Raw genomic sequence first — 57369 nt, 5'->3', positions numbered from 1 at the left:
TACCTGGGAAACCCAGGACAAAGAGAGTGACACCGCCGCCTGTCAGGCCGTTTGGCAACATGGCAAGCGTATGCTGGCTGACAGCAACCTGGATCTGGTGCTGCTGGATGAGTTGACCTATATGGTGAGCTACGGCTATCTGGAGCTGGAGGAGTTGCTGGAGGCACTGCATCAGCGCCCTGCACATCAGACGGTAATCATCACCGGGCGCGGTTGCCACCGTGATTTGCTGGAGCTGGCGGATACCGTCACAGAAATGCGGCCGGTGAAGCACGCGTTTGACGCAGGGATCAAGGCACAACAAGGGATCGATTGGTAACAGAATGCGCATAGCCCTACCGTTCAGCAGGGCTATGCGGGCAAGATCTTAACTACGTTTGGAAGGCTTTGCCGGTTTACCCGGCTTGCTGCCTGGTGCACCACGGCGGCTGCCGGTTGCAACCTGGCTGTGGCGCTTCACCGCACGGCGGATCTGATTGGCTTTCACCCGGCGGCGTTCACGCTCAACCGGCAGCTTGCTGACGGTTTCTGGCTTCAGTTCCACCAGTTCACGCAGATAGTTGATCGCCTTCAAATCCAGCTCGGTCCAGCCGCCACGCGGTATCCCTTTAGGCAGATCGATATCACCGTAGCGAACGCGAATCAAACGGCTGACCTGAACGCCAACCGCTTCCCACAGACGGCGAACTTCACGGTTACGCCCTTCGGTCAGGGTAACGTTATACCACTGGTTGATCCCTTCGCCACCCTGGAAGGTGATGGTGCGGAATGCCGCCGGGCCATCTTCCAGCTGTACACCTTTGCTCAGTTGCTTGAGCTTTTCGTCGTCGATCTGGCCGAACACGCGCACCGCATATTCGCGCTCAACTTCGCGGCTTGGGTGCATCAGGCGGTTGGCCAGTTCACCATCGGTGGTGAACAACAGCAGGCCAGAGGTATTGACGTCCAAGCGCCCTACCGCCACCCAGCGTGAACCACGCAGCTTTGGCAGACGATCGAACACCGTTGGACGGCCTTCGGGATCGCTACGCGTACAAAGCTCACCTTCTGGCTTGTAATACGCCAAAACGCGGCACACCGCTTCTTCGGATTCTTTGATAGAGACCACATGACCATCCATACGAATTTTCATCGCAGGAGTCACTTCGACACGATCGCCCAGCTTGGCAATTTTACCGTCGACGCTGACACGGCCAGCTTCAATTATGGTTTCGATTTCACGACGCGAGCCATGACCGGCACGCGCTAAAACTTTCTGTAACTTTTCGCTCATTGAGCAACCTCTAGTGTCGCCTTCACAGGCGTCGGGGGGATTTTGCGGCCGCATCCCAGTAGGAATGTGGCCGCAAAAGTAATCTTTTTGGTTAAAACCAACCGTTCATTATACAGGCTTTATCCTAGGTTGGAATCGCCTTCGTCGGGGTGTTTATCGAAAGGGCGTAGGATCGCCCGCCCCTTCACGCACCACTTCCGGTGCAGATTCAGTCAGATCGATCACCGTAGTCGGTTGCTGGCCAAGGAAACCACCGTGGATCACCAGATCCACCTGCTTGCCCAAGTGCTCACTGATCTCTTCCGGATCGGACTCGGCAAAGTCATTGCCCGGCAGCATCAACGTGGTCGACATCATCGGCTCGTTCAACACTTCCAGCAATGCCAATGCGATAGGGTTGGAAGGCACACGCAGGCCGATGGTTTTACGCTTGTCGTTCATCAGGCGACGCGGCACTTCTTTAGTCGCTTTCAGAATAAAGGTGTAATTACCCGGCGTATTGTTCTTAATCAGACGAAACGCCGCATTATCCACATAGGCATAAGTCGACAGTTCAGACAGATCGCGGCACATCAAGGTGAAGTTGTGGTTGCCATCCAACTGGCGGATACGGCAGATACGCTCCATTGCCGTCTTTTCTTCCAATTTGCAGCCCAGCGCGTAGCCAGAATCCGTTGGATAAACAATCACCCCGCCCTTGCGTAGCACTTCAACCGCCTGGTTAATCAGGCGCTGCTGCGGATTATCTGGGTGAATATAAAATAACTGGCTCATCTGTTACTCCTGAAAATAATACATGCTGGCAACGCGAACGCTTATTGGGCTGCGGTTTTCGCCTGCTGCGGCCAGTCACGCCACACCGGCTCAACGCCGCCGGGAAGCCACAGCTTCCGCCCCAGTTCGATCCACGAACAGGGCTGATGAAAATCAGAGCCCTGTGATGCCAATAATTGGTAATCCTGAGCATATTTAGCCAGCAACGTGCGCTCATGCGGCGCCTGCTGACACTGTGCCACTTCCATCGCATCCCCGCCGTTTTCGGCGAAGTGTGCCAGCAAACGCTTGAGCCACTTGGCCGTCAGTTCGTAGCGGCCAGGGTGCGCCATCACGGCTTGCCCACCAGATTGATGAATCACATCAATAGCTTGTTCTATTGTACACCACTGTGGCGGAACATAGCCGGTTTTCCCTTTGGCGAGATATTTCTTGAATACCTGCGCCATATTGTCGGCCACGCCGATTTGCACCAGATAGCGGGCGAAGTGACCACGCGTAACCGCGCCTTTCCCCGCCAGTTGCTGTGCTCCGCTGTAAGCATCGGGAATGCGCGCTTTGGCCAGCCGCACGCCAATCTCCTGCGCACGCAGATTGCGGCGCTGCGTCTGTTCAGACAACAATTGAGTCAGTACCGGATGGGTAATGTCCATGCCTAAACCAACGATATGAATCTCATGGTTTTCCCACAGGGTGGAAATCTCCACACCGTTGACCAGTTGCAGCGGTAAAGCCTGTTGCGCGATCGCCGCCGCGGCCTCTGCCAAACCGTCGATAGTGTCATGATCGGTAATGGCCAGTACGCCAACGCGCATCTCGGCGGCACGCTGTACCAGTTGCGTCGGCGTCAGATAGCCGTCGGAGGCAGTGGTATGGCTATGGAGATCGTACAAGGTAAAAGCGGAAGACTGTGGGCTGCTGTCTGTCAAAAGAAATATCCTGCAATGGCTTGGCTTTCTATCATAACCGTTATGCGAGGTTGGACGGAAATCTATTATCCTTGCACCTTCCACACTCAACTTCCCGTCAGCGATAAATGTTAATGAAAATATTTCACACCTGAGGCTAAGCTGTTGTGTGAAAAGAGGGTTGACTTTACACTCTCGAACTAGTTTACTAGTACACAAGTTCACGGTAATGACCGTGCTGGATGATAATCAAGAGAGCATAAGATGATTAAGCAAACTTCTCTTCTTCGTTGGTGGCGTACCTCCCTTTCACGGGCGGAGTAATCACGCATACCTGTCATCTGACACTGCAGATTCCCTAAGCCCGCTGGTAACGCGGGCTTTTTTACGGACAAAATTTAACTGGAAACACCGATGATGAACATCAAACCACAACTCAAACTGCTGACGGCGCAGGCCGGTTACCGGGGCGATCCAACAGCGATTTTCCACCAGCTGTGTGGCGCACGCCCGGCCACCCTGCTGTTGGAGTCGGCAGATATCACCAGCAAGCAAAACCTGAAAAGCCTGCTAGTGATCGACAGCGCCCTGCGCATCACCGCGCTGGGCCGTAAAGTCACCATTCAGGCGCTGACTATCAATGGCGCTGCACTGTTGCCGTTGCTGGACCACGCGCTCCCGGTTGAGGTGCAGAACCTGGTGCGCCCTAATGTTCGTGAATTGACCTTCCCTGCCATCGACGCCGTACAGGATGAAGATGCGCGCCTGCGTTCGCTGTCGGTTTTCGACGCGCTGCGCACGCTGCTGGCACTGGTCGATGCCCCGGCTGATGAACGCGAAGCCATGCTGCTTGGTGGCCTGTTTGCCTATGATCTGGTCGCCGGGTTCGAAGATTTACCGGAGCTGCGCCACGATCAGCGTTGCCCCGATTTCTGCTTCTATCTGGCAGAAACTCTGCTGGTTCTCGATCATCAAGGCAGCATTGCCCGCTTGCAGGCCAGCGTATTCACGGGTGAAAGCAGCGAGACGCAGCGTTTGCAACAGCGCCTTGAGCAGATTCAGGCGCAATTGAAGCAGGTTCCCCAAGCGATCCCCCAGCAAAAACTGGAAGATATGCAATTAAGCTGTAACCAGAGCGATGAAGAATACGGCGCGGTGGTCAGCGAACTGCAACAGGCGATCCGCCATGGCGAGATCTTCCAGGTGGTACCTTCACGCCGTTTCTCACTGCCGTGCCCGGCACCGCTTGCGGCTTACCAAACGCTGAAAGACAGTAACCCAAGCCCTTATATGTTTTTCATGCAGGATGACGAGTTCACCCTGTTTGGTGCCTCCCCAGAAAGCGCGCTGAAATATGATGCCTGCAACCGCCAGATCGAAATCTACCCGATCGCCGGTACCCGTCCGCGCGGCCGCCGTGCCGATGGTTCTCTGGATCTGGATCTCGACAGCCGTATCGAACTGGAAATGCGTACCGATCACAAAGAGCTGGCCGAGCACCTGATGCTGGTCGATCTGGCGCGCAACGATCTGGCGCGTATCTGCGAAGCGGGCAGCCGCTATGTGGCAGATTTGACCAAAGTTGACCGTTACTCCTTCGTGATGCACCTGGTTTCCCGCGTGGTCGGCACCCTGCGTGCCGATCTCGACGTGCTGCACGCCTATCAGGCCTGCATGAACATGGGCACCCTGAGCGGCGCACCAAAAGTGCGCGCCATGCAGTTAATCGCTGCTTCTGAAGGTTCGCGCCGTGGTAGCTACGGCGGTGCGGTTGGGTATTTCACCGCTCACGGCGATCTCGATACCTGTATTGTCATCCGCTCAGCCTATGTTGAGGACGGCATTGCCACCGTGCAAGCCGGTGCCGGTGTGGTGCTGGATTCCGTTCCTCAGGCAGAAGCCGATGAAACCCGTAATAAAGCACGCGCCGTGCTGCGTGCCATCGCCAGCGCGCATCAGGCCAAGGAGGTGTTCTAATGGCCGATATCTTGTTGCTCGATAACGTCGATTCCTTTACCTACAACTTGGTTGATCAACTGCGCGCCAGTGGTCATCAGGTAGTGATTTACCGCAACCAGATTGCCGCCGATCTCATCGTTGAACGGCTTCAGCAGATGGAACAACCGGTGCTGATGCTGTCGCCCGGCCCTGGCACCCCGGCAGACGCTGGCTGTATGCCGGAACTGCTGCAACGGTTGCGCGGCCAGATGCCAATTATCGGTATCTGTCTTGGCCATCAGGCGATTGTTGAAGCCTACGGCGGCCACGTTGGCCAGGCCGGCGAGATCCTGCACGGTAAAGCTTCCGCCATTACGCATGATGGTGAAGGCATGTTTGCCGGAATGCCCAATCCACTGCCGGTCGCCCGCTACCACTCGCTGGTCGGCAGTAATATCCCAACGGAGCTGGCGGTGAACGCCCGCTTCGGTGACATGGTGATGGCGGTGCGTCACGATCGCCATCGCGTATGTGGTTTCCAGTTCCATCCCGAATCGATTCTGACTACCCAGGGTGCGCGTCTGCTTGAGCAGACTCTCGCCTGGGCTCTGGCGAAATAATTAAGAGAAAATGACTATGCAACCTATTCTTGAAAAGCTGTATCGATCAGAGTCGATGGACCAGCAGGAAAGCCAACAGCTGTTCAGCGCCATCATGCGCGGTGAACTGGAGCACAGCCAATTGGCCGCTGCGCTGATCAGCATGAAGATCCGCGGCGAGCGCCCCGAAGAGATCGCAGGCGCAGCCAGAGCGTTACTGGATGACGCGCTGCCATTCCCACGGCCGGATTATGATTTTGCAGACATCGTCGGCACCGGCGGCGACGGCACCAACAGCATTAACATTTCAACGGCCAGCGCCTTTGTCGCTGCGGCCTGCGGAGCCAAAATCGCCAAACACGGCAACCGCAGCGTATCCAGCCGTTCTGGATCTTCCGATCTGCTGGCGGCGTTTGGCATCCGCCTGGATCTGCCAGCCGAAGAATCCCGCAAGGCGTTAGACGAGCTTGGCGTGTGCTTCCTGTTTGCGCCGCAGTATCACACCGGCTTCCGCCATGCGATGCCGGTACGTCAACAGCTAAAAACCCGCACGGTGTTCAACGTGCTCGGCCCGTTGATTAACCCGGCCCGCCCACCGCTGGCGCTGATTGGGGTATACAGCCCGGAACTGGTGTTACCCATCGCCGAAACCCTGCGTGTACTGGGCTATCGCCGTGCTGCCGTGGTGCACGGCGGCGGGATGGACGAAGTCGCCATTCACACCACGACTCACGTGGCTGAACTGAATAGTGGTGAGATCGAAAGCTATCAACTGACGCCAAAATCCTTTGGATTGGCAAGCCATTCGCTGGACTCCTTGCTGGGCGGTTCACCGGAAGAAAATCGTGACATTCTGGCAAGGTTGTTACAAGGTAACGGTGACCCGGCTCACGCCGCAGCGGTCGCCGCTAACGTCGCGCTGCTGATGAAGTTATTTGGGCAGGAAGATCTGCGCCACAACGCGCAACAGGCATTGGACATGATTCACAGCGGGCAGGCCTATGGCCGCGTCACCGCTTTGGCAGCAAGAGGATAAGTAATGCAGCAGGAAACCGTGCTCAACAGGATTGTTCGTGATAAAGCGCAATGGGTCGCGGCACGAAGCCAACAACAGCCACTGGCCAGCTTTCAGAATGATATCGTCCCAAGCAACCGTGGTTTTTATCAGGCGCTGCAAGGTCCCCAAACGGCATTTATTCTTGAATGCAAAAAGGCATCGCCTTCTAAAGGATTGATCCGCGAGAATTTTGATCCGGTGGAAATTGCTGCGGTCTACAAGGATTTTGCCTCGGCGATCTCCGTGCTCACCGATGAAAAATACTTCCAGGGCAGCTACGACTTTCTGCCGCTGGTGAGCAAAACCGTCACTCAGCCAGTATTGTGCAAAGATTTCATTATCGACCCGTACCAGATCTATCTGGCGCGTTATTATCAGGCCGATGCCATTTTACTGATGCTGTCGGTCTTGAATGATGAACAGTATCGTCAGTTGGCCACTGTGGCCCATAGCCTGAATATGGGCGTGCTGACCGAAGTGATCAGCGAAGAAGAATTGCAACGCGCGGTGCAGCTTGAAGCCCAGGTGATCGGCATCAACAACCGCGATCTACGCGATCTCTCTATCGATCTCAATCGCACCCGCGTCTTGGCCCCACTGGTGCCGCAGGGCGTTACGGTGATCAGCGAATCAGGGATCAACAACTACGGCCAGATCCGCGAGCTCAGCCACTTTGCCAATGGTTTCCTGATCGGCAGTGCGCTGATGTCGGAAAGCGATCTGCGCAGCGCGGTACGCCGGGTGATCCTCGGTGATAATAAAGTCTGTGGCCTGACCCGGCCACAGGATGCCGCTGCCGCCTATCAGGCCGGTGCCAATTACGGTGGGCTGATCTTCGTTGGCCGCTCACCGCGCTGCATCGATATTGCCCGTGGCCGCGAAGTGATTGCCGGTGCACCACTGAAATACGTCGGCGTGTTCTGCGATGCGCCGTTCGATACCCTGGTGCAAACCGCCGAGCAGCTCGGCCTGCATGCCGTACAACTGCACGGTGCAGAAGACCAGGCTTACATCAGCGCCCTGCGTGGCAAGCTTCCCGCATCCTGCCAGATCTGGAAAGCGTTAAGCGTGAAAGACCGCCTGCCAGCCCGCGATCTGCAGCATGTCGATCGTTACCTGCTGGATAACGGTGCCGGTGGTACCGGGGTACGCTTCGATTGGGCGCTACTGCAAGGGGAAACGCTGAGCAATGTGATGCTGGCCGGTGGTTTGAGCGCAGACAACTGTGCTGCCGCAGCCCAGCTCGGCTGCGCGGGCCTCGACTTTAACTCCGGCGTAGAGAGCCAGCCCGGCATCAAAGATGCCACGCGTTTGGCGGCAGTATTCCAGGCTCTGCGCGCTTACTGATTGCGAATATAAATTTAACGGATAACAACGGGAAACATCATGACGCTGCTTAACCCCTACTTCGGCGAATTTGGTGGTCAGTATGTGCCACAAATTCTGATGCCGGCCCTGAAACAACTTGAAGAAGCCTTTGTCAGCGCACAGCGCGATCCTGAGTTTCAGGCAGAGTTTATCGATCTGCTGAAAAACTACGCAGGCCGCCCGACAGCACTGACACTGTGCAAAAACCTCACCGCAGGCACCAAAACCAAACTCTATCTGAAACGTGAAGATCTGCTGCACGGCGGTGCGCACAAAACCAACCAGGTGCTGGGCCAGGCGCTGCTAGCCAAGCGTATGGGTAAAACCGAGATCATTGCGGAAACCGGCGCTGGCCAACACGGCGTAGCTTCCGCGCTGGCCTGTGCACTGCTCGGGCTGAAGTGCCGCATCTATATGGGTGCCAAAGACATTGAACGCCAGTCGCCAAACGTGTTCCGTATGCGCCTGATGGGGGCAGAAGTGATCCCGGTGCACAGCGGTTCTTCCACGCTGAAAGATGCCTGTAACGAAGCGCTGCGCGACTGGTCTGGCAGTTACGATAAAGCCCACTACATGCTCGGTACCGCCGCAGGCCCACACCCTTATCCGACCATCGTGCGTGAGTTCCAGCGCATGATCGGCGAAGAAACCAAAGCTCAGATGCTGGAGCGCGAAGGCCGCCTGCCAGATGCGGTACTGGCCTGTATTGGCGGCGGTTCCAACGCCATCGGCATGTTTGCCGACTTTATCGACGACGCCAGCGTTGGCCTGATCGGCGTTGAGCCGGCTGGTTTGGGGATCGAAACCGGTCAACACGGCGCGCCGCTGAAACACGGCCATGTTGGCATCTACTTCGGTATGAAATCCCCGATGATGCAAACCTCTGAAGGGCAGATCGAAGAGTCTTACTCGATTTCTGCCGGGCTGGACTTCCCTTCCGTCGGGCCACAGCACGCGTATCTGAACAGCATCGGCCGCGCAGAATATGTGTCGATTACCGATGATGAGGCGCTGGAAGCCTTCAAAGAGCTGTCGCGCCACGAAGGCATTATCCCGGCGTTGGAGTCTTCCCACGCCTTGGCCTATGCGCTGAAAATGATTCGTGAAACGCCAGAGAAAGAACAAATTCTGGTGGTTAACCTGTCCGGCCGCGGCGACAAAGACATATTTACCGTTCACGATATTCTGAAAGCTCGGGGAGAAATCTGATGGAACGTTACCAGCAGCTGTTTAAACGCCTGGAAGGCAACAGAGAAGGCGCGTTCGTGCCATTTGTCACCCTGGGCGATCCTAACCCAACGTTGTCGCTGCAAATCATCGATACTCTGGTGGAAAACGGTGCCGATGCGTTGGAACTGGGGATCCCGTTCTCCGATCCATTGGCGGATGGCCCTACCATCCAAGGTGCTGCCCTGCGCGCTTTCGCCTCTGGCGTAACGCCAACCCACTGTTTCGAAATGTTGGCGGCAATCCGCCAGAAACACCCGACCATTCCCATCGGCCTGCTGATGTATGCCAATCTGGTGTTTCACAAAGGCATCGACGTCTTTTATCAGCGTTGCGCAGAGGTTGGCGTGGACTCAGTGCTGATCGCCGACGTACCGTTCGAAGAGTCGGCACCGTTCCGCGCGGCGGCAACGCGCCACGGCATCGCGCCGATCTTTATCTGCCCGCCGAATGCCGACGACGATCTGCTGCGTGAGATCTCTTCTCATGGCCGCGGTTATACCTATCTGCTGTCACGCGCTGGGGTCACCGGCACGGAAAGCCGGGCGCAATTACCGCTGCATCATCTGGTGAACAAACTACGGGAATACCATGCGGCACCGCCGTTGCAGGGCTTTGGTATTTCTGAACCTTCGCAGGTAAAAGATGCGCTGCAATCTGGCGCTGCCGGGGCGATCTCCGGTTCGGCGATTGTCAAAATCATCGAACAAAACCAGACACAACCCGCAGAGATGCTGGCCAAGTTGGGTAAATTTGTTCGTGAAATGAAAGCGGCTACCCTCGCCTGATCCCCTCATTCACCGGGTGCAACAGTTGTGCCCGGTAACAGGTGCGTTCAGAGTAGGTTTGTAAAAACGATAGGCGAATCAAATACTACAAGGGGAGGCACCAGGCGGTGCCTCCTCTGCAAAACTACATCAGAAACGGTAACCCGCCCCGAACATAAATACGATCGGATCCAGACGCGTATCAATATTTTGATGTTGATCACCAGCGTCAAAGCGGACTTGAGTTTCGATATTCATCCACCACACCGACATGTTCAACATCCAGTTCTTATCCAGGTTGTAATCCAGACCAGCCTGGCCCGCTACGCCCCAAGAGTTTTTCAGATCCAGATTGCTCAACCCAGCACTCTTACCATAGTCATTGAATTTTTCATCAAAGAACATGGTGTAGTTAAGGCCAAGACCCAGATAAGGGCGCAGTTTGTCCTGCTTGTCACCAAAATAGTACTGTGCCATCAGCGTCGGTGGCAGATGTTTAATGGTAGCGATATCGCCGTTTACAGCGCTGCCTTTCAGGGACACTTTGTGGCTGAACGGCGTTGCTGCCAACAGTTCAACACCAATATTGTCCGTGACCATATAACCGAAGGTCAGGCCCAACTGAGTATTATTGTTGGCACCAAACGATCCCTGACCAAGAACATTATCCGAGCCCGCGTTTGGACGCACGGTTGCGGTGCCCGCACGGAACAAGAAATCACCTGCCTGATGCGCACTTGCCAACATGGGCGCCATCATAGCCGCCAATACCACCAGAGTTGTCTTTTTCATTATCCATTCCATTTGTGTGGTTTACAGTCTCGACGAATATACCTATTAACGGGTATTTATGATCCAATCGAGATCACATCTTATGTGTAAAAATTTAAATTCATACCAAAAACAAGGATATCTAAGCCACTAATAAATCAAGAATTGATCTAAATCAAAAAAGGCCGCTTGTTGCAAAAATGATACGCACTTAAATTTCAGTTGCTAAAGAAATGGTTGCTGAGTAGTTTCGTCATTCATGTTGGTTTTGGTTCGTGCCCGCAAGGAATCAGTGAGCAATCAAGATGAGCGAAATTCAAAATCCCTGTGTCAGCTGCGGCGCATGCTGCGGCTATTTTCGAGTGTCATTCTATTGGGCCGAAGCGGAAGACGGCGGCGGCACCGTTCCTCTATTGGTTACCGAGCCATTACCCCCTTTCCTGCGCTGTATGCAGGGCACCAATAGCCGATCCCCACGCTGTAAAGCGCTGCAAGGTGAAATCGGTCAGGCTGTCTTCTGTTCGATCTACCTTAACCGACCAAGCCCGTGCAGGGAGTTCGAGCAGTCTGGGAACAATGGCTTGCATAATGAGGCCTGCGATCGCGCCCGTGCAGGTTATAACCTGCCGCCGCTGCTATTACTGGTACCGAATAGGCTAATCGCCGAAGAAATAGGCGCTGTGCAACTCACGGGGTGCCACAGCGGCACGGAACAAGGTACAATTACCCACTGATTTATCTCTGTTCTCGACGCCAAGGAGTCTGCATGCCTATCACGGCCAACACGTTGTACCGTGACAGTTTTAACTTTTTCCGTAATCAATTGGCCAGCATCCTCTTGCTGGCTCTGTTGACCGGGCTCATTTCGGTGCTGCTCAATCAGGCTTTCAGCCCTGATGTTGAGCAGTTGAAACTTTTGAGTGCGACGGAAAGTGATTTTACCTCGACCGCCGGTATGGGAATTCAGGAAATCATTCAGCAAATGACACCAGAGCAACAAATGGTGTTGTTAAAAGTCTCTGCTGCCGCGACGTTTTCTGCCTTGGTAGGTAACGTATTGCTGGTGGGTGGGATGTTGACACTGATCCGCTTGATTTCTCAAGGTGCGCGCACCAGTGCACTGCGCGCTATCGGCATCTCTGCGCCGCAACTGCCGCGTTTGCTGTTGCTGCTGTTTGTCTGCACCCTGCTGATCCAGCTCGGTTTAACGCTGTTCATCGTGCCCGGCGTAATCTTGGCGATATCATTCTCGCTGGCACCGGTGATTTCGCTTGCTGACAACAAAGGCGTACTTGCCTCAATGAAGTTGAGCTGCAAGCTGGCCTTCGCCAACGCTCGCGTGATTGTTCCGGCAATGATGCTGTGGTTGGCTGCCAAACTGCTGGTGCTGTTCATGGTCAGCCATTTGTCTGTTCTGACGCCAAACGTCGCCAGCGTGGTTTTGACCGCACTGAGTAATCTGGTTTCAGCACTGCTGCTGGTTTATCTGTCCCGCCTGTATATGTTGCTGCGCGACTGATTATTCGTTGGATATGTCAAAGGGCACGCTTCGGCGTGCCCTTTTTGCTTATGGTGCCACAGTGGGCTCCGCCTGCTCCTTACTTTGAATCAGCTTTAAAGCCAAATAGAGATCAGGCACCAGAATCAGATCCTGATCGCGCCCCACTCGGTTGATACGGAACCAGCGCGTCAATTCAGTACGCCGCCCTGCCAGCACCAATTTTACGTTACGCTGTAACAGATCGCGTTTCAATTCATCGATTGCCGCCAACACGCTGATATCTGCGTGGGTAAAGCTGGCGACCGCATCAATTACTACCCAACGCGGCTGGAACGGCGTGCCGTCCACCAAGTTGAGGATCCGGCGCTTGAAGTAAGCCACGTTAAAATAGGTCAGCGGTGAATTGAAGCGATACATCATCACGCCTGAAACGGCCTTCACGCCGTTGTTATTCCCCATCGAGTGGATCATGCCTTCGTCGTTAACGCCCAACAGTTGCTCGGTCGGGCGGAAGACGGTGCGCAAGAATTGCATCAATCCAAGTAAAACCGCCAGACCGATACCGCTGATCACCCCCACCAGCAACACGCAAAGGAAGGTAAAGGCCGCCAGACGAAACGCCTGCGCGTTGCGGCGGCGCAAAATCCAGATCCCCCGGATGTCGATCAACGACCAGGCGGCATACATCAGCACCACGCCCAAACCAGCAACGGGGATAAACTGCAGCGGCTCGGTCAGGAACAGCAGCACAATGGCGATCACCACGGCAGCAATGATCGAAACCAACTGACTCTTGCCACCGTTAGCATCATTTACCGCCGTACGCGAATCGGCACCGCTGATAGCAAACCCTTGCGACAGCGCAGAAACAATGTTTACCAGGCCCAGCGCGCGGAACTCCGCATCAGCATTCACCTCGTAACCATTTTTTGCCGCAAAGCTACGGGCGGTCAGCATCATACTGACAAAGCTCACCACCGCCAGGTTCAATGCCGGGATCACCATGTCACGCAGCAATCCTGGCTGAAAATCTGGCCACTGGACGATGGGCAACATACCGCTGAAGCCGCCGACGGTGATAATACCGTGCTGTTGCAGATTACCAGCCCAAGTGACGAAGGTCGCTAATACGATGGCAAACAGCGGCGCAGGCCAGTTCGGCCGCAGCTTTTTAACACCAAATAGCATTAATAGCGTCAGCAAAGAGACGCCGATGGTCAGCCAGTCACTGTGCAATAAGTTACCGGGTAACGCATAAATACGTTCGATCAGTTGCGCAGGAGGCGTGCCAAATCCCGTCACCTTACCGATTTGATCGACAATTATGGTCACCGCCACGCCATTCAGCAGCCCATTGAGAATCGGCCGGGATAACAAATCGGCCAACGCCCCCAGCCGGAAACGGCTGGCAAGCAGGCACCATGCCCCCATCATGGCGGTCATCATGATAGTCAGCTGCCAGTGCAACTCCAGATTCCCGGCGGCAAGCGGCGTCACCACGGCGGCAATTACCGCACAGGTGGCCGCATCTGGGCCGACAATCAATTGGCGCGACGAACCGAAAATCGCATAGGCAATCATCGGCAAAATACAGGAGTAAAGCCCCACCACCGGGCTGACACCCGCCAGTTCGGCATAAGCGATGGCCACCGGCAGCGCCACTGCCGCTACCGATAATCCGGCACGAATATCCGATTTCAACCAACTGCGTTCATACCCTAACAAATGTGTCAAACCAGGCGTCAACGCCTGGAGAGATTTCCACTGCATAGCTATTTTCCATAGTAAATTATCGGTCTATTATTGCGTTTACTGGGCGATTGTACGAGCCGCATACGCCATTAATCCACGATGAGAATCGTAAGGTTATGCAAATTCCTGCCTAACCAGCGGAAATCCGGTGGCCAAACGCCGATAATCAGCACTTTCCCGCAGTACACAGATCCCGCCGAATCCGGTATAGTCGGCCGATGAACCTTTGATGGATTGATTTATGAAGCAGTTTCTTGATTTCCTGCCACTTATTGTCTTTTTTGCTTTTTATAAGCTCTACGATATTTACGTTGCTTCCGGCGCGTTGATCGCTGCAACCGCCCTGGCCTTAGTCTTTACCTGGATCAAATATCGCAAGGTTGAGAAGATGACGCTGATCACCTTCGTGATGGTGGCGGTATTTGGTACCTTGACGCTGGTATTCCACAACGATCTATTTATCAAGTGGAAAGTCACCGTGATCTACACCCTGTTCGCACTGGCGCTATTAGTTAGCCAACTGATCCTGAAAAAACCGCTGATCCAGCGCATGCTGGGTAAAGAACTGACGCTGCCGGATAAGGTATGGGGCAATCTCAACCTTGCTTGGGCGCTGTTCTTCCTGGCGTGTGGGCTGGCCAATATCTACGTGGCATTCTGGTTGCCGCAAGACGTTTGGGTTAACTTCAAAGTCTTTGGCCTGACCGCGCTGACGCTAGTCTTTACCCTGTTGAGTGGTGTCTATATTTATCGGCATATGCCAGCAGAACAAAAAAAATAGCCGGTGTTAATGCCCGTGGTATTTACCATGGGCAGTATTAATTTGATTCCTTTTTGATAAGCAGACAGTGATGACACAACAACCTTTACCCAGCGGAGAGCTGGTGCTGCGTACGCTGGCGATGCCAGCGGATACCAACGCCAACGGCGATATTTTTGGTGGCTGGCTGATGTCGCAAATGGATATTGGCGGTGCAATCCAGGCAAAAGAGATTGCTGAAGGGCGCGTGGTGACCGTGCGCGTCGACGGGATAACCTTCCTGAAACCGGTGGCAGTTGGCGATGTGGTCTGCTGCTATGCCCGTTGCATCCGTACCGGCCGCAGTTCGATTACCGTTAACATTGAGGTGTGGGTGAAGAAGGTCTCCTCTGCCCCAATTGGCCAGCGCTATCGTGCCACTGAAGCGGTATTCACCTATGTCGCAGTTGATGCGGTTGGTAGCCCTCGCGCCCTGCCGGATGGTAAAATGAACTTCCGCGTTGACGCCGAAGAAGAATAAGCGCGCCAGAAACGCTTAAAAGGGCTGCCAGATAAATAAGGCAGCCCTTTTTTATTATCGGCGGCAATCAATTCAAATCGGTTGACCCGTCCACTCTAAAGATAATGGTTTTTGTCAGACTTTGTGCCGTTTTAGGTTCATAACGCCATTTACGCATCGCCTGCTTCACTTCCCGTTCAAACATGTTGCGCGGCTCTGCCGACAGGATACGGAGATTCGTCACGCGCCCGTCGCTGTCGACATCAAACTGCACTTTCACCTTACCCTCAATTTGCAACGCCAAGGCCCGTGGCGGATACATCGGCTTAGACAGGCTCAGCGCTTTTGGCCCCAACTCGCGCGAGTTACCCGGCGCTGGCGCGGCAGGTGCCTGTTTGATCGGTGCGTTATCGATCGGTTTAGCCTGTGAATCACTCTCAAAAGGAGAAGGCTCACGCGGTTCAGCTTTCTTCACTTCACGCTTCACCGGTTTTTCAACCTTCGGTTTGGGTTTGGGCTTGGGTTTTTCAGGCTCAGGTTTCGGGATCGCTACCGGCACCGGCACCGGCAGTGGTTCAGGGATCGGTTCTGGTTCAGGTTCTACCTGTGGCTCAGGTTCCACAGCAGCAGGCGGCGGTGGCTCCGTCAACGCTGCCATATTGACCATCATGACGCTGATTGGAGCATCTTCCTGCTTTGGCAACTGCATTACTTCTTTTACCGAAGCATAAAGCAAGGCGGCCACCAAGGCACTGTGCAAGCCAACGGAGAGCACAATTGGCACGGAAAAACGGCGAATAAGGAACATCTTTTTTAGCGGCATAATGATTCTTTTTCCTCTGGTCCGCCAAGTTTAAATGCAAATGGTTATCATATTCAATAACGAAAGACCAACTATCGCTTTAATCACCACTAAAACCAGCAAACTCATAGGGATATTAACCTCTGCCTCGCCTTTATCCTGCGTTTTTCACACTCATTCTTAACCTTTCCTTCCCATCTGCGCAAAATTGTGCGGATTGGCGTTCCCTTGTCACCGGTTTTACGCTAATTTTACCTCACCGTTCTATAACAATGATTTTAAAGGTGAAATATGCTTTATCTGATCTACGCACAAGACGTACCCGGCTCACTGGAAAAACGCCTGGAAGCTCGTCCGGCACATCTGGCACGTCTGCAGGCGCTGCGTGATGAAGGCCGACTCGTGGTTGCGGGCCCTAACCCGGCGATCGATAGCAACGATCCCGGCAGCGCTGGTTTTACCGGCTCCACCGTGATCGCAGAATTCGCGTCTCTGGAAGCGGCAAAATCCTGGGCAGAACAAGACCCCTACGTCGCCGCTGGCGTGTATGCGGATGTCACGGTAAAGCCTTTTAAGCAGGTATTTTAAGCAAAAAAAAGCCAGCACGGAGGTGGCTGGCTAAGTGGGTTCTTCGAGGGAATTCTTGTTTAGTAAATAGTTATTCGCTAAACATACTCCCCGAATGATGTGGCCGCCACCTATCGCTGCGATAGGTTAATCTTGTTGAACCATTTCATTGAGAACCCATTTTTGCATATCGGCAAACATATCGTCCCACTCTGCCTGGTCGATATCCATAAAGCCAAAGAACCGCAGCATAAAAGCCCCCTCGGTGGCTAAAAATGCCAGCCGGGCTTTTTTGCCCTGCTCAGTGTTCAGATCCAACCCTGCGATACGGCCACGATACCATTCACGCGTGCTGTCCAGATGTTCCGGCGTTTGTATTAACGTAGCCATTAGCCCTGCCGCCTTGGCGCTCGATGCCTGATCGGAACTGCGAGTGGCCTGCATATGCGCCTGAACGATGGTAACCGGTGCCGGATCGCTGCCCGCAATGCTGTCAAAAACCTGGTCATAGGCTTTGCCCCAGCGTTCGAACATGGCATCAATCAAGGCATCTTTATTCCCGAAGCAATACTGCACTCCACCTTTGGAAATCCCCATGGCTTTAGCCACTGAATCAATGGTTAACCCAGCGGCACCTTGGGTAGCCACGATCTCTTCTGCCGCGTCCAGCACTTTGTCACGATCGATGCTTCGTTGACGCCCCATTAAGAAAACCCCTTTTCAATACGAACGTATGGATTTATATTATACTCAGTATACCACCGCAGAAACCGGGTGGTTACCGCAAGATGGCGCAGCCGCGCTATCGGTTTTTTAGGATACGATTATGCACGCCCAAAACCGCTGGTTGATCCTGGCTATGATCTCCAGCGCATTATTTTTAATCATTACCGATATGACGGTACTTTACACCGCCTTGCCACGCCTGACACAGGCGCTGGATGCCACCGCCTCACAAAAACTGTGGATTGTGAATGCCTACCCACTGGTGGTCGCCGGGTTGTTGCCGGGTGCAGGCATGCTCAGCGATCGCATCGGCCACAAGAAAATGTTTATCGCCGGGTTACCGGTCTTTGCTCTGGCTTCGCTATGTGCCGCCTTCTCCCCCAGCGCCCAGTGGCTGATTGCTGCGCGCGCGTTTCTGGCGGTCGGGGCTGCCATGATGATGCCCGCTACCTTATCCATCGTGCGCCACGTGTTTACCGATGAACGCGAGCGTTCGCTGGCCATCGGTATCTGGGCGGCAGTTGCCTCCGGTGCCGCAGCGCTTGGGCCCGTCGTCGGTGGAGCTTTGCTGGCCTATTTCTGGTGGGGAGCGGTATTTCTGATCAACGTTCCGGTAGTCATGCTGGTATTGCCCCTGGCATGGTATTGGATACCGCAATGCGGTGGCGACAATAAGCGCCCCTGTGACGTAATAGGTTCAATACAGATCATGCTCGGCCTGATTGCGGCTATCTATGCGTTGAAAGAGCTGAGCAAACCCAGCCTTTCATTACGCGACTTTGCGATTGCAGCCACGCTCGGCACCCTGTTTCTTACGCTATTCGTCCGTCGCCAGCGGCAAGCGCTGCATCCGATGATCGATTTCTCGCTGTTTCGCAACCGCATGTTTGCCAGCGGTGTCGGTGTGGCGATCATGTCGATGATCGCACTGGTGGGGGTTGAACTGGTCTTAAGCCAGCGTTTGCAGTTGGTACTGGGGATGTCCCCCTTACTGGCGGCGCTGTTTATTCTCCCTATTCCGGTGGCATCTGCGCTGGCTGGCCCATTAGCCGGGATGTTGATGCCGCGCTATGGCGAGCGCAGTATGCTGATCGGTGGCTTCGTTCTCACCGCGCTGGGGATTATTGGCGTCGTTCTGGGGTATCAAGGCAACATTGTGATGCAGCTTATATGCCTGTTTGTGATCGGATTTGGTCTTGGCGGTGCCATTACCGCCGCCTCTACCGCCATCATGCTCAACGCCCCCGAAGAGAAAGCCGGTATGGTGGCTTCTATTGAAGACGTTTCCTGGGAGCTAGGTGGCGTATTGGGTATCACTCTGCTGGGCGGCTTGATGACCGCGGTCTATAGTCACAGCCTGGCATTGCCAGATAGCCTGCCAGTTGGCGATCTGGCCTATGACAGCATTGATGAAGCATTGCGGTTAGCGGGTAATATGGGCGCTGACAGGGCGGCAGAACTGATCAAACTGGCGCGCGCCGCCTTCGATCAGGCATTTATTGCCGTGCTGATTGCTGCGTCCATACTGGTGAGCCTGAGCGCCGGGGTATTAAAATTCGCCCTGCGTCGGTAAACGCTCTACTCTTTTATCACTATCGGTTTAAACGATTATATTGATACTTGTTATCGTCTTTAACCTTGAGATAAATCCAGTTACTGTATCGGTATAGATTATTGGAACAAACCATCAGGAGAAGATTATTATGGCAACGGCAAAGAAAGCAGCGAAAACTCATATTGGCCTGGATACCAAACAATCAGCAAAACTCTCTGACGCTCTGAATGCATTACTGGCGAACTATCAGGTGTTATATATGAACGTGCGCGGTTACCACTGGAATATTTCCGGCCCGCACTTCTTTGAACTGCACGTTAAATTTGAAGAAACTTACAACGATCTGCTGCTCAAGGTCGATGAGTTGGCAGAGCGTATTCTGACTCTGGGCTCACAACCACGTCACGCTTTCAGTGACTACCTGAAAACCGCAGATATCAAAGAAGATACCAACGTGACCGATGATAAAGGCACGCTGCGCGGTTTACTGAATGGTTACGCCGTTCTGCTGCAACAACAGCGTGAGCTACTAACGCTGGCCGCTGACGCTGGCGATGAAGGCACCTCTTCACTGATGAGCGATTACATCAAACAGCAGGAAAAACAGGTGTGGATGCTGAACGCCTATCTGGGTAAATAATCCCTGTAGAGAGCAAAACAGTCCCAAAACGGGACTGTTTTGTTTTACCACTCGTAAGCCACGACGAACAACAATGCGCGACGATGCTGATCGTCCAACCGGCGGCGTACGCGAATAATATGCCGGTTACTGCATGACTGACGCTCCAGCCAATGGTGCCTGCGGCGCTGGCGCAGCCGGAGCATTCGCCAGCGACCCACTTCGTTTCTACTGCGTTTCATCGTTATGCCACCCATCCAATGCCAACCGCGCGCATTATAGCCTTTTCAGCCAGCGATCCAAGTCACGTATTACCCGCTTTTTCGCCAGTTGGGCTGCCGTTTTTTATTTTCGGCAAGTACCTTTAGTCAATCATTTTTATGTAACTTAAGTGCAGGGAAAAGGTTTCGCCTTTACCGTTCTGTGCGTACACTCACTATTGGTGGTTTGCGAACAGGATTTTTCGTCTTTATGACAACATTTTATAATGTAATCAGTTGGCTTTTGGTGTTCGGCTACTGGCTGCTTATTGCCGGGGTCACATTGCGTATTCTTATGAAACGACGCACGGTTCCTTCCGCCATGGCCTGGCTGCTGGTGATCTATATTCTGCCGTTGGTGGGGATCGTCGCTTATCTGTCTTTCGGCGAATTGCATCTGGGCAAACGCCGGGCCGAGCGCGCCAAAGCCATGTGGCCCTCAACCGCCCGTTGGCTGAATGAACTGAAAGAAAGCCGCCGGATTTTTGCTACTGAATACAGCGAAGTTGCTCGCCCGCTGTTCCAGCTTTGCCATCACCGGCAAGGTATCGACGGTGTCAAAGGCAACCAGTTGCAGTTGCTCACCACCACCGATAGCACGCTGACGGCGCTGATTCGTGATATCGAACTGGCACGGCACAATATTGAGATGGTTTTTTACATCTGGCAACCGGGTGGCCTGGTGGATCAAGTTGCGGAATCCTTGATGGCCGCCGCACGCCGTGGGGTGCATTGCCGCCTGATGCTGGACTCCGCTGGCAGCGTGCAGTTCTTCCGCAGCCCCTACCCCGGCATGATGCGCAACGCCGGGATTGAAGTGGTTGAAGCGCTCAAGGTTAATCTGTTCCGCGTGTTCCTGCGCCGTATGGATTTGCGTCAGCACCGTAAGATCGTGCTGATCGATAATTACATCGCTTATACCGGCAGCATGAACATGGTTGATCCGCGCTTTTTCAAGCAAGACGCGGGGGTTGGCCAGTGGATCGATCTGATGGCCCGCACGGAAGGCCCGGTGGCCACCACTATGGGTATTGTTTATGCCTGTGACTGGGAGATTGAAACCGGTAAACGCATTCTGCCGCCACCGCCCGACGTCAATATCATGCCGTTCGAACAGGAAAGCGGCCATACCATTCAGGTTATCGCTTCCGGCCCGGGCTTCCCTGAAGACATGATCCACCAGGCGCTGCTCACAGCGGTCTATTCCGCACGTGAACAGTTGATCATGACCACTCCCTATTTCGTACCCAGTGACGATCTGCTGCATGCCATCTGTACCGCAGCACTACGCGGCGTTGAGGTCAGCATCATCGTCCCACACGACAATGACTCAATGATGGTGCGCTGGGCCAGCCGTGCTTTCTTCTCTGAATTGCTGGAAGCCGGGGTGAAAATTTACCAGTTTAAAGGCGGATTGCTGCATACCAAGAGCGTGCTGGTTGACGGCCAGCTCAGCCTGGTGGGCACGGTCAATCTGGATATGCGCAGCCTGTGGCTGAATTTTGAAATCACGCTGGTGATCGACGACGCCGGTTTCGGCAGCGATCTGGCCTGCGTGCAAGATGATTATATCGCCCGTTCGCAGTTGCTGGATGGCCAACAGTGGCTGAAACGCCCGTTCTGGCATCGTATCGTCGAGCGCTTGTTCTACTTTTTCAGTCCGTTGCTGTAAAAGCCGCTACGGGCATGGTTTAATACTGCCAACTCATGAGTTATCGGGATTTTTTTATGGATTTGAATAATCGCCTTACCGAAGACGAAACGCTGGAGCAGGCTTACGATATCTTCCTGGAACTGGCTGGCGACAATCTGGATCCGGCAGATATTCTGCTGTTCAATCTGCAGTTTGAAGAGCGCGGCGGCGCGGAATTGTACGATCCGGCAGAAGATTGGCAGGAGCACGTCGAATACGATTTAAACCCGGATTTCTTTGCCGAAGTGGTGATTGGCTTGGCAGACAGCGACGGCGAACCGATCAACGACGTTTTTGCCCGCGTGCTGATTTGCCGCGAGAAAGACAATAAGCTGTGCCATATTTTGTGGAAAGAATAAGAGCGTTGTAGAGATAAAAAACCTGCCAACTGGCAGGTTTTTTATTGGTGGCTAGTCAATCACAGTGGATCAACCTTCAGGCAGGATACCGCATGGCGGAAACTCCCTTCCAGCAGCGGGCGCGTCTTGGCGCACTCTGGCCCGGCGATTGGGCAGCGCGTGCGGAACACACAGCCAGACGGCGGGTTGATCGGTGACGGCAGTTCCCCTTCCAGCAGTTGGATTTTCTTATCCCGCTCTTTATCCGGATCCGGGATCGGCACCGCCGACATCAGCGCCTTGGTATACGGGTGCTGCGGGTTGTGATACACCTCATCATAGGTTCCCAATTCCACCGCATGACCCAGATACATCACCAACACGCGATCGGAAATGTGCTTCACCACCGCCAGGTCGTGAGCGATAAAGATCAGCGACAGCCCCATCTCGCGCTGCAATTGCTGTAACAGATTCACCACCTGCGCCTGAATCGAGACATCCAGTGCCGAAACCGGCTCATCACAAATCACCAGTTTAGGTTCCAGGATCAGCGCGCGGGCAATACCGATGCGCTGGCACTGACCCCCGGAGAACTCATGCGGATAGCGGTTGATCAGGTTCGGCAACAAGCCAACCTTCATCATCATCACTTTCACTTTGTCCTTCACTTCCTGACGCGACATTTTCGGATGATAGGTACGCAGCGGTTCAGCAATGATTTCGCCAATGGTCATGCGCGGGTTAAGCGAAGCCAGCGGATCCTGGAAAATCATTTGAATATCGCTGCGCGTATTGCGCCAATCCGCATCACTCATTCCCAGCAGATCTTTGCCCAGCCAGGCAACCCGACCGCTGGTGGCTTTCACCAGGCCGATAATTGCGCGAGCAAAGGTGGATTTACCACAGCCGGACTCGCCAACCACCCCCAAGGTTTCGCCTTCGAACAGCCTTAAGGTGACACCGTCTACCGCTTTCAGGGTTTTAGGGGCCTGCCAGAACCACTGTTTGTCATCGTGAATGTCGAAATGCACTTTTAAATCGGCCACTTCGAGCAGCACTTTTTTATCGGTTGCTGTCATACCAATGCCTCCACCGGCTTGAAGCAGGCGCGCAGGCGCCCTTCACCAAACTGCTCCAACGGCGGAGCACTCGTGCACTGATCCATGGCATACGGGCAACGCGGCTGGAACGGGCAACCTTGTGGTAAGCGCAGCAGGTTTGGCGGATTCCCTGGAATGGTCATCAGCGCTCCACCTTCTGCATCCAAACGTGGTACCGCATTCAACAGCCCAATGGAATAAGGATGGCTCGGGCGGTAAAACACATCACGCGCGCTACCGTATTCCATGGTGCGACCGGCATACATCACCAGCACCTTGTTGCAGATCCCCGCCACCACGCCGAGATCGTGGGTGATCATGATGATGGCCGTATTGAATTCGCGCTTCAGTTCGTTCAGCAGCGTCATGATCTGCGCCTGCACGGTCACGTCCAGCGCCGTAGTCGGCTCATCGGCGATCAACAGTTTTGGTCGGCACAACAGCGCCATAGCGATCATCACGCGCTGACGCATACCGCCGGAAAACTCATGCGGATACATGCGCATACGCTTACGCGCCTCTGGCATTTTTACCGCATCCAGCATCTGTACCGACTCTTCAAACGCTTCGCTTTTGCTCATGCTTTTATGCAGCATCAGCACTTCCATCAGCTGCTCGCCGACGCGCATATAAGGGTTAAGCGACGTCATCGGGTCTTGGAAGATCATCGAAATCTCTTCTGCCCGCAGCTTGTTAAGCTGGCTTTCCGGCAGATTGAGGATTTCACGGCCGTTAAACTTCGCCGAACCACCGATGCGGCCATTGCTCGCCAGCAGGCCCATCAGCGCAAAAGCCGTTTGTGATTTGCCGGAACCAGATTCACCCACGATACCCAGCGTTTCGCCTGCACGCAGATCGAAGTTAAGATCGTTCACCGCCGTGACGTCACCGTCCGGCGTACTAAAGGTCACGCGCAGATCTTTGACGTCCAGCAGCAACGAGTTTTCATTCATGTTCATGGTGGCACTCCTTAACGATCTTTCGGGTCGAGGGCATCACGCAGGCCATCGCCGATAAAGTTGAAACAAAACAGAGTGACAACCAGGAAACTGGCCGGGAACAGCAGCAACCACGGTGAAACTTCCATCGAGTTGGCCCCATCGCTGAGCAATGCGCCCCAACTGCTTAGCGGTTCCTGCGTCCCTAACCCCAGGAAGCTGAGGAAGGATTCGAACAGGATCATGCTTGGCACCAGCAGCGAGGCATAAACCACCACTACCCCCAAAACGTTTGGCACAATATGGCGCAACACGATATTGCGCGTCGAAACGCCACAGACCAGCGCCGCTTCGATAAACTCTTTACGCTTCAGGCTCAGGGTCTGGCCGCGCACGATACGCGCCATGTCCAGCCAAGACACCATGCCGATCGCCACAAAAATCAGCAGGATGTTTTGCCCAAAGAAAGTCACCAGCAGGATCACAAAGAACATAAACGGGAAGGAGTTGAGGATTTCCAACAAACGCATCATCACCGAGTCGATTTTACCGCCCAAATAGCCAGAGGTCGCGCCATACAGCGTGCCGACGATCACCGCCACCAGCGCGGCAGCGACACCGACCATCAGCGAAATCCGCCCGCCAATCGCCACGCGTACCAGCAGATCGCGCCCAGAGGAATCCGTACCAAAGTAGTGTGCAGACTCCATGCTGGGGGCCGCCGACATCATTGCCCAGTCGGTATCGTCATAGGTAAATTGCGACAGCCAGGGTGCAAAAATCACAAACAGGGTAACTAGCACCAGCACAAACAGGCTGGTCACCGCCGCACGGTTATGTATAAAGCGCCGACGCGCGTCCTGCCACAGGCTGCGCCCTTCAACTTCCAGCTTTTCGCTGAAGTTTTCCAGAGCTTCGCTGTTCTTTTTCGTCAACATAGTGCGTGCTCCAGATTAATAACGGATTTTCGGATCGATCACGGCGTACAGAACGTCAACGATCGCGTTAAACAGAATGGTCAAAGCTCCCACCAGAATGGTCAGGCTCAGTACCAGCGAATAGTCACGGTTCAGCGCACCATTAACGAACAGTTGGCCAATCCCCGGCAGGCCATAGATGGTTTCAATCACCATCGAACCGGTAATGATGCCGACAAACGCAGGCCCCATATAAGACAGCACCGGCAGCAGCGCGGGCTTCAACGCATGGCGGAAGATAATCCGGCGCATCGGCAGGCCTTTGGCGCGTGCGGTGCGGATAAAGTTGGAGTGCAGCACTTCAATCATCGAGCCACGCATAATACGCGCGATGCTGGCGATATAGGCCAGCGATAACGCCACCATCGGCAGGATCATGAACTTCGGCGCCCCGCCGTTCCAGCCGCCGCCGGGCAACCATTTCAAGGTGATGGCAAAAATCAGCACCAGCAACGGCGCGACCACAAAACTGGGGATCACTACGCCGGTCATGGCAAACCCCATTACCATGTAGTCCCACTTGGTGTTCTGCCTCAATGCCGCAATCACCCCGGCGCTGACGCCCAGCACCACCGCCAGCACAAAGGCGGCAAAGCCGAGCTTGGCTGAAACCGGGAAGGAGGCCGCTACTAAATCGTTAACCGAATAGTCTTTGTATTTAAACGAGGGGCCGAAATCGCCTTTCGATAACTGCACCAAATAATGCCCGTACTGTTTCCAGATCGGGTCGTTCAAATGGTATTTGGCTTCGATATTGGCCAGGACTTCTGGCGGTAATGCACGCTCGCCGGTAAATGGGCTACCGGGCGCCAAGCGCATCATAAAGAAAGAGATGGTGATAAGGATAAATAGCGTCGGGATCGCCTCTAATAGGCGACGAAAAATAAATTTAAGCATAGCCCTGCTCCAGCCTGATAACGGCTTATCGCCTGAAAATGGACCGGCGACGTGCGCCACCGGCCCTTACCGTATCAATGCTTGATGATGTACAGGTTTTTGTCGTACACGTTATCAAGCGGGTCGGTCTCGGTATAACCGCCGACATAAGGCTTCACCAGCCGGGCATTCACGTAGTAGAAAACGGGCGCAATAACGGAATCTTTATCCAACTGAGCTTCGGCTTTCTGATACAACGCAGCGCGCTCTTCTTTGGTTTTGGCTTGCAGTGTCTCAGCCACTAACTTATCGAACACCGGGCTTTTATAATGTGAGGTGTTGTTGCTGCTGTCCGACAGCATAGTATTCACGAAAGCGCTAGGCTCGTTGTAGTCCGCACACCAGCCAGCGCGTGCAACGTCAAAATTCCCCTGATGGCGGCTATCCAGGAAGGTTTTCCACTCTTGGTTCACCAGCTTCACATCCACACCCAGGTTTTTCTTCCAGATCGAGGCGGCGGCGATCGCCAGTTTTTTATGCAGATCGGAAGTGTTGTACAACAATGAGAAAGTCAGCGGCTTGCCTGGGCCGTAGCCCGCCTCGGCCAGCAATTTTTTTGCTTCTTCGTTGCGCTTGTCCTGCGTCCAGCCGAACCACTCTGGAGTAGTCAGTTTTGCGCCATCAACGTAAGGCGGAGTGTAGCTGTAAGCCGGGAGATCGCCCTGGTTTTTAACTTTATTGACGATAATGTCGCGATCCAACCCCAGCTTGAGCGCCTCGCGCACGCGAGCATCGGTAAACGGCGCCTTCTGGTTGTTCATTTCGTAATAATAGGTACAGACGTAAGGTGCAACGCGCACTTCGTTCGGGATCTCTTTTTTCAGTTTCTGGAACAGTTCGATCGGCAGATAGTTATAGGTCATGTCAATCTCGCCGGAACGGTAGCGGTTTACATCGGTCACTTCAGAGGCAATCGGCAGGAAGGTCACTTTATTGATCACGGTTTTGGCGTTATCCCAATATTCCGGGTTACGCTCCAGCACGATACGTTCGTTCACCACCCAGTCTTTCAGCTTATAGGCACCGTTGCTGACGTAGTTTTGCGGCAACGTCCATTTCTCACCAAACTTCTCTACCGCTTCTTTATTGACCGGCTTCATGGCGTAATGCTGGGTCATTTCAACTAAATAAGGCACCGGCTCGGTCAAGGTGACCTGGAAGGTATGATCGTCAATGGCTTTTACGCCCAAGGTGGATTTGTCTTTTTTACCGGCAATAATGTCATCGACGTTCTCTACGTGGGCATATTGCAGGTAGCTGGCATAAGGGGAGGCAGTTTTCGGATCGACGATACGCTGCCAGCTATAGACGAAATCCTGCGCCGTCACCGGTTGGCCGTTCGACCATTTAGCGTCTTTGCGCAGGTGGAAGGTCCACACTTTAAAGCCTTGGTTATCCCAACTTTCTGCCGCACCCGGCACAATGGAACCCTCTGGCGTGGTATTGGCTAGCCCCTCGAGCAGATCGCGGGTAACGTTGTTTTCCGGCACGCCTTCAATTTTATGCGGATCGAGAGACTGCACTTCTGCACCGTTGTTTTTAACCAGTTCCTGCTTGTCTGCCAGTTGCACGCCCGCAGGCACCTTAGCCGCAAAAGCATTTCCGGTTGCTGCAATGCCCAGTGCGGCAATAATACCGGCAGCCAGGAGTGATTTTTTTGTGATGTTGGTCATATCTAGAACTCCAGTTTTTATTATCACAGAACCATCGTGGGTTCTGCGTTGCCCGTTGACCGGGTGGGTTGTGGCCAGACAGCGCGGAACGACGCAGTGCAGCCTTTCTTCTGTATTACCTGCCGTTACCAGTAATACCCGTGATTACTGCTTGGTCCTTTTACCTAACAAATATGAAATGGTCATACTTGGAAATATTTAGTAAAAAAACCAAATAAAATAATATCAGCAAAATTCATTCCTGCTTTACGCGAAAAACTAAGAATTATCAGCAGTAAAGTTGCTCGGAAACTAGCAGAAGCAAAAAACCTTAGCCAATAATTTTTGCAAAAATGTTAAGCGTTTCTCTTTTATCAGCCCACATACCGACCAAACGCTCTCGTTATAAAATCGCCATGTTATTTTAATTACATGATTTTATTGAGCAAAAAAGAAAACCTTCGGGTAGCACATGGCTTGCACAGCAAAAACCCACAAAAAGAAACATTTAGTTAACAAAGCAGCAGTTAAAAGAATAAACACCTGCTTATGCCTAGTTAATCACTAATAACACCTGGATGAAACGGAGACAAGCCCTACAGAATGATGTGACTAAATTAACAGCAGATTTGATCTGCGAAGGGGAAAATCAGGAAAAATAGACTTATGAAATGTACTGGAAATAATACTAGGTGTTTTATTGGGCAATAAAGGAAGACTTATGCTACGGAGTGGTGAAATAGAATAAAAACCAAACAGATACCGCCGTTTATTAAAGCAGAAAAGTATTTATGTTGAATGATTAAAAAATTTTAAGCCAATAATTAACCTCTGGCAGCCCCTAAGCAACGAGCCTCAGGAATGAGGCCCGCTGTTAGCGTATTAAAGGATATTCGTGGTTATAGCAACCCAGGGAATATTGCCTTGATCCCAGTGACAATAAATTCGATACCCAATGCCATCAGCAACAGACCCATGATACGGGTAACGACGTTGATACCGGTTTGCCCCAGCAAACGCACCAGCAGTGGCGCGGCGCGGAACAACAGCCAGCAGCAGAAAGCAAACACCGCAACGGCCAGACTAAAACCTAACAGGTTCTGCCAACTGTGGTAACGCGAACTCCAGACAATGGTTGAACTGATCGCCCCCGGCCCCGCCATCAACGGCAGTGCCAGTGGAACCACACCAATGCTTTCGCGGATTGCGCTCTCTGATTTTTCTTGTTTGTTCTGTTTATCTTCACCCAACTTGCCGCTGATCATCGACATCGCAATGCTCACCACCAGGATCCCACCCGCGATACGGAACGAGTCGATGGAAATGCCGAACACGCGCAGTATCGCCTCCCCCAAAAACAGCGAAGTCCACAAAATAATCGCCACCGACAGGTTAGCCGTCAGGTTGGTTTTATTACGCCCCGCCTCCGCCTGATAGCTGGTCATACTAATAAAGACCGGTAAGATGCCCACCGGGTTTACCAATGCAAACAAGCCAACAAAGAACTTGATGTAGACGGAAAAATCCAACAGAGATTGGCCCACGAAAAACTCCGCATAAATAGCTATAGAAAGAGACACTGCCGATGCGCGCTAATGTAATAGAATTGTGTCCGGTAATCCATCCGCTAAGAACAGCATTTTCCCCTACCAGACCATAATGTTACAAAGTAATTCCCCATTGTTAACTTAGTGTATAGCTGTTGATGTTTTAAGTGTAAAAATGCCAGCAACGCCCACCAAGGTGAGAGTGATTATCATTAACTCACTGCTGAAAGGTGTCAGCTTGCGATTTTTATGATTTAAATCACAAAACAACTACTCAGGAATAGTTAAGCTCTTTGTCATAGTCAGAAGGTAGAACAGGTTTAGTTTAACACTGCCTGCACTAGAAGCTCTTTAAGACAATCAGCCGTAAGAATCGCAAAAGACCAGAAAGCCGTCGTGCCTTAACAGACGCCGCCCTTTCTCAAGTCTATACTAGTTGCTCGAACGGCTTATTCACTGAAAGAGTTTAACATTATCAGGAGAGCATTATGGCTGTAACGAATGTCGCTGAACTGAACGAGCTTGTAGCACGTGTCAAAAAAGCCCAGCGCGAGTATGCCAACTTCTCACAAGAGCAAGTTGATAAGATTTTCCGCGCTGCTGCCCTCGCCGCTGCTGATGCCCGTATCCCCTTGGCTAAAATGGCCGTTGAAGAATCAGGTATGGGTATCGTTGAAGACAAAGTGATCAAAAACCACTTCGCTTCCGAGTATATCTACAACGCTTATAAAGATGAAAAGACCTGCGGTATCCTCTCCGAAGACGATACTTTCGGTACCATCACTATCGCTGAGCCGATTGGCCTGATCTGCGGTATCGTACCGACCACCAACCCAACCTCTACCGCCATCTTCAAAGCGCTGATCAGCCTGAAGACCCGTAACGGTATTATTTTCTCCCCGCATCCACGTGCGAAAAATGCTACCAACAAAGCAGCAGATATCGTGTTGCAGGCGGCTATCGCGGCAGGTGCGCCAAAAGATATCGTTGGCTGGATCGATCAGCCTACCGTTGATCTGTCTAACCAACTGATGCATCACCCAGACATCAACCTGATTCTGGCTACCGGCGGCCCAGGCATGGTGAAAGCAGCGTACAGCTCAGGTAAACCGGCTATCGGCGTGGGTGCTGGTAACACTCCGGTGGTGGTTGATGAAACTGCCGATATCAAGCGTGTTGTCGCCTCTATCCTGATGTCGAAAACCTTCGACAGCGGCGTAATCTGTGCTTCTGAACAATCGGTTATCGTGGTTGATTCTGTCTATGATGCCGTGCGTGCGCGTTTCGCTTCCCATGGCGGCTATATGCTGCAGGGTAAAGAGCTGAAAGCCGTTCAGGATATCATCCTGAAAAATGGTGGTCTGAACGCCGCCATCGTGGGCCAGTCTGCACCAAAAATCGCTGAAATGGCCGGCATCAGCGTGCCAGCTAACACCAAAATTCTGATCGGTGAAGTGAAACTGGTTGATGAATCCGAACCCTTTGCCCACGAAAAACTGTCGCCTACCCTGGCGATGTACCGTGCCAAAGACTTCGAAGATGCCGTCAGCAAAGCCGAAAAACTGGTCGCCATGGGCGGTATCGGCCACACCTCTTGCCTGTACACCGATCAAGACAACCAGACTGCGCGCGTTGAGTATTTCGGCGACAAGATGAAAACCGCACGTATCCTGATCAACACCCCAGCCTCTCAGGGTGGTATCGGTGACCTGTACAACTTTAAACTCGCGCCATCGCTGACGCTGGGCTGTGGTTCTTGGGGGGGTAACTCCATCTCTGAAAACGTCGGTCCAAAACATCTGATCAACAAGAAAACTGTAGCGAAGCGGGCAGAAAACATGTTGTGGCACAAACTTCCTAAATCAATCTACTTCCGCCGTGGCTCACTGCCTATCGCGCTGGATGAAGTGGCTAGCGATGGGGCAAAGCGCGCCTTTATCGTTACCGACCGCTACCTGTTCAATAACGGTTATGCCGATCAGATCACCAAAGTTCTGAAATCGCACGGTATTGAAACGGAAGTGTTCTTTGAAGTAGAAGCTGACCCAACGTTGAGCATCGTGCGTAAAGGTGCTGAGCAGATGAACTCCTTCAAACCAGACGTGATCATCGCGCTGGGTGGTGGTTCACCGATGGACGCAGCGAAAATCATGTGGGTGCTGTACGAACATCCTGAAACCCACTTCGAAGACCTGGCGCTGCGCTTTATGGATATCCGTAAGCGTATCTACAAGTTCCCGAAAATGGGTGTGAAAGCGAAGATGATCGCCGTCACCACCACTTCAGGTACCGGTTCAGAAGTCACGCCGTTCGCGGTGGTGACCGACGATGCCACTGGCCAGAAATACCCACTGGCAGATTATGCGCTGACCCCGGATATGGCGATTGTCGATGCCAACCTGGTGATGAACATGCCTAAATCCCTGTGCGCCTTCGGCGGCCTGGATGCGGTCACTCACGCCCTGGAAGCTTATGTTTCTGTACTGGCCAACGAATATTCAGACGGCCAGGCGCTGCAAGCCCTGAAGCTGCTGAAAGAATATCTGCCAGCCAGCTATAAAGAAGGCGCGAAGAACCCGGTAGCACGTGAACGTGTGCACAACGCCGCGACCATCGCCGGTATTGCGTTTGCTAACGCCTTCCTGGGTGTGTGTCACTCAATGGCCCACAAACTGGGTTCTGAGTTCCACATTCCGCACGGTTTGGCCAACGCCATGCTGATTTCGAACGTTATCCGTTATAACGCTAACGATAACCCGACTAAGCAGACCGCATTCAGCCAGTATGACCGCCCACAGGCGCGTCGTCGCTACGCTGAGATTGCCGATCACCTTGGCCTGAGCGCCGCGGGTGACCGTACTGCGCAGAAGATCGAAAAACTGCTGAAATGGCTGGACGAGATCAAAGCGGAACTGGGCATCCCTGCTTCTATCCGTGAAGCTGGCGTGCTGGAAGCGGACTTCCTGGCGAAAGTCGACAAACTGTCTGAAGATGCGTTTGATGACCAATGTACCGGTGCCAACCCGCGTTATCCGTTGATTGCTGAACTCAAGCAAATCCTGATGGATACCTTCTACGGCCGCGAATTTAGCGAAGATACCGAAGAAGTTGCGGCAGCGGCTCCGGTGGCAGCCAAAGCTGAAAAAAAGTCCAAGAAGTAACCCGCTCCTTGAGCTGACAAAAAACCCGCCTTTTCGGCGGGTTTTTTTATATTCACTCAGGCCGCGCTTAGCAAACTCTGCACGATCTAACGGAAAACTGATACGTTCCTACCAATATCATCTTCCAACCTCACAGCAAGCCGCTGTCGGCCTCTGTGATAAGGTTATTCCTGCGTCTTGATCGCTTCTTTATAATGCTTGCGGCATACGGACACGTAACTTTCATTACCGCCGATAACCACCTGCTCGCCAGCATGCAGCGCTTTACCGTTTTCGCCCAAACGAAGCACCATATTGGCTTTGCGACCACAGTGGCAGATGGTTTTCAGTTCGACCAGTTTGTCAGCCCAAGCCAGCAAATAGTGACTGCCGATAAACAACTCACCGAGAAAGTCCGTACGCAGGCCGTAACACAACACCGGAATATCTAATTGATCCACCACCTCACAGAGTTCTTCAACCTGCCCTTTAGTCAGGAACTGGCTTTCATCAACCAAAACGCAGTGTACGGGCTGCTGCTGATGTTCCTGGTTAATCATGGCATACAGTTGAGTTCCGTTATTAAAGAGCTGCGCTTGCGACGACAGCCCTATTCGGGAACTGACTTTACCCACGCCAAAGCGGTGATCGATTTCAGCCGTAAACACCAAGGTCCGCATACCACGTTCTTGATAATTATATGAAGATTGTAATAACGCGGTAGATTTTCCTGCATTCATAGCAGAGTAATAAAAATAAAGCTGAGCCATGGCCCGCGACTCCAGTGGTATAAGAAATATTCAGTTAAAGATGCGGCGGCCAGTGTAACATATCCCTTTGTCAGACTCAGCCGGGCAACGAGTCATTATCGGGACATGTAATAGGCAAATTCTCAAATGAAGCTTTTTGCTGCAAACATTGCCCGTTTTTACATCTATTTACAGAATGCACCTCTTGGCCGATCACAATTTAATTATTACCAATGATTAACCAAATTCATTAATGATGTGTCAATGATCATACATAGGCCCGCAAAGTGCAGGCTTACAGGCATAAGGCGGTGCTATTAAAAATCTTATCACCAATTACCCAGGGGTTAATTGCAATCTCACATGATATGACATTTCTAACGTTATCCTTACCTAACCCCCCTTTTGTTTACACTACCTGCCGCTTACGGCAGTGATTAAGCCCTACAGAATTCATCCTCACCCTGTTATAGAACGCAATTATATCTGCTTGGTGAAATGCCTTTTAGCTCGATGAACATACAGCGCCGGTTGAAAATTTAGCTTAGCAACATGTAGAGTAATAGTTAGATTATCAGGGGTTATTAGCAAGACAGTTCTCAATATCGGTTTTTTTTAAAGGTAAATTTAGGATCTCTTTCAATTTGGCTATTGCAGAAAAGAAAAGAGCACTCTATTATTATGCAAACGCCCCCCCACCAATATAATTTGAGACTAGAACAATGAGCGAAGCATTAAAGATTTTGAACAACATCCGTACTCTACGTGCACAAGCTAGAGAATGTAGTCTGGAAACGCTGGAAGAGATGCTTGAGAAATTGGAAGTTGTTGTTAACGAGCGTCGCGATGAAGACAGCCAAGCTCAAGCTGAAATTGAAGAGCGCACTCGCAAACTGCAACAATATCGCGAAATGCTGATTGCTGATGGCATTGATCCAAACGAATTGCTGCAAACTATGGCTGCAACTAAAGCCGCAGGCAAAGCAAAACGCGCAGCACGTCCAGCTAAATACCACTATAAAGATGAAAACGGCGAAATGAAAACCTGGACCGGCCAGGGCCGTACTCCGGCAGTGATTAAAAAAGCTATCGAAGAGCAAGGGAAATCCTTAGACGATTTCTTGCTGTAATAACGGCTTTAGCTAACTCAAAAAGCTCCCGATGGGAGCTTTTTGCTTTTCAATAACCCTCCCCCTCTAATTTTTACTGCAAAACGTAATCAACATTCTGAAGACATACGAAAAAAGAGGCCGAAGCCTCTTTATTTATCCTGACGGATGTTCATTTACTGAACTTTATAAAACGCCTTGTACCATTCAACAAAGCGCTTAACGCCTTCTTCAACGCTGATTTCAGGCTTAAATCCGATAGTCTGGTAAAGCTCGTCAGTATCCGCGCTGGTATCCATAACGTCACCAGGTTGCATCGGCAGCATATTTTTCCGTGCAGTGATACCTAATGCATCTTCCAAGGCATGAATATATTCCATGAGCTTCACAGGGCTGCTGTTGCCGATATTATAAACATGATACGGCGCAGAACTGGTCGCAGGCGAGCCTTGTTCAACCGTCCAATTGGCATTAGGTTGTGGAACGATGGCCTGTAAACGCACAACCGCCTCGGTAATATCATCAATGTAAGTAAAATCACGATGCATTTCACCGTGGTTATATACATCAATACTTTCGCCCGCCAATATCGCCTTAGTGAATTTAAACAGGGCCATATCCGGACGTCCCCAAGGGCCATATACGGTGAAGAAACGTAAGCCCGTAGTAGGAAGCCCATATAAATGCGAATAACTATGAGACATCAGTTCATTGGCTTTCTTGGTCGCCGCATACAAGGATATGGGGTGATCCACCGAATCTTCAGTCGAAAATGGCAACTTGCGATTAAGACCATATACCGAACTGGATGAGGCATACACTAAATGCCCCACCTTATTATGCCGGCATCCTTCAAGGATGTTCAGATGACCAATCAGGTTTGAATCAGCATAAGCCAGGGGGTTATCCAACGAATAACGCACCCCAGCCTGAGCACCAAGATGAATGACACGTTCGAACTGGTGCGCAACGAAAAGCCCGGCAATACCGCTGCGATCGGCCAGATCAAGCTTGATAAATTGAAACGCGGGTTTATCAGCCAGTAAATCAAGCCGAGCCTGTTTCAGGCCGACATCATAATAATCATTCAGGTTGTCGATACCGACAACCTGATGCCCAGCGGCTAACAAACGCTCTATTACGTGATACCCAATAAAACCTGCAGCGCCTGTAACCAGGAATTTCATGCTCACCTCTTAAATAACCGGCTTAATCGACGCACCGCGCCCAATACCATAATAAGTAAAACCGCGCGCCTGCAAACGTTCTGGGTCGAATAAGTTACGCCCATCGAAAATCACTGGCTGTTTCAACGCCTTTTTCATCACGTCAAAATCTGGTGCACGGAAATTCTGCCATTCAGTACAGATCACCAAGGCATCGGCATCCTGTAATGCGGCTTCTTTAGTGCCCATCAGCTTCAAGTCGGCACGTTGGCCGTAGATACGCTGTGCTTCGGCCATCGCTTCTGGATCATAGGCCTGTACAGAAGCACCTAATTCCCACAAGGTTTCCATCAGCACCCGGCTGGATGCCTCGCGCATATCATCAGTATTAGGTTTAAAAGCCAAGCCCCATAGCGCAAAAGTTTTCCCTTTTACGTCGTCACCAAAGTGACGCTTGATAAATTCAGTCAGCTTATATTTCTGCTGGGAGTTTACCTGTTCTACCGCCTGCAATATCTTCGGCTGATAACCAATGTGCTCTGCCGTGCGAATCAGCGCCTGAACATCTTTCGGGAAACAGGAACCCCCGTAGCCACAACCTGGATAAATAAAGTGATAACCGATGCGTGAATCCGAGCCGATACCCTGGCGCACTTTCTCGATGTCGGCACCCAACATTTCTGCCAGATTAGAAATTTCGTTCATAAAGCTGATTTTGGTTGCCAGCATGCAGTTTGCAGCATACTTGGTCAGTTCCGCACTGCGGATATCCATCAGAATCATGCGATCGTGATTGCGGTTGAACGGTTCGTACAGCTCACGCAGAGATTCGATAACCTCTTTATTATCCGTACCCAGAACAATACGCTCAGGACGCATGCAGTCAGCCACCGCCGCCCCTTCTTTAAGAAACTCCGGATTGGAGACCACATCGAACGTAATAGAACTGCCGCGTTTACGCAGCGTCTCGGTCATCACTTCACGCACTTTATCTGCGGTACCTACCGGCACGGTAGATTTATCAATCACGATTTTTGGCTCGGTCATGTATTCAGCAATAGTGCGTGCCACTGCGGTCACGTATTTGAGATCGGCTGAACCGTCTTCATCTGGCGGCGTTCCGACCGCAATAAACTGAATAGTACCGTGGGCAACGCCAGCTTGCGCATCGGTGGTAAAGTGCAAACGCCCGGCTTCGTAATTCTGTTGCACCAGTGGCGTCAGGCCCGGCTCAAAAATAGGGATATTCCCATTTTTGAGGTTCTCGACCTTTTTTGCATCCACATCAATACACATCACATCATGGCCCACTTCGGCCAACACAGCGGCTTGTACCAAGCCAACATAACCAATACCAAAAACTGTTACTTTCATTGGAAAATCCTAGTTTTTAAAAATTAAGACAATAAGCTATGAAATTATTTCTGTGCGCCGTTCACCAAATGTTTCAGCCACAGCGAGAATTCTTGCCCCAGGCTGGCATGGCGCAGACCATACTCAACAAAAGCCTGCATATAACCCAATTTATTGCCGCAGTCGTGACTCACACCTTTCAGATGATAAGCTTCAACACATTCTGTCTGCATCAGCATATCAATCGCGTCGGTGAGCTGAATTTCATCACCTGCCCCCGGCGGAGTCTTGGCCAACAGTGCCCAAATATCGGCAGAAAGCACATAGCGCCCCACAATCGCCAGATCAGACGGCGCTTCATCTGGAGAAGGTTTCTCAACCACGCTCACCATGGGCACGCTTTCGCCCGGTTGCAGTACTGCCCCCTGGCAATCGACTATGCCATAGTTTCCGACATCTTTATGCTGCACCGGTTCAACCATAATTTGGCTGATACCGGTCTGTTCAAAGCGCTGCAACATTTCATGCAGGTTGTCCTGCTGCAGATCTGCCCTGTATTCATCGAGGATCACATCCGGCAGCACGACGGCAACCGGTTCATCCCCCACCAACGGATAAGCACACATGATCGCATGACCAAGCCCTTTGGCAATCCCCTGACGCACCTGCATCACCGTGACGCCTTTTGGGCAGATGGATTGAATCTCATCCAGCAGTTGGCGTTTTACCCGTTTTTCCAACATCGCTTCCAGTTCGAAACTGGTATCAAAGTGGTTTTCAATAGAATTCTTAGAGGAATGAGTCACCAAAACGATTTCGTTGATTCCTGCGGCAATGCATTCATTCACCACATACTGAATCAACGGTTTATCAACCAGTGGCAGCATCTCTTTCGGAATAGCTTTAGTTGCTGGCAACATCCGAGTTCCTAAACCTGCTACGGGGATAACCGCTTTGCGAACTTTACGATCTAAAGCAGGCATTATTTCCTCTCCATAATACGAGCTCAAATTATGAACTTATGTTGCTATACAAAAAAACCCTCGAAGTATACCAGCTTAAACCGGCCGAGTATTACCCCAAAAACAAATAGTAAAGATTTAAGACTATTACCTAGCAGTGAAATTCTGAGGTTAAATAGACGTTTTGAATAGCAGAATGTAACAGGATAAGTGACTTATTGATGTTTTATTCAGCACTGAGCATTAAACGTAAGCGGCCACCGCTGCCCCACACCTGGCACTGCCAGGCCTCACAGCGCTGGCTGATCTGATTCAGATAGGTCGCACCCAGCGTGCCTAAAGGTATACCGGTACTTAACTGGATTTGATTATCCCCGGTATTCACCGTGGCATGCAAACCGGCCGAAACAAGAATCAGGTTTTTATATTCGGCGTGATAATAACCAACCAGCAGCGGGAATTGCCCTTCAAGCTTTCCTTGACGCAATAATTGATTAACTTGCTTTAACAGTGCTGACATTTGCGGCAAACGATGCTGTTGATTCGCTAAATGATCTTGCAACAATCCATTGAATAGTGCGCGCAATAACAAAGCGGCCAATACACCATTATCACCAGCACGCGTCACATCCAGACAATAAAAAGCCAGGTCATTATCTGACAATGCGGCAATATCCAGCACCAAACCCGGGCTTTCTGCCGCAGTCAACTGACGATAATTAATGCGGCACCCCGCAATGGTCTGCTGGACTGGCGGTTGTAACTGCTTAAGCAACCTCACCGCCTCTGAAGGATTCTTGCTCAGCGCATCCCAATCCTTGAATAATTCCACCTCTTCAATGGCCGGTGAAGTAAACATATTAGGATACAAACAAGCCAGTATCGCTTCACGCAAACGGTTCAGGTCGGTCAGCGGTTTTAACAACACATCCTGCACGCCCAGCCGCAATACTTTGGCAATGTCCGTCATTTTATCGGTAGCCGAAATCACCAGTACCGGGATTTGTATCCCTTGCAGACGCAGGTGCTCAACGAACTCAATACCGTTCATCTCCGGCATCGCCAGGTCGCACAGGATTAAATCAGGCTTCACTTCTTCAACCGCGCTCAGCGCCAACAAACCATTGGCCGCTTCACTGGTTTGCGCGCCCAACGATTTCAAATAGCCAACAAGCACCGAACGAAACACCTGTTCGTCCTCAACGATTAAGATGCGCTTGTTTGTCAGTGGTAATACCATCGGCAGAGCCTCTTCCCTTTTCATGATGTAATAGTGGCTCATAATGGTCACTTGTGCCTGCCGAAAGTCTCCCTGACAGCATAATTCCACCTTAAGAACCGGTAATTATTTATTTTTTATCAATGGAGCCAAAACATCTATCTGCTTCTCGACCGCCAACCGGCCGGCTTCAATCGCCTCGCTGGCGCGATGGAAATCCAGTGTGGATATCTGCGGGCAATAGGGTTGTATCAGAACATCCGGGGGATCGCTGGCCATACGAGTGCGTTTCACCCGATTTTCCAGCATCTGAATGGACGTGCTCATGATCTCCATGGCGGTCGGCGTAAAATTGGGCTTCTTCAGCATCACTTTATTGATACGATCTCGCAAGCGCCCACGCCAATTGCCTATCACCACATTATTCACATCTTCACTACTCGTGTCTTCACTCGTATTGTGCACCGAGAACAAATCCTGTTGCATCAGATGCGCATCATGTTGTAAATCCACCGCAATAACAATATCTGCACCCATCGCACGGGTCAGCGAAATCGGCACCGGATTCACTAATGCGCCGTCCACCAGCCAATAGCCTTCAAACCATACAGGAGCCAGCAAGCCTGGCATACTGCAGGAAGCACGAATTGCCTGCTGGATGTCCCCTTTGGTCATCCACAGTTCGCGACCGGTGCTGAGATTGGTGGTGACAGCACCAAATTTGAGCGCACAGTCGGCAAAATCATCAATCTTCAACAGTTGGCCAACCGCATTGAAGACGCGTTCGCCGCGCAATAAACCACCCCGCTGCCAGGTAAGATCCATCAACCGGATCACATCCCAGTAACTGAACGAACGCACCCAGTGCTCCATTGCTGGCAACCGATGGCTGGCAAACGCCGCACCCACTAACGCCCCTACCGAACAGCCGGCAACGATATCAATTTCGATCCCCCGTTTCCGTAACGCATTAATCACCCCTATGTGCGCCCAGCCCTTCGCGGCCCCAGCACCCAATGCCAGCCCGATTTTAATTTTCCGCATGACTTGCCGTCCTGTGCTCGCTGAATGAATTCAACCCTTAAACCTAGGGTACATTGTCACTGACGAATAATGTTAGGTAACATACGCACTGATTTTATTCTAGCTGTGGCTTTCGCCCACGCGAGCCAATCACTTTGAGGCGTTATGGTGACTGAATTATGCCCCTGCGGCAGCGGGCTCGAGTATAGCCTTTGTTGTGAACCTTTTATTTATGGTGACCAAGTTGCCCCTACACCGGGCAAGCTGATGCGCTCACGCTATACCGCCTATGTAAAACACTGCGCAGATTATCTGGTTGCAACCTGGCACCCGGACTGCCAGGCAGAAGCGTCGCGTAGTGCAATTATCAATAGCTTCAACAATACCGCATGGCTTGGACTGACGGTGGTTGAAGAACTCGCGGGTCACCACGCCGACGAAGGTTATGTCGAGTTTGTTGCCCGTTTCAGCGATGGCGCGGCCAAGCACAGTGCAATACATGAACGTTCGCGCTTTCTTCGCCTTGGGCAACGCTGGTACTATATCGACGGAATCAAACCCCAACCGGGTAGAAATGCCACTTGCCCCTGCGGTTCAGGCAAAAAATATAAAAAGTGCTGCGGGCAATGAGCCTGCGAGTTAAGTATCAGACAGGATCCACATACTTATGCCACACCAAAATGTACAAAGAAAAATTCTACGCACTATCTGCCCTGACGCCAAAGGGCTGATCGCCAAGATCACCAACATCTGTTACAAACATGAGCTGAATATCGTTCAGAACAATGAATTTGTGGATCACCTGACCGGTCGCTTCTTTATGCGTACCGAACTGGAGGGGATTTTCAATGATGCCACGCTGCTGGCAGATCTGGACGGTGCATTGCCTCAGGGTTCGGTGCGCGAACTGCACAGCGCAGGCCGCCGCCGCATCGTGGTGCTGGTCACCAAAGAGGCACACTGCCTGGGCGATCTGCTGATGAAAAGCGCTTACGGTGGTTTAGACGTTGAAATTGCTGCCGTTATTGGCAACCACACTACGTTGCAGACGCTGGTAGAGCGCTTTGATATTCCTTTCCATCTGGTGAGCCATGAAGGCCTGACGCGTGAGCAGCACGATCAGAAAATGGCTGAGCAGATCGATCAGTACCTGCCCGATTACGTGGTGCTGGCCAAATATATGCGCGTTCTGACGCCGGAATTCGTTCAGCGCTACCCAAACCAGGTGATTAATATTCACCATTCGTTCCTACCCGCCTTTATCGGCGCACGCCCTTACCATCAGGCGTATGAGCGCGGCGTGAAGATTATCGGTGCCACTGCGCACTATGTGAACGACAGTCTGGATGAAGGCCCAATCATCATGCAGGATGTGATTCATGTCGATCACACCTATTCAGCAGAAGATATGATGCGTGCCGGGCGCGATGTGGAGAAAAACGTTCTCAGCCGTGCGTTGTATCGTGTGCTGGCACAAAGGGTGTTCGTGTATGGCAACCGCACGGTGATCCTGTAGTTGTGCAAGAAAGCGGTGTCTTTCGTTCACGGAAACACCGCCAAGAATAAAAAAACGGCAAACGATTCATTTTCTTCATTTCAATGCTTTACACGAGCGCTTCATTTGATATGATGCGCCCCGCTTACCGAGACAGACGTTTCGCAAGCAAGGCCAGTGGTGGGGTTCCCGAGCGGCCAAAGGGAGCAGACTGTAAATCTGCCGTCACAGACTTCGAAGGTTCGAATCCTTCCCCCACCACCATCTTTCCTCTATCGACGTGAGTACCGTGAAAAACGGAGTCTCATCGAACACTGAGGGGAAGGATGAGAAGCTTCGACAAGGTTCGAGCCGAGCGCAGAGAGACAACGCGCTTCAGCGCGGTAATCCTTCCTTAGAAGCACTCAAGAAATTAAGCCAATTTCTTGCGAACACAGTTAGAAAATCCATGAAATACCCCTGGTGGGGTTCCCGAGCGGCCAAAGGGAGCAGACTGTAAATCTGCCGTCACAGACTTCGAAGGTTCGAATCCTTCCCCCACCACCATCCTTATATAATCCCCCAAAGACACCGTTAATAACGCAAATCCATATTTCTCTGTGCAAGGGAAGGATGAGAAGCTTCGACAAGGTTCGAGTCGAGCGCAGCGAGACAACGCGCTTTAGCGCGGTAATCCTTCCCACTCAGCGCTTAAGTCGATCCAACCAATGAATCCCCCACTTGAACTCCCGCCCACAATTCGCTATACCACTGGCTTCTTTAATGCAGTAAGGAACTGTGCATGCGTAACAATATCTGCGTTTTTTGTGGTGCCAGCGAAGGCATTAACCCGGCCTATGCTGAAAATGCGCGCAATCTGGGCCACGCGATTGCCACTCAGGGGCGGCGTTTGGTCTATGGCGGTGGTAAAAAAGGGCTGATGGGCATTGTCGCCGATGCGGTACTCGAAGCAGGCGGAGAGGTCATTGGGGTAATACCTGAGCGTTTGGTGGAGGCAGAAACTGCACATCGCGGCTTGACCAAGCTGGAAGTGGTGCCCGATATGCATACCCGCAAAGCGCGTATGGCCGAGTTGGCTGACGGGTTCATTGCCCTGCCTGGCGGTATCGGTACCCTGGAAGAACTGTTCGAAATCTGGACCTGGGGGCAGATCGGCTATCACAACAAGCCGGTCGGGTTACTGAACGTGAACGATTTTTACCGCCCATTGAGTGGTTTCTTACAGCAGGTCGCCGATCAAGGCTTCATGCGTCAAGACTACCTCAATACCCTGCATATCAGTGATTCAGCGCAGACACTGTTACAGCAACTCGATGATTATCAGGCTAAAAACTACGACCGTTGGGCCAAATAGTCCCTCTCTACCAGCGGCTACCCGCCGCTGGTCTGCGTTACCTTTCTGGCCAAATTCTGCTACTATCTGAACACATTTTTCTGATCAAAACGGCACTGCTCATGAAGTTTGTCTCTTTTAATATCAATGGACTGCGTGCACGTCCGCATCAACTGGCCGCCATCATTGAACAGCATCAGCCTGATGTGATTGGCCTGCAGGAAACAAAAGTTCACGACGACATGTTTCCGCTGGAAGAAGTGAGCCAGCATGGTTATCACGTATTCTATCATGGGCAAAAAGGCCACTATGGTGTCGCCCTGCTGACCAAAGATAAACCGCTTGCCGTGCGCCGTGGTTTCCCTACCGACGAAGAAGATGCCCAACGCCGCATCATTATGGCCGATCTGGCAACCCCACAGGGAACGCTGACGGTGATTAACGGCTATTTCCCGCAAGGTGAAAGCCGCGACCACCCGGTCAAATTTCCGGCCAAAACCCGTTTCTATCAGGATCTGCAAAGCTACCTGGAACAACAGCTTTCTGCTGAATCCCCGGTATTGATCATGGGCGATATGAACATCAGCCCAAGCGACTTTGATATCGGTATCGGTGAGGATAGCCGTAAGCGCTGGCTGCGCACCGGTAAATGTTCTTTCCTACCGGAAGAGCGTGAATGGATGCAGCGCCTGTTGGATTGGGGCCTAGTGGATACCTATCGTCACGCCAACCCCGAGCGCAGCGACGAATTCTCATGGTTTGATTACCGTTCACGCGGCTTTGATGAAAACCGTGGGCTGCGTATCGATCTGTTGCTGGCCAGCACACCGTTGGCGGCGCGCTGCAAGGCGACGGGGATTGACTATCAGATCCGTGGCATGGAAAAACCTTCCGACCATGCGCCGGTCTGGGCTGAATTTTCACTGTAATTTAATTCCCCGCCCCGTGTTTACAACGGGGCCTTACTGATAATCTGCATGAAAATCATCGATGTGGTCGCCGCCATTATTGAAAAAGACGGCAAAATCTTGCTCGCTCAACGCGATAAAAGTAGCGATCAGGCAGGCCTGTGGGAGTTCCCCGGCGGCAAGGTTGAACCCAATGAAGATCAGCCACAGGCCCTGGCCCGCGAGCTGCAAGAAGAGTTGGGCATTGTGGCCAGAGTGGGTCATTACGTTGCCAGCACGCAGTGGCAGCAAAGTGAAAGAATCATCCGCTTGCATGCCTGGCAGATTGAGACATTCAGCGGTGAGTTGCAAAAACACTGCCATTCGGCGTTTGCCTGGGTAACGCCATGGCAGGCGCGTGATTATCCTCTGGCCCCGGCGGATATCCCACTGCTGGAGAGCTATATCGCCACACTACCTCATAATGCATAAGGGGCACTAACGCCCCTATTTACAGAAAACCGCGCATCACCGGTGATTCACTCGCTTTTTTCTCGCGCCTTAGGAGCACTCTTTTTACGCTTTTTCGCCCCGGCAGCGGCAGGCGATGGCGGCAAACCACGAAACGCCATGCTGGCTCGGCTTTGTTTAGCCTGATAAATCAGCTCCTGCAGCGTGACTTCCAATGGTTGCATAAAGTCCTGATAGCGGCAGGATTTCTCGCTGATCTGCGTCAACGTGGACTCCCATTGCGCCGTCATGTCAGGCCGTGCCGCCAGATCCGGCAGAGAATGGATCAACGCCCGACCAGTTTCACTGGAATGGATATAGCGCCCTTTCTTGTAGAGAAATGCCCGTTTGAACAGTAATTCAATAATGCCCGCACGCGTTGCTTCCGTGCCCAAACCATCGGTTGCACGCAGGATTTTCTTTAAGGCTTTATCCTGAACAAAACGTGCAATCCCGGTCATGGCAGAAAGCAGACTGGCATCGGTGAACGGCCGCGGTGGCTGAGTCTGGCGTTCAACCACTTCGCCACGCTCGCACAACAGCTCATCATCTTTGGCGACCACCGGCAATGGCGCACCTTCGTTTTCCTCATCGCGCTCCTTGCTGCCTAACAGCGTGCGCCAGCCTGCCTCCGCCAGGAAACGCGCCTTGGCGATAAACTTGCCACCGGCGATATCCAGTTCGATCACACATTTACGGAACATCGCATCCGGGCAAAACTGCATCAGATACTGACGGGCCACCAAACCATAAACTTTCAGTTCGTCTTGGCTCAGGCTAGCTTTGCTGGCGCGGGCGGTTGGGATGATCGCATGGTGCGCATCCACCTTTTTATCATCCCAGCAGCGGTTGCGGCGTTCACTGTCGATCACTGGCTGCGGATAGAGATCCGGCTGATGCACGCTGATGGCATTCAACACTGCATGACGCCCGGCAAAATGCTCCTCTGGCAGATAACGGCTGTCGGAACGCGGGTAGGTAATCAGCTTATGGGTTTCATACAGGCGCTGGCAAATATCCAGCACCTGCTGGGCGCTGAGGTTAAAACGCTTGGCTGCTTCAATTTGCAGCGTGGAAAGGGAAAACGGCAACGGGGCAGTATCTGATTCCCGTTTATCATTATAGGAGGTCACCAGAGCGGGCTGGCCCTCAATACGTTTGACCACGTGCTCAGCCAGCGGCCGATGCAACAAGCGCCCTTCTTCGTCCTGATAAGGCTCACAGGAGTCACTCGGTTGCCACAGGGCGACAAAGCGCTCCTCTTTCGGCGTAACGATATGCGCTTTTACTTCGAAAAAGTCTTTCGGCACGAAGTTTTCAATCTCTTCGTCACGCCGCACCACCAGCCCCAACACCGGTGTTTGTACCCGCCCCACCGATAGCACCCCGTCATAGCCCGCATTGCGCCCCAACAGCGTGTATGCACGGGTCATATTGATGCCATACAGCCAGTCGGCACGCGCACGCGCCAGTGCAGATACGCACAGCGGGATAAAATCGCGGTTATCACGCAGCCGCTCGATAGCCCGCTCCACCGCCTGCGGGTTAAGATCGTTGATCAAACAGCGGCGCACGCTGTGGCGCTTTTCCGGCGACAGCGCCAGGTAATCCAGCACCTCATCAACCAGCAGTTGCCCTTCGCGGTCCGGGTCACCGGCATGAACCACTTCGTCCGCCTCCGTCAGCAGCCTTTTTATCGCATTTAGCTGCTTGCTGACCGAAGGACGCGGCTGCAACAGCCACTTTTGGGGGATAATCGGCAAGTCCGCCAGCGACCAACGCGCATAACGGCTGTCGTAAGCATCCGGCTGCGCCTGCTCCAATAAGTGGCCGACACACCAGGTCACCACATCGTTGCTGCCACAGGCAATATACCCATCACCCCGGCGATGGGGTTTAGGTAACACATCAGCAATGGCGCGAGCCAAACTCGGTTTTTCGGCAATAAACAGTCGCATTATTCACCGTTATTCTGGCTGTACGTCATCAAAAACTCTCTCACTTCAGCATAGTTACCACGGAAGATCATCCGCTGGGTTTTCTTCTCTAACTGATAGCGATACATCGGATCGTAATAGTGTTGCAACAGCGGCACCAACCATTGCTGGTGAGCATCGCTGTTACCCTGGGTTTGCTGCAACTGCAACGCCCACTCCAGCCATTGTGTCAGTTGCTGGAAACGCTCCAGCCCCAGGCGGCGGCGAATGGAAAACAGGCCGTGATGCAAATACTCAACGTATTTCTGCCAGCCTTCCTGTTCACCATAAGCGTGCTCGAAGGCAATGCGCATCTGATCGATGTATTCAGCCTGCAGGCGGGCCAAACGTACCTCAAACGGATCGTCGATCACCACCAAAGGCGCTTGCTGCATACCGTTGAACAACGTCAACGGTAGATTGTTTGAGCCAATAATCCGGCTTTCATCTTCCAGCACCCAATGGCGGCAACCATTATGCTGTTTTTTCAACATCAGTACGGCCAAACAATTCTCAAAATCAATCTGCGTTTGCTGTTCCACCAAGGTTCGGCCAAAAGACGAGCCGCGATGATGCGCCACACCTTCCAGATCAATACCTGCTTTCAGTTCATTGATCAGCAGTGTTTTACCACAACCGGTATTGCCCCCCACCACCACCATCGGCAGTACCGCGCAGGATTCTAGAGTCTCCAGCAGGAAGGTACGCAACGCCTTATAGCCACCGAGAACACGCGGATAATCCACCCCGGCTTCCCGTAGCCATTGCTGCACCAGTTGTGAACGCAAGCCACCGCGGAAACAATAAATATACCCCTGCGGCTGCCGGGCACATTGTGCGATCCAGGCTTGAGTGCGCTGTTCACGCAGTTGGCCATGAACCAGACGATGCCCGAGATCGATCGCCGCTTGCTGACCTTGCTGCTTGTAACAGGTACCCACCGCCTGGCGTTCGCTGTCGTTCATCAACGGCAGATTGATAGCGGAGGGGAATGCCCCTTGCTGAAATTCTATTGGCGCACGAACATCAATCAGTGGCACATCTTGCAGAAAAATACGCCGATAATCGTTGGTGTCCTGCCTAGTCTGCATAGTTGACACTAGGCAACCTCAATCAGCGGTTTACCCGGCTGAGCGGCGTGCAGTTCACCAATGGCCTTCAGCGTGATGCCATGGCGCGCAGCAATCGCCTGCACCTCGGCTTCGGCTTCCGGCAATACCGCCAGCAATAAACCACCAGAAGTCTGCGGATCGCATAATAACTGGCGCTGCAAGTCACTCATAGCACCGACCAGATGACCATAGCTGTCGAAATTACGGCCGGTTCCGCCGGGCACGCAGCCCTCACTGATATAACGCTCGATGTCAGGGAGTTTTGGCACCTGATCGAACCACACCGTCGCCTGCAATGCAGAACCCTGGCACATTTCACTGAGGTGCCCCAATAAGCCAAAACCGGTCACATCGGTCATCGCGGTGACACCCGCCACATCGGCAAAGTCCGCACCGGGCTTATTCAATTGACACATCACCTGCGTTGCCAGCCCTTGGTGCTCTGGCCGCAGTTTGCTTTTTTTCTCAGCCGTGGTCAGCACGCCAATACCCAGTGGTTTGGTCAGGAACAACTTCGTCCCAGCCTGGGCCGCACTGTTTTTCTTCACCCGCTCGGTGCTGACAATGCCAGTGACGGCCAAGCCGAAGATCGGTTCAGGTGCGTCGATCGAATGGCCACCAGCCAAAGCGATGCCCGCCTGCTGGCAGGCATAGCGCCCGCCGTCAATCACCTGCTGCGCCACTTCCGCTGGCAGTGTAGCAATCGGCCAGCCCAGGATCGCAATCGCCATGATCGGCTTACCACCCATCGCATACACATCGCTGATGGCATTGGTGGCCGCAATGCGGCCAAAATCAAACGGATTATCGACGATCGGCATAAAAAAATCCGTGGTGCTGATAATGCCAACACCATTGCCAATGTCGTACACCGCCGCATCATCACGAGTTTCATTACCCACCAGCAAACGCGGATCAACAAACTTTTCCTGTTCGCTATGCAGTATCGTTTCGAGAACTTTCGGTGAGATTTTGCAGCCGCAGCCAGCGCCATGGCTGTACTGGGTTAAACGGATGACCGACGATGCCATAAGTCCACTCCCTTTGGGTAACGAGCTTCAGAATATCACAATGGGGTATAGGGTAACGCTTGCCGAGGGGATTGATAAGAGCAGGCTGGCATTATGCCGTTAGCCTGCTCAGAAACAGTACAAAACTGCGGGATATCGCGCATTTTCTGCTAAAACCCTGCGGACAGGATCAGAAATAACGGACGAAAGAAGTGCTGTCTGGGGGCACCACTTTGGTGGCTGCTTTTAACTGTGGAGTGCCGAGATAAAGAAAACCCACGATCTCATCCAGCTCACGGCAGGCAAAAGCCTCACGCACCAGCGGATGCTCAGTCCAGGCACCGGTACGCCAGATGCCGTTGAACCCCTGTGCCAATGCCGCCATTTGCATCGCCTGTACGGCACAACCAGCGGAGATCACCTGTTCCCAACGGGGGACTTTCGGGTTTTCGCTACAGTGCGCCACCACGGTAATAATCAGCGGGGCGCGGAACGGCGCCTGTTTTGCTTTTTCGACGGCGGCCTCATCAAGGCCATCGTGCTTTGCTGCCGCCTGTAACAATTCACTAAAACGCTCCAAGCCCTGATTTTCGATCAGCACAAAACGCCACGGCTGCAATGCACCATGATCGGGAGCGCGTAACCCGGCATTGATGATATTCTGACGCACTTCGCCCGCTGGCGCAGGGGCCGCCAACCGTGACGCGGAACGGCGATTCAGTAAAAGATCCAGCGCATCCATTGTAAACTCCTGATAACAATTTTCATTTGGATCACGTTAACATAGCTCCACAGGGAGTTACAGCCTCTGCAATACTGTATATGACTCACGATTTAAAGCTGACATTTCTTCGGCCGCTCATTAGGATAGCGGAACATTCTCGACTCTTGTTGGAGAGCACATGCGCACATTGTGGCGATTCATTGCCGGTATTTTCAGGTGGACCTGGCGTCTGCTGAATTTTATCAGGGAATTTATCCTGAACTTATTCTTGATTCTGCTGATCCTGGTTGGGGTTGGCATCTATCTTTCTTTCCAAAGCAGCACCACTCCGGTAGAGACGCCCCGTGGCGCGCTGCTGGTGAACCTCAGCGGCGTCGTAGTCGATCAGCCATCGATGAACAGCCGCGTTCGCCAATGGGGCCGTGAACTGCTGGGGGCCTCTAGCAATCGTCTGCAGGAAAACTCGCTGTTTGACCTGGTGGACATGATTCGCAAGGCCAAAGACGACCAAAACATTACTGGCATGGTGTTGCAGTTGAATGACTTCGCCGGTGCCGATCAGCCCTCTCTGCAATATATTGGCAAAGCGCTGCGCGAATTCCGTGACAGCGGCAAACCGATCTTTGCGATTGGCGACAGCTACAATCAGACGCAATATTATCTGGCCAGCTATGCCAATAAGGTCTATCTGTCACCACAAGGCGTGGTAGATCTTCACGGTTTTGCGACCAACGGTTTGTATTACAAAGCCTTGCTGGAAAAACTGAAGATCACCACCAATATTTTCCGGGTCGGCACCTATAAATCCGCTGTTGAGCCACTGATCCGTAACGATATGTCTCCAGAAGCCCGCGAGGCCGACAGCCTTTGGGTCGGCGGTCTGTGGCAGAACTACCTGAATACCGTGGCGGCCAACCGCCAACTGACGCCGGAACAACTGTTCCCAGGGGCTGCGGCGATCCTCAGTGGCCTGCAAGCGGCGGGAGGCGATACAGCCAAGTTTGCGCTAGACAGCAAGCAGGTTGATGAGTTGGCATCCCGTACCGTGATTGAAGAGCAATTGGTTAAGGTCTTCGGCTGGGATAAGCAAAGCAATAATTTCAACGCGATCAGCATCTACGATTACCAACCAAAATCAGCGCCGGAGCAAGGGGGTGAAATCGCCGTCATCTTCGCTAACGGTGCCATTATGGATGGCCAGCAAACCCCTGGAACCGTGGGCGGTGATAGCACCGCAACGCAACTGCGCCAGGCACGTCTGGATCCCAAAATCAAAGCGGTGGTGTTCCGAGTGAACAGCCCCGGCGGCAGCGTGACTGCCTCTGAGGTGATCCATTCCGAGCTGGCTGCGGTGCGGGCGGCCGGAAAACCGGTGGTCGTCTCCATGGGCGGCATGGCTGCTTCCGGTGGTTACTGGGTTTCGACGCCTGCGGATTACATCATCGCCAGCCCGAGCACCCTCACCGGCTCTATCGGCATCTTTGGTATCATCAACACCTTTGAGAACACGCTGGACAGCATTGGCGTGTATACCGATGGGGTAGCCACCTCACCGTTGGCCGATCTGGCCGTTACCAAGGCTTTGCCCGCCGAGTTCTCGCAAATGATGCAGTTGAACATCGAGAACGGTTATAAGAACTTTATCAACCTGGTGGCTAAAGCACGGAAAATGACGCCAGAACAGGTTGATCAAATCGCTCAGGGTCACGTCTGGATTGGTAATGATGCCAAGAAAAATGGCCTGGTCGATCAATTGGGTGACTTTGATGATGCCGTGAAGAAAGCCGCTGAATTGGCCAAACTGCCACAGTGGCAGCTTAACTGGTTCGTGGATAACCCAAGCTTGGCGGATATGATCCTCAGCCAGTTTGGCGTTTCTATCCATGCGATGTTACCCGCCGCTATCCAGTCAATGCTGCCAGCGCCGTTGGCTTCCGTCGCTTTAGCGGTGAAAGATCAACCCGGCCTGTTTAATAATTTGAACGATCCGCAGCACCGTTATGCTCTCTGCCTAACCTGCGGAGAAGTTCGTTAACGCATTAATCTCTGGCCCGGCATCCGCCGGGCTTTTTTCCCCTATAATTCAGCTCATCTGAAATCTATTAAGATTTATGCTATGCACAAGAAATCCATTTACGTCGCTTATACCGGTGGGACGATCGGCATGCAACGTTCCGAGCACGGCTACATCCCGGTTTCTGGCCACCTGCAACACCAACTGTCACTGATGCCCGAATTCCATCGCCCGGAGATGCCAGACTTCACCATCCATGAATATGCGCCGCTGATCGACTCTTCCGATATGACGCCGGAGGACTGGCAACATATCGCTGATGATATTAAACAGCATTACGACCAATATGACGGCTTCGTCATCCTGCACGGTACCGACACCATGGCTTTTACCGCCTCGGCGCTGTCGTTCATGTTGGAGAACCTGGATAAGCCGGTTATTGTGACAGGGTCACAGATCCCGTTGGCAGAACTGCGCTCCGACGGCCAGACCAACCTGCTGAATGCGCTGTATCTGGCCGCTAATCATCCGGTCAATGAAGTCAGCCTGTTCTTCAATAACAAACTGTTTCGTGGCAATCGCACCACCAAAGCCCATGCCGATGGCTTTGACGCTTTCGCTTCGCCAAACCTGCCGCCATTATTGGAGGCTGGGATCCATATCCGCCGCCAAACCGGCATCGCTTCGCCGGTGTGTAATGGTGAGTTGAAAGTGCATAACATTACGCCGCAGCCGATCGGCGTGGTCACCATCTATCCGGGAATTTCCGGGGCGGTGGTGCGTAACTTCTTGCTGCAACCGGTAAAAGCGCTGATTCTGCGCTCCTACGGTGTCGGCAATGCGCCACAAAAAGCGGAACTGGTGGATGAATTGCGCGATGCTTCTGCGCGTGGCATCGTAGTGGTCAACCTGACTCAGTGCATTTCAGGCCGGGTCAACATGGGGGGATATGCCACCGGCAATGCCCTGGCCCATGCTGGCGTTATCAGCGGTTTTGATATGACGGTAGAAGCTGCTCTGACCAAACTGCATTACCTGCTGAGCCAACCGCTGACGCCAGAAGATATCCGCAGCCAGATGCAACAGGACCTACGTGGTGAACTGAGTGCTGCGGGCTAACCCCATCTCGGAGTTGAAATGAAAACTGCCCTGCTGTTGATTGATTTGCAAACCGATTTTTGCCCCGGCGGCGCACTGGCCGTTGCCGAAGGCGATCAAACCATCGCCATTGCCAATCAGGCCATCGAAGCCTGTTTAGCTCGGCATGAACTAGTGATTGCCAGCCAGGATTGGCACCCGGCCAATCATCGCAGCTTTGCGGTAAATTCTCATGCCACCGTCGGCACGCTTGGCGAGCTAGAAGGATTGCCGCAAGTCTGGTGGCCGGTACACTGCGTTCAAGGCACCCAAGGAGCCGCATTTCATCCGCAACTCCGGCAGCAAGCGCTGACTGCCGTGTTTCGTAAAGGTGAAAACCCGGACATCGACAGCTACAGCGCGTTTTTTGATAACGGCCACCGCACGCAAACAGCTCTCGATAGCTGGCTGAAATCTCAGGGGATCACCCATCTTGCCGTGATGGGCTTGGCGACGGACTATTGTGTGAAATTCAGCGTGCTGGATGCCTTGTATCTGGGCTACCAAACCATGGTGATCACGGAAGGATGCCGCGGCGTCAATTTGCAACCGGAAGATAGCAAACAGGCACTGCTAGAAATGCAGCAGGCTGGCGCACAATTAGTGACACTGTCACAGTTTATTCAGCGCTGATTGAGCGGGCGATATTCTGGGAATTACGGTGCCGACAATAATCACCATCTGGCCCAGACGTTAACTGAAATTTCATTACGCTAAAAAGTAAAGCAGCCAGGGCGATGCCAGCATCGCCCTACTTGAGAAGTTATTGCGGTTTCAGTTTGATCAGGGGCTCGGCAGCGAACTGCTGTTTCAGTTCCTGTTTGCTTTTCATCACAATCTGCCCATCGGTACCAATGCTCATATGTTGCGGATCGGCATTGTGCATCGACTGCCATAACATTACTGCTTGCAGGCTATTCTCTTTCTGTTCCGGCGTTAGGGCGACGCCGTCTGGCCATTTACCCAACTCCACCGCCTGCATCAACCGCTGGTAAATTTCTGGCGTCATGGCCGAAATCAGATCTTTCACTTCCATCAATGCGTTTCCTCACTCAAAGATGAATAATTAGCTGAATCGATTTTGTTGATCAATTTACTACTTAACCCGCCGTTTTCTCACCATTCTCACCATCGGTGAAACTCAAGGACGCTGAGTTAACGCAGTAACGTTCACCCGTTGGCTGCGGGCCGTCGGGGAATACATGCCCCAGATGTGCATCACAATGACCGCAGCGGATCTCGACCCGATGCATATTATGCGAGTTATCATCAAGATAAAGAATCGCATCATCAGAAACCGGTTGGTAGAAGCTGGGCCATCCGCAGCCAGAATCATATTTGCTATCGGAGTAGAACAGCGGTGCATTACAGCACAGGCAATGGTATACCCCTTCACGCTGGTTGTGCAGCAACTTGCCGGAATACGGTGCTTCTGTGCCACGCTCCTGTGTCACATAGCGTTGGATTTCATTCAGTTCCGTGGCTGGTTGGTTAGGGGTTGTCTCTTTAGCCATTTGTGCGATTCCCGGAATGTGGATAATATCAACGAAAACAATGAGTAATAATAACAAAAAATTAACACCGCTGCAGGCCTTTTTGGCCTAAACTGTACGGCATAAAGGTTACGCCGCAGCCATATGTGATCAAGATCACATATCTTGCACGTACGGACTTTATACTTAGCAGTTTGCCCCCATATCCTTGTGAGGACAAACGTGAATGGAATGTGCAATAAGCGTGCAAAACCGGCTCTGTGGTTTGATTTGCCGCAAGAATTGACACGATTCCGCTTGACGCTTGGTAAGGTTTTTGTAATTTTACAACCAACCTTTTATTCACTAACAAATAGCTGGTGGAATATATGACTATCAAAGTAGGTATCAACGGTTTTGGCCGTATCGGTCGCATTGTTTTCCGTGCTGCTCAGGAACGTTCTGACATCGAAATCGTTGCAATCAACGATCTGTTAGACGCAGAGTACATGGCTTACATGCTGAAGTACGACTCTACCCATGGCCGTTTCAACGGTACTGTAGAAGTTAAAGACGGCCACTTGGTTGTTAACGGTAAAACCATCCGTTGTACCTCAGAAAGAGATCCGGCTAACCTGAAGTGGAACGAAGTCAACGTTGACGTCGTTGCTGAAGCGACTGGTCTGTTCCTGACTGACGAAACTGCACGTAAACACATTACTGCAGGCGCTAAGAAAGTGGTTCTGACTGGCCCATCCAAAGATGACACCCCGATGTTCGTTATGGGCGTCAACCATAAATCTTACGCTGGCCAAGAGATCGTTTCTAACGCTTCTTGCACCACCAACTGCCTGGCACCACTGGCTAAAGTGATCAACGACAAGTTCGGTATCGTTGAAGCACTGATGACCACTGTTCATGCTACTACCGCAACTCAGAAAACCGTTGATGGCCCGTCTCATAAAGACTGGCGCGGCGGCCGCGGCGCAGCCCAGAACATCATCCCTTCTTCTACCGGTGCGGCTAAAGCTGTAGGTAAAGTCATCCCAGAACTGAACGGCAAACTGACCGGTATGGCGTTCCGCGTTCCTACTCCGAACGTGTCTGTGGTTGACCTGACTGCTCGTCTGGCAAAACCAGCTTCTTACAAAGAAATCTGTGCTGCTATCAAAGCCGCTTCTGAAGGCGAGCTGAAAGGCGTGCTGGGCTATACCGAAGACGAAGTGGTTTCTACCGATTTCAACGGCGAGAAACTGACTTCCGTATTCGATGCGAAAGCCGGTATCGCGTTGAGCGACACCTTTGTGAAACTGGTTTCTTGGTACGACAACGAAACGGGTTACTCTAACAAAGTGCTGGACCTGATCTCTCACATCTCCAAATAATATGGCATGATGTGCAGTTGATGACGAGGGCGACATTATTGTCGCCCTTTTTACTGGTTTTTTGCGGCGAAAAGAAGGCAATTTACGTGTACGAAAAAATCTTCACCCTACCCGTTACCGAACAAATCACCCCCTTTATCAGCCAGCGACAGTTGGATGAATTGCCGGTCGTGGTAGTTACCCACCCCAAAGTCCATGCCGCCATTACTTTACAGGGTGCACATTTGCTGGCCTGGCAACCCGACGGCGATGAGCCGGTGATCTGGCTAAGCGACAATACCCCGTTCAAAGAAGGCATCGCGATCCGCGGCGGCGTTCCGATTTGCTGGCCCTGGTTCGGTACGGCAGGTACACCATCCCATGGCTTCGCTCGCAATCAGCCGTGGGCCCTGACTGCCCATGATGAAGATGCAAACGGAGTGGTTCTGACCTTCACGCTGCAAGATAACGCACAAACTCGTGCACAATGGCCTCACGCCTTTACGCTAATCGCCCGTTTCAAACTGGGTGAAGAGTGTGAGATTGAACTGGAGTCTCATGGTGACTACCAGGCAACTGCCGCACTGCATACGTATTTCGAGATCGGCGATATCACCCGCGTCAGCGTAGCTGGCCTCGGTGAACACTATATCGATAAAGTGGCACATATCACCGAAGCTCGTCAGGTGGGGGATCTGGTATTTGTCGGCCAGACCGATCGGGTCTACACCCAGCCAGCAACCTGTAGCCTGATCAACGATCCGGTGTTACAGCGCACAATTGAAGTGAATCACCAGCATATGAGCGATGTCATTGCTTGGAACCCAGGTGCCGAGCTATCCGCCAAAATGGTAGATATGCCGGATGAGGGGTATAAAACCATGGTTTGTGTGGAAACCGGCCGTGTGACTACACCATTGGTTGCCACCGCTGAACAACCTGCCCGCCTGGCGGTAACGTTCCGCAGCCGTAAAAACGGTTAAATTCTGCATCCGCATGCACTGCACCGCAATATAGCAAAAGGGGCGATATCGCCCCTTTTTAGTGCATGCCACGCACGATTATCGTGCGTCTAGGATCAGAAGTTGTAGCTCACCCCGGTCAGCAAAATTGCCGTATATGATTTATCGACCATCGGGCTGTCCTTAACTTCGTTCGACAGACTGATGTAACGACCGGTCATAAACGCATTCCAATTTGAATTGAACTTGTAATTCGCCGTCAATTCCACATAAGGCGCAAAACTATTGCCTGCCGTATAACTGTCCAACCCACTACGGCGAGATTCATTGTCACTAACACCATAGTAATGATCTGTTTGATTCTTACTGCTCCAAGTCACACCCACGCCCGGCACGATCGTCCAGCTATCCAGCATAAAGCGATGGAGGTACGTGATATCCCCCAACATGCCATTACTGTTATTTAGTGTATCCGCGGACAACGCAGTACGGATGGTCCCCCACTCTGCATTATGTGAATACGCCACGCCGGCCATCAGCGTGCTGCGGCGTTTATCTAAACGCTTCATGCGCTCGTCATCACTGTCGCCTGGCTTAAAGTTCTGAGGGAGGTAGTACGCCATAACGCTCAGTTGGTTCTGCCGATCGTTCCACAGATAATAACCAGCCGTCAGGCTACGGAAATAGAAATTGTCATCTTCATAGTTAATGATTGGTGCCGGATAAACATTGGTTTGATAACCACGATACGGCTCTGACATAACCAGCGCGCCTGCACCAAGCGACCAGTTTCCTGCTTGAGCGCTGTGCGCACAAACCATTGCAGAAGCGATAATGGCTAGCGTTTTGAGATGAGATGTCTTCACTGATTTTTTCCATAAATAACAGAGTAAACGATAAGACATAGTTTATGTGAAAATGTAACCGCTTGCTGAATCTTTACAATATAAAATGGCTAAAATCGAATAGCTTAGAACGAAAGCATGAATTATCGATGGCAGAACCATGACATATTCTGCCGCAACCCGCACCAGACAAGGCATTTGGCCAGGCTACAATAACTGAGTCATTGATATGACTTAAAAAAGCTGTTTTTCATGCAGGAAATTTTTCAGTAAGCAACTACGCTTAAATCAGAAGGTGAATTTATCCTGAGTTCAGTGGCAATACAGCGTAACTCGCGATAATAAGCGCACCAAGTTGGCATACGAGTTGCTGTACTCAGATATAACTTCTCTCTTTCGGGAGCCAGAATACAAATACCAGCTCCCTTTAACCTGTGCTAATAACGAAAGGACGGGCATCACCATGAACATATTTGACCACTATCGCCAGCGCTACGAAGCTGCCAAGGACGAAGAGTTCACACTGCAGGAATTTCTTACCATTTGCCGGCAAGATCGCAGTGCATATGCCAATGCGGCGGAACGTCTGCTCATGGCTATCGGTGAACCAGTCATGGTGGACACCGCGCTTGAGTCTCGCATGTCTCGCCTGTTCTCTAACAGAGTGATCGCGCGCTACCCGGCATTTGAGGAATTCTACGGCATGGAAGAAGCTATCGAACAGATAGTCTCCTACCTGAAACACGCCGCTCAAGGCCTCGAAGAGAAGAAACAGATCCTTTACCTGCTGGGCCCGGTGGGCGGCGGTAAGTCATCGCTGGCAGAACGCTTGAAAGCGCTGATGCAACGCGTGCCTATTTATACCCTGAGCGCCAACGGTGAGCGCAGCCCGGTCAACGACCA

At 52.3% G+C, this 57369-nt stretch carries 56 protein-coding genes, 2 tRNA genes and 1 other annotated feature (2 of these 59 running past the window's edge); of the genes, 31 read left to right on the top strand and 27 right to left on the bottom strand.

Features of this window, described 5'->3' with window-relative positions; genetic code table 11:
• Window positions 1–319: the 3' portion of a cob(I)yrinic acid a,c-diamide adenosyltransferase gene (gene cobO, locus ACX1CU_RS11045; protein ID WP_459402588.1), read on the top strand. Its footprint begins 272 nt before the window's first position; only the last 319 of its 591 coding nucleotides appear in the window; the start codon falls outside the window, past its left edge; the stop codon is at window positions 317–319.
• Window positions 320–367: 48 nt separating this feature from the next.
• Here the strand turns inward: cobO and rluB are convergent, their stop codons facing one another.
• The 3 genes from rluB to rnm all read right to left on the bottom strand — a co-directional run bounded on the left by rluB (window position 368) and on the right by rnm (window position 2976).
• Window positions 368–1273: a 23S rRNA pseudouridine(2605) synthase RluB gene (gene rluB, locus ACX1CU_RS11040; protein WP_459402587.1), complete on the bottom strand. Its 906-nt coding sequence runs from the start codon at window positions 1271–1273 to the stop codon at window positions 368–370.
• A gap of 153 nt (window positions 1274–1426) precedes the next feature.
• Window positions 1427–2047 carry an L-threonylcarbamoyladenylate synthase gene (locus ACX1CU_RS11035; protein WP_459402586.1) on the bottom strand — a complete coding sequence of 207 codons (621 nt, stop codon included), beginning with the start codon at window positions 2045–2047 and terminating at the stop codon, window positions 1427–1429.
• Between the two features lie 41 nt (window positions 2048–2088).
• Window positions 2089–2976: an RNase RNM gene (rnm, locus tag ACX1CU_RS11030; protein WP_459402585.1), complete on the bottom strand. Its 888-nt coding sequence runs from the start codon at window positions 2974–2976 to the stop codon at window positions 2089–2091.
• Between the two features lie 264 nt (window positions 2977–3240).
• Window positions 3241–3344 (top strand) — a sequence feature (Trp leader region).
• A 25-nt stretch (window positions 3345–3369) separates the two neighbouring features.
• On the opposite strand from rnm, the gene ACX1CU_RS11025 reads away from it, so the two are divergent.
• The 6 genes from ACX1CU_RS11025 to trpA are packed head-to-tail and all read left to right on the top strand — an operon-like array spanning window position 3370 to window position 9932.
• Window positions 3370–4932, top strand: a complete 1563-nt coding sequence (locus ACX1CU_RS11025) for an anthranilate synthase component 1 (protein ID WP_459402584.1) — start codon at window positions 3370–3372, stop codon at window positions 4930–4932.
• Window positions 4932–5513: a glutamine amidotransferase-related protein gene (locus tag ACX1CU_RS11020; RefSeq protein ID WP_459402583.1), complete on the top strand. Its 582-nt coding sequence runs from the start codon at window positions 4932–4934 to the stop codon at window positions 5511–5513. Before ACX1CU_RS11025 ends, ACX1CU_RS11020 begins: the two co-directional genes overlap by 1 nt.
• Before the next feature lie 16 nt (window positions 5514–5529).
• A complete protein-coding gene (trpD, locus tag ACX1CU_RS11015; RefSeq protein ID WP_459402582.1) occupies window positions 5530–6528 on the top strand; it encodes an anthranilate phosphoribosyltransferase in 999 nt (332 codons plus the stop codon).
• 3 nt (window positions 6529–6531) lie between these two features.
• Window positions 6532–7896, top strand: coding sequence for a bifunctional indole-3-glycerol-phosphate synthase TrpC/phosphoribosylanthranilate isomerase TrpF (gene trpCF / locus ACX1CU_RS11010; protein WP_459402581.1), 1365 nt, complete (start codon window positions 6532–6534; stop codon window positions 7894–7896).
• A gap of 39 nt (window positions 7897–7935) precedes the next feature.
• Complete coding sequence (gene trpB / locus ACX1CU_RS11005; protein WP_459402580.1) at window positions 7936–9126, top strand: tryptophan synthase subunit beta; 1191 nt, start codon at window positions 7936–7938, stop codon at window positions 9124–9126.
• Window positions 9126–9932 (top strand): tryptophan synthase subunit alpha, encoded by an 807-nt coding sequence (gene trpA, locus ACX1CU_RS11000; RefSeq protein WP_459402579.1) that lies wholly within the window; start codon window positions 9126–9128, stop codon window positions 9930–9932. The genes trpB and trpA overlap by 1 nt, the downstream gene beginning before the upstream one ends.
• 129 nt (window positions 9933–10061) lie before the next feature.
• Here trpA and ompW read toward each other — a convergent pair whose 3' ends face one another.
• Entirely contained in the window at window positions 10062–10703 is a 642-nt protein-coding gene (ompW, locus tag ACX1CU_RS10995) for an outer membrane protein OmpW (RefSeq protein WP_459402578.1), read from the bottom strand.
• Between the two features lie 284 nt (window positions 10704–10987).
• Between ompW and ACX1CU_RS10990 the strand changes: the two genes are divergently transcribed.
• Together ACX1CU_RS10990 and ACX1CU_RS10985 are read left to right on the top strand one after the other, a co-directional pair.
• Window positions 10988–11416 (top strand): YkgJ family cysteine cluster protein, encoded by a 429-nt coding sequence (locus tag ACX1CU_RS10990; protein WP_459402577.1) that lies wholly within the window; start codon window positions 10988–10990, stop codon window positions 11414–11416.
• Between the two features lie 32 nt (window positions 11417–11448).
• A complete protein-coding gene (locus ACX1CU_RS10985; RefSeq protein ID WP_459402576.1) occupies window positions 11449–12201 on the top strand; it encodes a YciC family protein in 753 nt (250 codons plus the stop codon).
• 48 nt (window positions 12202–12249) lie between these two features.
• On the opposite strand, the gene ACX1CU_RS10980 is transcribed toward ACX1CU_RS10985, so the two are convergent.
• The gene (locus ACX1CU_RS10980) at window positions 12250–13953 is read right to left on the bottom strand and encodes a SulP family inorganic anion transporter (protein ID WP_459402575.1); all 1704 of its coding nucleotides are present in this window, start codon (window positions 13951–13953) and stop codon (window positions 12250–12252) included.
• Window positions 13954–14176: 223 nt separating this feature from the next.
• Between ACX1CU_RS10980 and ACX1CU_RS10975 the strand changes: the two genes are divergently transcribed.
• Both ACX1CU_RS10975 and yciA read left to right on the top strand, forming a co-directional pair.
• Entirely contained in the window at window positions 14177–14716 is a 540-nt protein-coding gene (locus ACX1CU_RS10975) for a septation protein A (protein ID WP_459402574.1), read from the top strand.
• 70 nt (window positions 14717–14786) lie between these two features.
• Window positions 14787–15215 (top strand): acyl-CoA thioester hydrolase YciA, encoded by a 429-nt coding sequence (gene yciA, locus ACX1CU_RS10970; protein ID WP_459402573.1) that lies wholly within the window; start codon window positions 14787–14789, stop codon window positions 15213–15215.
• Window positions 15216–15282: 67 nt separating this feature from the next.
• Here the strand turns inward: yciA and tonB are convergent, their stop codons facing one another.
• Window positions 15283–16017: a TonB system transport protein TonB gene (gene tonB / locus ACX1CU_RS10965; RefSeq protein ID WP_459402572.1), complete on the bottom strand. Its 735-nt coding sequence runs from the start codon at window positions 16015–16017 to the stop codon at window positions 15283–15285.
• A 270-nt stretch (window positions 16018–16287) separates the two neighbouring features.
• Between tonB and ACX1CU_RS10960 the strand changes: the two genes are divergently transcribed.
• Window positions 16288–16584: a YciI family protein gene (locus ACX1CU_RS10960; RefSeq protein WP_459402571.1), complete on the top strand. Its 297-nt coding sequence runs from the start codon at window positions 16288–16290 to the stop codon at window positions 16582–16584.
• A 126-nt stretch (window positions 16585–16710) separates the two neighbouring features.
• Here ACX1CU_RS10960 and ACX1CU_RS10955 read toward each other — a convergent pair whose 3' ends face one another.
• Window positions 16711–17268, bottom strand: coding sequence for a TetR/AcrR family transcriptional regulator (locus ACX1CU_RS10955; protein ID WP_459402570.1), 558 nt, complete (start codon window positions 17266–17268; stop codon window positions 16711–16713).
• A 121-nt stretch (window positions 17269–17389) separates the two neighbouring features.
• On the opposite strand from ACX1CU_RS10955, the gene ACX1CU_RS10950 reads away from it, so the two are divergent.
• Window positions 17390–18862, top strand: a complete 1473-nt coding sequence (locus ACX1CU_RS10950) for an MFS transporter (RefSeq protein WP_459402569.1) — start codon at window positions 17390–17392, stop codon at window positions 18860–18862.
• A gap of 130 nt (window positions 18863–18992) precedes the next feature.
• A complete protein-coding gene (locus ACX1CU_RS10945) occupies window positions 18993–19484 on the top strand; it encodes a Dps family protein (protein WP_459402568.1) in 492 nt (163 codons plus the stop codon).
• 44 nt (window positions 19485–19528) lie between these two features.
• Here the strand turns inward: ACX1CU_RS10945 and ACX1CU_RS10940 are convergent, their stop codons facing one another.
• Window positions 19529–19705, bottom strand: coding sequence for a YciY family protein (locus ACX1CU_RS10940; protein WP_459402567.1), 177 nt, complete (start codon window positions 19703–19705; stop codon window positions 19529–19531).
• 229 nt (window positions 19706–19934) lie between these two features.
• On the opposite strand from ACX1CU_RS10940, the gene cls reads away from it, so the two are divergent.
• Together cls and ACX1CU_RS10930 are read left to right on the top strand one after the other, a co-directional pair.
• Window positions 19935–21395: a cardiolipin synthase gene (gene cls, locus ACX1CU_RS10935; protein WP_459402566.1), complete on the top strand. Its 1461-nt coding sequence runs from the start codon at window positions 19935–19937 to the stop codon at window positions 21393–21395.
• Between the two features lie 56 nt (window positions 21396–21451).
• Complete coding sequence (locus ACX1CU_RS10930) at window positions 21452–21775, top strand: HI1450 family dsDNA-mimic protein (protein WP_459402565.1); 324 nt, start codon at window positions 21452–21454, stop codon at window positions 21773–21775.
• Between the two features lie 59 nt (window positions 21776–21834).
• Here the strand turns inward: ACX1CU_RS10930 and oppF are convergent, their stop codons facing one another.
• The 6 genes from oppF to ACX1CU_RS10900 form a co-directional block, all read right to left on the bottom strand.
• Window positions 21835–22833: a murein tripeptide/oligopeptide ABC transporter ATP binding protein OppF gene (gene oppF, locus ACX1CU_RS10925; protein ID WP_459402564.1), complete on the bottom strand. Its 999-nt coding sequence runs from the start codon at window positions 22831–22833 to the stop codon at window positions 21835–21837.
• Window positions 22830–23813 (bottom strand): oligopeptide ABC transporter ATP-binding protein OppD, encoded by a 984-nt coding sequence (gene oppD / locus ACX1CU_RS10920; protein WP_459402563.1) that lies wholly within the window; start codon window positions 23811–23813, stop codon window positions 22830–22832. Before oppD ends, oppF begins: the two co-directional genes overlap by 4 nt.
• 11 nt (window positions 23814–23824) lie before the next feature.
• Window positions 23825–24730: an oligopeptide ABC transporter permease OppC gene (oppC, locus tag ACX1CU_RS10915; RefSeq protein WP_459402562.1), complete on the bottom strand. Its 906-nt coding sequence runs from the start codon at window positions 24728–24730 to the stop codon at window positions 23825–23827.
• A 15-nt stretch (window positions 24731–24745) separates the two neighbouring features.
• Entirely contained in the window at window positions 24746–25666 is a 921-nt protein-coding gene (gene oppB, locus ACX1CU_RS10910) for an oligopeptide ABC transporter permease OppB (RefSeq protein WP_459402561.1), read from the bottom strand.
• Between the two features lie 74 nt (window positions 25667–25740).
• Window positions 25741–27378 (bottom strand): oligopeptide ABC transporter substrate-binding protein OppA, encoded by a 1638-nt coding sequence (gene oppA, locus ACX1CU_RS10905; protein WP_459402560.1) that lies wholly within the window; start codon window positions 27376–27378, stop codon window positions 25741–25743.
• A gap of 878 nt (window positions 27379–28256) precedes the next feature.
• Window positions 28257–28901: a YchE family NAAT transporter gene (locus ACX1CU_RS10900; protein WP_459402559.1), complete on the bottom strand. Its 645-nt coding sequence runs from the start codon at window positions 28899–28901 to the stop codon at window positions 28257–28259.
• Between the two features lie 491 nt (window positions 28902–29392).
• Between ACX1CU_RS10900 and adhE the strand changes: the two genes are divergently transcribed.
• On the top strand, window positions 29393–32065 hold the full coding sequence (adhE, locus tag ACX1CU_RS10895) for a bifunctional acetaldehyde-CoA/alcohol dehydrogenase (RefSeq protein WP_459402558.1): 2673 nt from the start codon (window positions 29393–29395) through the stop codon (window positions 32063–32065).
• A gap of 164 nt (window positions 32066–32229) precedes the next feature.
• Here adhE and ACX1CU_RS10890 read toward each other — a convergent pair whose 3' ends face one another.
• Window positions 32230–32814: a thymidine kinase gene (locus tag ACX1CU_RS10890; RefSeq protein ID WP_459402557.1), complete on the bottom strand. Its 585-nt coding sequence runs from the start codon at window positions 32812–32814 to the stop codon at window positions 32230–32232.
• 701 nt (window positions 32815–33515) lie between these two features.
• On the opposite strand from ACX1CU_RS10890, the gene hns reads away from it, so the two are divergent.
• Window positions 33516–33923 (top strand): histone-like nucleoid-structuring protein H-NS, encoded by a 408-nt coding sequence (gene hns, locus ACX1CU_RS10885; protein WP_459402556.1) that lies wholly within the window; start codon window positions 33516–33518, stop codon window positions 33921–33923.
• A gap of 155 nt (window positions 33924–34078) precedes the next feature.
• On the opposite strand, the gene ACX1CU_RS10880 is transcribed toward hns, so the two are convergent.
• From ACX1CU_RS10880 to rssA, 5 genes are all read right to left on the bottom strand, one after another.
• Complete coding sequence (locus ACX1CU_RS10880; protein WP_459402555.1) at window positions 34079–35089, bottom strand: NAD-dependent epimerase; 1011 nt, start codon at window positions 35087–35089, stop codon at window positions 34079–34081.
• Between the two features lie 9 nt (window positions 35090–35098).
• Entirely contained in the window at window positions 35099–36442 is a 1344-nt protein-coding gene (locus ACX1CU_RS10875) for a UDP-glucose dehydrogenase family protein (RefSeq protein WP_459402554.1), read from the bottom strand.
• A 44-nt stretch (window positions 36443–36486) separates the two neighbouring features.
• Window positions 36487–37404 carry a UTP--glucose-1-phosphate uridylyltransferase GalU gene (galU, locus tag ACX1CU_RS10870; RefSeq protein WP_459402553.1) on the bottom strand — a complete coding sequence of 306 codons (918 nt, stop codon included), beginning with the start codon at window positions 37402–37404 and terminating at the stop codon, window positions 36487–36489.
• A 205-nt stretch (window positions 37405–37609) separates the two neighbouring features.
• Window positions 37610–38623, bottom strand: coding sequence for a two-component system response regulator RssB (gene rssB / locus ACX1CU_RS10865; protein WP_459402785.1), 1014 nt, complete (start codon window positions 38621–38623; stop codon window positions 37610–37612).
• Window positions 38624–38728: 105 nt separating this feature from the next.
• Entirely contained in the window at window positions 38729–39646 is a 918-nt protein-coding gene (rssA, locus tag ACX1CU_RS10860; protein ID WP_459402552.1) for a patatin-like phospholipase RssA, read from the bottom strand.
• Between the two features lie 147 nt (window positions 39647–39793).
• Here rssA and ACX1CU_RS10855 point away from each other — a divergent pair, with 147 nt between their 5' ends.
• The 7 genes from ACX1CU_RS10855 to ACX1CU_RS10825 all read left to right on the top strand — a co-directional run bounded on the left by ACX1CU_RS10855 (window position 39794) and on the right by ACX1CU_RS10825 (window position 43832).
• The gene (locus tag ACX1CU_RS10855; protein ID WP_459402784.1) at window positions 39794–40255 is read left to right on the top strand and encodes a YchJ family protein; all 462 of its coding nucleotides are present in this window, start codon (window positions 39794–39796) and stop codon (window positions 40253–40255) included.
• Window positions 40256–40292: 37 nt separating this feature from the next.
• Complete coding sequence (purU, locus tag ACX1CU_RS10850; protein WP_459402551.1) at window positions 40293–41141, top strand: formyltetrahydrofolate deformylase; 849 nt, start codon at window positions 40293–40295, stop codon at window positions 41139–41141.
• 158 nt (window positions 41142–41299) lie between these two features.
• Window positions 41300–41384: transfer RNA gene (locus ACX1CU_RS10845), tRNA-Tyr, on the top strand.
• A 197-nt stretch (window positions 41385–41581) separates the two neighbouring features.
• A tRNA-Tyr gene (locus ACX1CU_RS10840) sits at window positions 41582–41666 on the top strand.
• Between the two features lie 235 nt (window positions 41667–41901).
• On the top strand, window positions 41902–42474 hold the full coding sequence (locus ACX1CU_RS10835; RefSeq protein WP_459402550.1) for an LOG family protein: 573 nt from the start codon (window positions 41902–41904) through the stop codon (window positions 42472–42474).
• A 101-nt stretch (window positions 42475–42575) separates the two neighbouring features.
• The gene (gene xthA, locus ACX1CU_RS10830) at window positions 42576–43382 is read left to right on the top strand and encodes an exodeoxyribonuclease III (protein WP_459402549.1); all 807 of its coding nucleotides are present in this window, start codon (window positions 42576–42578) and stop codon (window positions 43380–43382) included.
• A 48-nt stretch (window positions 43383–43430) separates the two neighbouring features.
• Window positions 43431–43832 carry a pyrimidine (deoxy)nucleoside triphosphate diphosphatase gene (locus ACX1CU_RS10825; RefSeq protein WP_459402548.1) on the top strand — a complete coding sequence of 134 codons (402 nt, stop codon included), beginning with the start codon at window positions 43431–43433 and terminating at the stop codon, window positions 43830–43832.
• A 47-nt stretch (window positions 43833–43879) separates the two neighbouring features.
• Here ACX1CU_RS10825 and ACX1CU_RS10820 read toward each other — a convergent pair whose 3' ends face one another.
• The 4 genes from ACX1CU_RS10820 to ACX1CU_RS10805 form a co-directional block, all read right to left on the bottom strand.
• Window positions 43880–45808 carry a DNA topoisomerase III gene (locus ACX1CU_RS10820; RefSeq protein ID WP_459402547.1) on the bottom strand — a complete coding sequence of 643 codons (1929 nt, stop codon included), beginning with the start codon at window positions 45806–45808 and terminating at the stop codon, window positions 43880–43882.
• Entirely contained in the window at window positions 45808–46917 is a 1110-nt protein-coding gene (gene mnmH, locus ACX1CU_RS10815; protein ID WP_459402546.1) for a tRNA 2-selenouridine(34) synthase MnmH, read from the bottom strand. Before mnmH ends, ACX1CU_RS10820 begins: the two co-directional genes overlap by 1 nt.
• An 8-nt stretch (window positions 46918–46925) precedes the next feature.
• Complete coding sequence (gene selD, locus ACX1CU_RS10810) at window positions 46926–47969, bottom strand: selenide, water dikinase SelD (protein ID WP_459402545.1); 1044 nt, start codon at window positions 47967–47969, stop codon at window positions 46926–46928.
• Between the two features lie 169 nt (window positions 47970–48138).
• Window positions 48139–48690, bottom strand: coding sequence for an NAD(P)H nitroreductase (locus tag ACX1CU_RS10805; protein ID WP_459402544.1), 552 nt, complete (start codon window positions 48688–48690; stop codon window positions 48139–48141).
• Window positions 48691–48850: 160 nt separating this feature from the next.
• On the opposite strand from ACX1CU_RS10805, the gene sppA reads away from it, so the two are divergent.
• The 3 genes from sppA to pncA all read left to right on the top strand — a co-directional run bounded on the left by sppA (window position 48851) and on the right by pncA (window position 52456).
• Window positions 48851–50707, top strand: coding sequence for a signal peptide peptidase SppA (sppA, locus tag ACX1CU_RS10800; protein WP_459402543.1), 1857 nt, complete (start codon window positions 48851–48853; stop codon window positions 50705–50707).
• Window positions 50708–50788: 81 nt separating this feature from the next.
• A complete protein-coding gene (gene ansA / locus ACX1CU_RS10795) occupies window positions 50789–51805 on the top strand; it encodes an asparaginase (RefSeq protein WP_459402542.1) in 1017 nt (338 codons plus the stop codon).
• An 18-nt stretch (window positions 51806–51823) separates the two neighbouring features.
• Complete coding sequence (pncA, locus tag ACX1CU_RS10790; protein ID WP_459402541.1) at window positions 51824–52456, top strand: bifunctional nicotinamidase/pyrazinamidase; 633 nt, start codon at window positions 51824–51826, stop codon at window positions 52454–52456.
• Between the two features lie 130 nt (window positions 52457–52586).
• Here pncA and ACX1CU_RS10785 read toward each other — a convergent pair whose 3' ends face one another.
• Both ACX1CU_RS10785 and msrB read right to left on the bottom strand, forming a co-directional pair.
• Window positions 52587–52859, bottom strand: a complete 273-nt coding sequence (locus ACX1CU_RS10785; protein WP_459402540.1) for a YeaC family protein — start codon at window positions 52857–52859, stop codon at window positions 52587–52589.
• Window positions 52860–52923: 64 nt separating this feature from the next.
• Window positions 52924–53337, bottom strand: a complete 414-nt coding sequence (gene msrB / locus ACX1CU_RS10780; RefSeq protein ID WP_459402539.1) for a peptide-methionine (R)-S-oxide reductase MsrB — start codon at window positions 53335–53337, stop codon at window positions 52924–52926.
• A gap of 347 nt (window positions 53338–53684) precedes the next feature.
• Here msrB and gapA point away from each other — a divergent pair, with 347 nt between their 5' ends.
• The gene (gene gapA / locus ACX1CU_RS10775; RefSeq protein WP_037398998.1) at window positions 53685–54680 is read left to right on the top strand and encodes a glyceraldehyde-3-phosphate dehydrogenase; all 996 of its coding nucleotides are present in this window, start codon (window positions 53685–53687) and stop codon (window positions 54678–54680) included.
• An 86-nt stretch (window positions 54681–54766) separates the two neighbouring features.
• The gene (locus tag ACX1CU_RS10770) at window positions 54767–55642 is read left to right on the top strand and encodes a D-hexose-6-phosphate mutarotase (RefSeq protein WP_459402538.1); all 876 of its coding nucleotides are present in this window, start codon (window positions 54767–54769) and stop codon (window positions 55640–55642) included.
• A gap of 95 nt (window positions 55643–55737) precedes the next feature.
• Here ACX1CU_RS10770 and ACX1CU_RS10765 read toward each other — a convergent pair whose 3' ends face one another.
• The gene (locus ACX1CU_RS10765; protein WP_459402783.1) at window positions 55738–56442 is read right to left on the bottom strand and encodes a MipA/OmpV family protein; all 705 of its coding nucleotides are present in this window, start codon (window positions 56440–56442) and stop codon (window positions 55738–55740) included.
• A 487-nt stretch (window positions 56443–56929) separates the two neighbouring features.
• On the opposite strand from ACX1CU_RS10765, the gene yeaG reads away from it, so the two are divergent.
• A protein-coding gene (gene yeaG, locus ACX1CU_RS10760; RefSeq protein ID WP_459402537.1) for a protein kinase YeaG crosses the window boundary here: on the top strand, window positions 56930–57369 show its 5' portion. The gene runs 1495 nt beyond the window's last position; only the first 440 of its 1935 coding nucleotides appear in the window; it begins with the start codon at window positions 56930–56932; the stop codon falls past the right edge of the window.

This window comes from Serratia sp. D1N4, assembly GCF_054552755.1.
Note: the sequence above shows the minus strand (reverse complement) of the source record. Positions and strands in the feature narration are given on the sequence as shown.

Coding starts and splice junctions, on each gene's coding strand:
- rluB (WP_459402587.1), bottom strand. CDS start 1,273: ATGAGCGAAAAGTTACAGAAAGTTTTAGCGCGTGCCGGTCATGGCTCG.
- ACX1CU_RS11035 (WP_459402586.1), bottom strand. CDS start 2,047: ATGAGCCAGTTATTTTATATTCACCCAGATAATCCGCAGCAGCGCCTG.
- ACX1CU_RS11025 (WP_459402584.1), top strand. CDS start 3,370: ATGATGAACATCAAACCACAACTCAAACTGCTGACGGCGCAGGCCGGT.
- ACX1CU_RS11020 (WP_459402583.1), top strand. CDS start 4,932: ATGGCCGATATCTTGTTGCTCGATAACGTCGATTCCTTTACCTACAAC.
- trpD (WP_459402582.1), top strand. CDS start 5,530: ATGCAACCTATTCTTGAAAAGCTGTATCGATCAGAGTCGATGGACCAG.
- trpCF (WP_459402581.1), top strand. CDS start 6,532: ATGCAGCAGGAAACCGTGCTCAACAGGATTGTTCGTGATAAAGCGCAA.
- trpB (WP_459402580.1), top strand. CDS start 7,936: ATGACGCTGCTTAACCCCTACTTCGGCGAATTTGGTGGTCAGTATGTG.
- trpA (WP_459402579.1), top strand. CDS start 9,126: ATGGAACGTTACCAGCAGCTGTTTAAACGCCTGGAAGGCAACAGAGAA.
- ompW (WP_459402578.1), bottom strand. CDS start 10,703: ATGAAAAAGACAACTCTGGTGGTATTGGCGGCTATGATGGCGCCCATG.
- ACX1CU_RS10990 (WP_459402577.1), top strand. CDS start 10,988: ATGAGCGAAATTCAAAATCCCTGTGTCAGCTGCGGCGCATGCTGCGGC.
- ACX1CU_RS10985 (WP_459402576.1), top strand. CDS start 11,449: ATGCCTATCACGGCCAACACGTTGTACCGTGACAGTTTTAACTTTTTC.
- ACX1CU_RS10980 (WP_459402575.1), bottom strand. CDS start 13,953: ATGCAGTGGAAATCTCTCCAGGCGTTGACGCCTGGTTTGACACATTTG.
- ACX1CU_RS10975 (WP_459402574.1), top strand. CDS start 14,177: ATGAAGCAGTTTCTTGATTTCCTGCCACTTATTGTCTTTTTTGCTTTT.
- yciA (WP_459402573.1), top strand. CDS start 14,787: ATGACACAACAACCTTTACCCAGCGGAGAGCTGGTGCTGCGTACGCTG.
- tonB (WP_459402572.1), bottom strand. CDS start 16,017: ATGCCGCTAAAAAAGATGTTCCTTATTCGCCGTTTTTCCGTGCCAATT.
- ACX1CU_RS10960 (WP_459402571.1), top strand. CDS start 16,288: ATGCTTTATCTGATCTACGCACAAGACGTACCCGGCTCACTGGAAAAA.
- ACX1CU_RS10955 (WP_459402570.1), bottom strand. CDS start 17,268: ATGGGGCGTCAACGAAGCATCGATCGTGACAAAGTGCTGGACGCGGCA.
- ACX1CU_RS10950 (WP_459402569.1), top strand. CDS start 17,390: ATGCACGCCCAAAACCGCTGGTTGATCCTGGCTATGATCTCCAGCGCA.
- ACX1CU_RS10945 (WP_459402568.1), top strand. CDS start 18,993: ATGGCAACGGCAAAGAAAGCAGCGAAAACTCATATTGGCCTGGATACC.
- ACX1CU_RS10940 (WP_459402567.1), bottom strand. CDS start 19,705: ATGAAACGCAGTAGAAACGAAGTGGGTCGCTGGCGAATGCTCCGGCTG.
- cls (WP_459402566.1), top strand. CDS start 19,935: ATGACAACATTTTATAATGTAATCAGTTGGCTTTTGGTGTTCGGCTAC.
- ACX1CU_RS10930 (WP_459402565.1), top strand. CDS start 21,452: ATGGATTTGAATAATCGCCTTACCGAAGACGAAACGCTGGAGCAGGCT.
- oppF (WP_459402564.1), bottom strand. CDS start 22,833: ATGACAGCAACCGATAAAAAAGTGCTGCTCGAAGTGGCCGATTTAAAA.
- oppD (WP_459402563.1), bottom strand. CDS start 23,813: ATGAACATGAATGAAAACTCGTTGCTGCTGGACGTCAAAGATCTGCGC.
- oppC (WP_459402562.1), bottom strand. CDS start 24,730: ATGTTGACGAAAAAGAACAGCGAAGCTCTGGAAAACTTCAGCGAAAAG.
- oppB (WP_459402561.1), bottom strand. CDS start 25,666: ATGCTTAAATTTATTTTTCGTCGCCTATTAGAGGCGATCCCGACGCTA.
- oppA (WP_459402560.1), bottom strand. CDS start 27,378: ATGACCAACATCACAAAAAAATCACTCCTGGCTGCCGGTATTATTGCC.
- adhE (WP_459402558.1), top strand. CDS start 29,393: ATGGCTGTAACGAATGTCGCTGAACTGAACGAGCTTGTAGCACGTGTC.
- ACX1CU_RS10890 (WP_459402557.1), bottom strand. CDS start 32,814: ATGGCTCAGCTTTATTTTTATTACTCTGCTATGAATGCAGGAAAATCT.
- hns (WP_459402556.1), top strand. CDS start 33,516: ATGAGCGAAGCATTAAAGATTTTGAACAACATCCGTACTCTACGTGCA.
- ACX1CU_RS10880 (WP_459402555.1), bottom strand. CDS start 35,089: ATGAAATTCCTGGTTACAGGCGCTGCAGGTTTTATTGGGTATCACGTA.
- ACX1CU_RS10875 (WP_459402554.1), bottom strand. CDS start 36,442: ATGAAAGTAACAGTTTTTGGTATTGGTTATGTTGGCTTGGTACAAGCC.
- galU (WP_459402553.1), bottom strand. CDS start 37,404: ATGCCTGCTTTAGATCGTAAAGTTCGCAAAGCGGTTATCCCCGTAGCA.
- rssB (WP_459402785.1), bottom strand. CDS start 38,623: ATGGTATTACCACTGACAAACAAGCGCATCTTAATCGTTGAGGACGAA.
- rssA (WP_459402552.1), bottom strand. CDS start 39,646: ATGCGGAAAATTAAAATCGGGCTGGCATTGGGTGCTGGGGCCGCGAAG.
- purU (WP_459402551.1), top strand. CDS start 40,293: ATGCCACACCAAAATGTACAAAGAAAAATTCTACGCACTATCTGCCCT.
- ACX1CU_RS10835 (WP_459402550.1), top strand. CDS start 41,902: ATGCGTAACAATATCTGCGTTTTTTGTGGTGCCAGCGAAGGCATTAAC.
- xthA (WP_459402549.1), top strand. CDS start 42,576: ATGAAGTTTGTCTCTTTTAATATCAATGGACTGCGTGCACGTCCGCAT.
- ACX1CU_RS10825 (WP_459402548.1), top strand. CDS start 43,431: ATGAAAATCATCGATGTGGTCGCCGCCATTATTGAAAAAGACGGCAAA.
- ACX1CU_RS10820 (WP_459402547.1), bottom strand. CDS start 45,808: ATGCGACTGTTTATTGCCGAAAAACCGAGTTTGGCTCGCGCCATTGCT.
- mnmH (WP_459402546.1), bottom strand. CDS start 46,917: ATGCAGACTAGGCAGGACACCAACGATTATCGGCGTATTTTTCTGCAA.
- selD (WP_459402545.1), bottom strand. CDS start 47,969: ATGGCATCGTCGGTCATCCGTTTAACCCAGTACAGCCATGGCGCTGGC.
- ACX1CU_RS10805 (WP_459402544.1), bottom strand. CDS start 48,690: ATGGATGCGCTGGATCTTTTACTGAATCGCCGTTCCGCGTCACGGTTG.
- sppA (WP_459402543.1), top strand. CDS start 48,851: ATGCGCACATTGTGGCGATTCATTGCCGGTATTTTCAGGTGGACCTGG.
- ansA (WP_459402542.1), top strand. CDS start 50,789: ATGCACAAGAAATCCATTTACGTCGCTTATACCGGTGGGACGATCGGC.
- pncA (WP_459402541.1), top strand. CDS start 51,824: ATGAAAACTGCCCTGCTGTTGATTGATTTGCAAACCGATTTTTGCCCC.
- ACX1CU_RS10785 (WP_459402540.1), bottom strand. CDS start 52,859: ATGGAAGTGAAAGATCTGATTTCGGCCATGACGCCAGAAATTTACCAG.
- msrB (WP_459402539.1), bottom strand. CDS start 53,337: ATGGCTAAAGAGACAACCCCTAACCAACCAGCCACGGAACTGAATGAA.
- gapA (WP_037398998.1), top strand. CDS start 53,685: ATGACTATCAAAGTAGGTATCAACGGTTTTGGCCGTATCGGTCGCATT.
- ACX1CU_RS10765 (WP_459402783.1), bottom strand. CDS start 56,442: ATGGTTTGTGCGCACAGCGCTCAAGCAGGAAACTGGTCGCTTGGTGCA.